The sequence below is a fragment of the Streptomyces zaomyceticus genome (genome assembly GCF_014656215.1).
GTDB lineage: Bacteria > Actinomycetota > Actinomycetes > Streptomycetales > Streptomycetaceae > Streptomyces > Streptomyces zaomyceticus.
In genome coordinates this window covers 55,987-113,006 of the sequence record NZ_BNBZ01000012.1, presented here as the reverse complement: position 1 = coordinate 113,006, position 57,020 = coordinate 55,987, and the positions used below count along the sequence as shown (strand labels likewise).

Annotated in this window: 50 protein-coding genes, 1 tRNA gene and 1 riboswitch (2 of these 52 only partly in view); of the genes, 22 read left to right on the top strand and 29 right to left on the bottom strand. The window is 71.7% G+C overall.

The window, feature by feature from the left end; all coding sequences use genetic code 11:
- Window positions 1-239 carry the 3' portion of a hypothetical protein gene (locus tag IE311_RS17830; protein WP_189832686.1) on the top strand. Its footprint begins 2,119 nt before the window's first position, so only the last 239 of its 2,358 coding nucleotides appear in the window; its start codon lies off the left edge, out of view; it ends in the stop codon at window positions 237-239.
- Here the strand turns inward: IE311_RS17830 and IE311_RS17825 are convergent.
- A complete protein-coding gene (locus IE311_RS17825; protein ID WP_189832685.1) occupies window positions 175-882 on the bottom strand; it encodes a bleomycin resistance protein in 708 nt (235 codons plus the stop codon). The genes IE311_RS17830 and IE311_RS17825 overlap by 65 nt on opposite strands.
- A 275-nt stretch (window positions 883-1,157) precedes the next feature.
- On the opposite strand from IE311_RS17825, the gene IE311_RS17820 reads away from it, so the two are divergent.
- Window positions 1,158-2,009 carry a DMT family transporter gene (locus IE311_RS17820; protein ID WP_189832684.1) on the top strand — a complete coding sequence of 284 codons (852 nt, stop codon included), beginning with the start codon at window positions 1,158-1,160 and terminating at the stop codon, window positions 2,007-2,009.
- Window positions 2,006-3,229, top strand: a complete 1,224-nt coding sequence (locus tag IE311_RS17815) for an MFS transporter (RefSeq protein ID WP_189832683.1) — start codon at window positions 2,006-2,008, stop codon at window positions 3,227-3,229. The genes IE311_RS17820 and IE311_RS17815 overlap by 4 nt, the downstream gene beginning before the upstream one ends.
- A gap of 93 nt (window positions 3,230-3,322) precedes the next feature.
- Here IE311_RS17815 and IE311_RS17810 read toward each other — a convergent pair whose 3' ends face one another.
- From IE311_RS17810 to IE311_RS17790, 5 genes are all read right to left on the bottom strand, one after another.
- Window positions 3,323-6,334, bottom strand: coding sequence for an NHLP bacteriocin export ABC transporter permease/ATPase subunit (locus IE311_RS17810; RefSeq protein ID WP_189832682.1), 3,012 nt, complete (start codon window positions 6,332-6,334; stop codon window positions 3,323-3,325).
- Window position 6,335: 1 nt separating this feature from the next.
- Window positions 6,336-8,594 carry an NHLP family bacteriocin export ABC transporter peptidase/permease/ATPase subunit gene (locus IE311_RS17805; RefSeq protein ID WP_189832681.1) on the bottom strand — a complete coding sequence of 753 codons (2,259 nt, stop codon included), beginning with the start codon at window positions 8,592-8,594 and terminating at the stop codon, window positions 6,336-6,338.
- On the bottom strand, window positions 8,591-9,397 hold the full coding sequence (locus IE311_RS17800) for an HlyD family efflux transporter periplasmic adaptor subunit (RefSeq protein WP_189832680.1): 807 nt from the start codon (window positions 9,395-9,397) through the stop codon (window positions 8,591-8,593). The genes IE311_RS17805 and IE311_RS17800 overlap by 4 nt, the downstream gene beginning before the upstream one ends.
- A gap of 97 nt (window positions 9,398-9,494) precedes the next feature.
- Entirely contained in the window at window positions 9,495-9,746 is a 252-nt protein-coding gene (locus IE311_RS17795; RefSeq protein WP_189832679.1) for a hypothetical protein, read from the bottom strand.
- A 369-nt stretch (window positions 9,747-10,115) separates the two neighbouring features.
- Window positions 10,116-11,384 (bottom strand): serine hydrolase domain-containing protein, encoded by a 1,269-nt coding sequence (locus IE311_RS17790; RefSeq protein WP_189832678.1) that lies wholly within the window; start codon window positions 11,382-11,384, stop codon window positions 10,116-10,118.
- A gap of 380 nt (window positions 11,385-11,764) precedes the next feature.
- On the opposite strand from IE311_RS17790, the gene IE311_RS17785 reads away from it, so the two are divergent.
- Window positions 11,765-14,659: an ATP-binding protein gene (locus IE311_RS17785; protein ID WP_189832677.1), complete on the top strand. Its 2,895-nt coding sequence runs from the start codon at window positions 11,765-11,767 to the stop codon at window positions 14,657-14,659.
- Between the two features lie 48 nt (window positions 14,660-14,707).
- Here the strand turns inward: IE311_RS17785 and IE311_RS17780 are convergent, their stop codons facing one another.
- On the bottom strand, window positions 14,708-17,092 hold the full coding sequence (locus IE311_RS17780) for an ADP-ribosyltransferase domain-containing protein (RefSeq protein ID WP_229901986.1): 2,385 nt from the start codon (window positions 17,090-17,092) through the stop codon (window positions 14,708-14,710).
- Between the two features lie 217 nt (window positions 17,093-17,309).
- Here IE311_RS17780 and IE311_RS17770 point away from each other — a divergent pair, with 217 nt between their 5' ends.
- The 5 genes from IE311_RS17770 to IE311_RS17750 all read left to right on the top strand — a co-directional run bounded on the left by IE311_RS17770 (window position 17,310) and on the right by IE311_RS17750 (window position 21,433).
- A complete protein-coding gene (locus IE311_RS17770) occupies window positions 17,310-18,503 on the top strand; it encodes a cytochrome P450 (protein WP_189832676.1) in 1,194 nt (397 codons plus the stop codon).
- A gap of 57 nt (window positions 18,504-18,560) precedes the next feature.
- Window positions 18,561-18,755 (top strand): ferredoxin, encoded by a 195-nt coding sequence (locus tag IE311_RS17765; protein WP_189832675.1) that lies wholly within the window; start codon window positions 18,561-18,563, stop codon window positions 18,753-18,755.
- A gap of 116 nt (window positions 18,756-18,871) precedes the next feature.
- Window positions 18,872-19,777 (top strand): NAD-dependent epimerase/dehydratase family protein, encoded by a 906-nt coding sequence (locus IE311_RS17760; RefSeq protein WP_229901985.1) that lies wholly within the window; start codon window positions 18,872-18,874, stop codon window positions 19,775-19,777.
- A gap of 55 nt (window positions 19,778-19,832) precedes the next feature.
- Window positions 19,833-20,333, top strand: a complete 501-nt coding sequence (locus IE311_RS17755) for a hypothetical protein (RefSeq protein ID WP_229901984.1) — start codon at window positions 19,833-19,835, stop codon at window positions 20,331-20,333.
- Window positions 20,334-20,596: 263 nt separating this feature from the next.
- Complete coding sequence (locus IE311_RS17750; RefSeq protein WP_189832673.1) at window positions 20,597-21,433, top strand: hypothetical protein; 837 nt, start codon at window positions 20,597-20,599, stop codon at window positions 21,431-21,433.
- 255 nt (window positions 21,434-21,688) lie between these two features.
- Here the strand turns inward: IE311_RS17750 and sigJ are convergent, their stop codons facing one another.
- Window positions 21,689-22,612 carry an RNA polymerase sigma factor SigJ gene (gene sigJ, locus IE311_RS17745; protein WP_189832672.1) on the bottom strand — a complete coding sequence of 308 codons (924 nt, stop codon included), beginning with the start codon at window positions 22,610-22,612 and terminating at the stop codon, window positions 21,689-21,691.
- Between the two features lie 229 nt (window positions 22,613-22,841).
- Here sigJ and IE311_RS17740 point away from each other — a divergent pair, with 229 nt between their 5' ends.
- Together IE311_RS17740 and IE311_RS17735 are read left to right on the top strand one after the other, a co-directional pair.
- The gene (locus IE311_RS17740; RefSeq protein WP_189832671.1) at window positions 22,842-23,084 is read left to right on the top strand and encodes a hypothetical protein; all 243 of its coding nucleotides are present in this window, start codon (window positions 22,842-22,844) and stop codon (window positions 23,082-23,084) included.
- A 64-nt stretch (window positions 23,085-23,148) separates the two neighbouring features.
- Window positions 23,149-23,535 (top strand): DoxX family protein, encoded by a 387-nt coding sequence (locus IE311_RS17735; protein ID WP_189832670.1) that lies wholly within the window; start codon window positions 23,149-23,151, stop codon window positions 23,533-23,535.
- Between the two features lie 132 nt (window positions 23,536-23,667).
- On the opposite strand, the gene IE311_RS17730 is transcribed toward IE311_RS17735, so the two are convergent.
- The 4 genes from IE311_RS17730 to IE311_RS17715 form a co-directional block, all read right to left on the bottom strand.
- Window positions 23,668-23,883 carry a DUF6243 family protein gene (locus IE311_RS17730; protein WP_189832669.1) on the bottom strand — a complete coding sequence of 72 codons (216 nt, stop codon included), beginning with the start codon at window positions 23,881-23,883 and terminating at the stop codon, window positions 23,668-23,670.
- 292 nt (window positions 23,884-24,175) lie between these two features.
- Window positions 24,176-25,435: an acyltransferase family protein gene (locus IE311_RS17725; RefSeq protein WP_189832668.1), complete on the bottom strand. Its 1,260-nt coding sequence runs from the start codon at window positions 25,433-25,435 to the stop codon at window positions 24,176-24,178.
- A gap of 2 nt (window positions 25,436-25,437) precedes the next feature.
- A complete protein-coding gene (locus IE311_RS17720) occupies window positions 25,438-27,588 on the bottom strand; it encodes a bifunctional polysaccharide deacetylase/glycosyltransferase family 2 protein (protein ID WP_373313890.1) in 2,151 nt (716 codons plus the stop codon).
- A gap of 157 nt (window positions 27,589-27,745) precedes the next feature.
- Window positions 27,746-27,982 (bottom strand): hypothetical protein, encoded by a 237-nt coding sequence (locus IE311_RS17715; protein ID WP_189832667.1) that lies wholly within the window; start codon window positions 27,980-27,982, stop codon window positions 27,746-27,748.
- 351 nt (window positions 27,983-28,333) lie between these two features.
- On the opposite strand from IE311_RS17715, the gene IE311_RS17710 reads away from it, so the two are divergent.
- Window positions 28,334-29,284 (top strand): glycoside hydrolase family 16 protein, encoded by a 951-nt coding sequence (locus tag IE311_RS17710; RefSeq protein WP_189832666.1) that lies wholly within the window; start codon window positions 28,334-28,336, stop codon window positions 29,282-29,284.
- A 217-nt stretch (window positions 29,285-29,501) separates the two neighbouring features.
- Window positions 29,502-32,078 (top strand): SpoIIE family protein phosphatase/ATP-binding protein, encoded by a 2,577-nt coding sequence (locus IE311_RS17705; protein WP_229901983.1) that lies wholly within the window; start codon window positions 29,502-29,504, stop codon window positions 32,076-32,078.
- A 505-nt stretch (window positions 32,079-32,583) separates the two neighbouring features.
- On the opposite strand, the gene IE311_RS17700 is transcribed toward IE311_RS17705, so the two are convergent.
- A tRNA-Pro gene (locus IE311_RS17700) sits at window positions 32,584-32,657 on the bottom strand.
- Window positions 32,658-33,225: 568 nt separating this feature from the next.
- On the opposite strand from IE311_RS17700, the gene IE311_RS17695 reads away from it, so the two are divergent.
- Entirely contained in the window at window positions 33,226-34,434 is a 1,209-nt protein-coding gene (locus IE311_RS17695) for an acyl-CoA dehydrogenase family protein (protein ID WP_189832664.1), read from the top strand.
- Window positions 34,435-34,580: 146 nt separating this feature from the next.
- On the opposite strand, the gene IE311_RS17690 is transcribed toward IE311_RS17695, so the two are convergent.
- The 6 genes from IE311_RS17690 to IE311_RS17665 form a co-directional block, all read right to left on the bottom strand.
- Complete coding sequence (locus IE311_RS17690) at window positions 34,581-35,153, bottom strand: GAF domain-containing protein (protein ID WP_189832663.1); 573 nt, start codon at window positions 35,151-35,153, stop codon at window positions 34,581-34,583.
- The gene (locus tag IE311_RS17685) at window positions 35,150-35,773 is read right to left on the bottom strand and encodes a GTP-binding protein (protein ID WP_189832662.1); all 624 of its coding nucleotides are present in this window, start codon (window positions 35,771-35,773) and stop codon (window positions 35,150-35,152) included. The genes IE311_RS17690 and IE311_RS17685 overlap by 4 nt, the downstream gene beginning before the upstream one ends.
- Window positions 35,751-36,122 carry a DUF742 domain-containing protein gene (locus IE311_RS17680; protein WP_189832661.1) on the bottom strand — a complete coding sequence of 124 codons (372 nt, stop codon included), beginning with the start codon at window positions 36,120-36,122 and terminating at the stop codon, window positions 35,751-35,753. Before IE311_RS17680 ends, IE311_RS17685 begins: the two co-directional genes overlap by 23 nt.
- A 2-nt stretch (window positions 36,123-36,124) precedes the next feature.
- Window positions 36,125-36,559: a roadblock/LC7 domain-containing protein gene (locus IE311_RS17675; protein ID WP_189832660.1), complete on the bottom strand. Its 435-nt coding sequence runs from the start codon at window positions 36,557-36,559 to the stop codon at window positions 36,125-36,127.
- Between the two features lie 5 nt (window positions 36,560-36,564).
- On the bottom strand, window positions 36,565-38,490 hold the full coding sequence (locus IE311_RS17670) for a sensor histidine kinase (protein WP_189832659.1): 1,926 nt from the start codon (window positions 38,488-38,490) through the stop codon (window positions 36,565-36,567).
- A 388-nt stretch (window positions 38,491-38,878) separates the two neighbouring features.
- A complete protein-coding gene (locus IE311_RS17665; RefSeq protein WP_189832658.1) occupies window positions 38,879-40,171 on the bottom strand; it encodes an MBL fold metallo-hydrolase in 1,293 nt (430 codons plus the stop codon).
- Between the two features lie 132 nt (window positions 40,172-40,303).
- Between IE311_RS17665 and IE311_RS17660 the strand changes: the two genes are divergently transcribed.
- Window positions 40,304-41,482, top strand: a complete 1,179-nt coding sequence (locus tag IE311_RS17660) for a Glu/Leu/Phe/Val dehydrogenase dimerization domain-containing protein (protein WP_189832657.1) — start codon at window positions 40,304-40,306, stop codon at window positions 41,480-41,482.
- A 65-nt stretch (window positions 41,483-41,547) separates the two neighbouring features.
- Window positions 41,548-42,264 (top strand): TetR/AcrR family transcriptional regulator, encoded by a 717-nt coding sequence (locus tag IE311_RS17655; RefSeq protein ID WP_229901982.1) that lies wholly within the window; start codon window positions 41,548-41,550, stop codon window positions 42,262-42,264.
- Window positions 42,265-42,320: 56 nt separating this feature from the next.
- Here IE311_RS17655 and IE311_RS17650 read toward each other — a convergent pair whose 3' ends face one another.
- The 3 genes from IE311_RS17650 to IE311_RS17640 all read right to left on the bottom strand — a co-directional run bounded on the left by IE311_RS17650 (window position 42,321) and on the right by IE311_RS17640 (window position 44,692).
- Window positions 42,321-43,100 (bottom strand): SIMPL domain-containing protein, encoded by a 780-nt coding sequence (locus IE311_RS17650; RefSeq protein WP_189832656.1) that lies wholly within the window; start codon window positions 43,098-43,100, stop codon window positions 42,321-42,323.
- A gap of 160 nt (window positions 43,101-43,260) precedes the next feature.
- Window positions 43,261-44,340, bottom strand: a complete 1,080-nt coding sequence (locus IE311_RS17645; RefSeq protein WP_189832655.1) for a DUF6745 domain-containing protein — start codon at window positions 44,338-44,340, stop codon at window positions 43,261-43,263.
- A 25-nt stretch (window positions 44,341-44,365) separates the two neighbouring features.
- Window positions 44,366-44,692: a hypothetical protein gene (locus IE311_RS17640; RefSeq protein ID WP_189832654.1), complete on the bottom strand. Its 327-nt coding sequence runs from the start codon at window positions 44,690-44,692 to the stop codon at window positions 44,366-44,368.
- 252 nt (window positions 44,693-44,944) lie between these two features.
- Between IE311_RS17640 and IE311_RS17635 the strand changes: the two genes are divergently transcribed.
- The 5 genes from IE311_RS17635 (at window position 44,945) to IE311_RS17615 (ending at window position 50,257) form a co-directional block, all read left to right on the top strand.
- Window positions 44,945-45,904 carry an STM4015 family protein gene (locus IE311_RS17635; RefSeq protein WP_189832653.1) on the top strand — a complete coding sequence of 320 codons (960 nt, stop codon included), beginning with the start codon at window positions 44,945-44,947 and terminating at the stop codon, window positions 45,902-45,904.
- Window positions 45,901-47,112: an STM4014 family protein gene (locus IE311_RS17630; protein ID WP_189832652.1), complete on the top strand. Its 1,212-nt coding sequence runs from the start codon at window positions 45,901-45,903 to the stop codon at window positions 47,110-47,112. The genes IE311_RS17635 and IE311_RS17630 overlap by 4 nt, the downstream gene beginning before the upstream one ends.
- Before the next feature lie 11 nt (window positions 47,113-47,123).
- Window positions 47,124-47,945 (top strand): STM4013/SEN3800 family hydrolase, encoded by an 822-nt coding sequence (locus IE311_RS17625; protein WP_189832751.1) that lies wholly within the window; start codon window positions 47,124-47,126, stop codon window positions 47,943-47,945.
- Window positions 47,942-49,279 carry an STM4012 family radical SAM protein gene (locus IE311_RS17620; protein ID WP_189832651.1) on the top strand — a complete coding sequence of 446 codons (1,338 nt, stop codon included), beginning with the start codon at window positions 47,942-47,944 and terminating at the stop codon, window positions 49,277-49,279. The genes IE311_RS17625 and IE311_RS17620 overlap by 4 nt, the downstream gene beginning before the upstream one ends.
- Window positions 49,280-49,378: 99 nt before the next feature.
- Window positions 49,379-50,257, top strand: a complete 879-nt coding sequence (locus tag IE311_RS17615; protein ID WP_189832750.1) for an STM4011 family radical SAM protein — start codon at window positions 49,379-49,381, stop codon at window positions 50,255-50,257.
- On the opposite strand, the gene IE311_RS17610 is transcribed toward IE311_RS17615, so the two are convergent.
- On the bottom strand, window positions 50,244-51,038 hold the full coding sequence (locus tag IE311_RS17610; protein ID WP_189832650.1) for an SGNH/GDSL hydrolase family protein: 795 nt from the start codon (window positions 51,036-51,038) through the stop codon (window positions 50,244-50,246). The two genes, IE311_RS17615 and IE311_RS17610, sit on opposite strands and share 14 nt — an antisense overlap.
- Before the next feature lie 163 nt (window positions 51,039-51,201).
- Entirely contained in the window at window positions 51,202-52,188 is a 987-nt protein-coding gene (locus IE311_RS17605) for a LysM peptidoglycan-binding domain-containing M23 family metallopeptidase (protein ID WP_189832649.1), read from the bottom strand.
- Between the two features lie 4 nt (window positions 52,189-52,192).
- A riboswitch (cyclic di-AMP (ydaO/yuaA leader) is annotated at window positions 52,193-52,352 on the bottom strand.
- 388 nt (window positions 52,353-52,740) lie between these two features.
- Here IE311_RS17605 and IE311_RS17600 point away from each other — a divergent pair.
- Window positions 52,741-53,562: a tyrosine-protein phosphatase gene (locus IE311_RS17600; RefSeq protein ID WP_189832648.1), complete on the top strand. Its 822-nt coding sequence runs from the start codon at window positions 52,741-52,743 to the stop codon at window positions 53,560-53,562.
- A gap of 7 nt (window positions 53,563-53,569) precedes the next feature.
- On the opposite strand, the gene IE311_RS17595 is transcribed toward IE311_RS17600, so the two are convergent.
- The 5 genes from IE311_RS17595 to IE311_RS17575 form a co-directional block, all read right to left on the bottom strand.
- Window positions 53,570-53,725, bottom strand: coding sequence for a DUF6126 family protein (locus IE311_RS17595; RefSeq protein ID WP_015037637.1), 156 nt, complete (start codon window positions 53,723-53,725; stop codon window positions 53,570-53,572).
- Between the two features lie 34 nt (window positions 53,726-53,759).
- Window positions 53,760-54,440: a helix-turn-helix domain-containing protein gene (locus IE311_RS17590; protein ID WP_229901981.1), complete on the bottom strand. Its 681-nt coding sequence runs from the start codon at window positions 54,438-54,440 to the stop codon at window positions 53,760-53,762.
- A gap of 86 nt (window positions 54,441-54,526) precedes the next feature.
- A complete protein-coding gene (locus tag IE311_RS17585; protein WP_189832647.1) occupies window positions 54,527-55,912 on the bottom strand; it encodes an aspartate aminotransferase family protein in 1,386 nt (461 codons plus the stop codon).
- A gap of 13 nt (window positions 55,913-55,925) precedes the next feature.
- Window positions 55,926-56,948: an adenosyl-hopene transferase HpnH gene (hpnH, locus tag IE311_RS17580; RefSeq protein ID WP_189832646.1), complete on the bottom strand. Its 1,023-nt coding sequence runs from the start codon at window positions 56,946-56,948 to the stop codon at window positions 55,926-55,928.
- Window positions 56,949-56,955: 7 nt separating this feature from the next.
- Window positions 56,956-57,020: the final stretch of a phosphorylase family protein gene (locus IE311_RS17575; RefSeq protein WP_189832645.1), read on the bottom strand. 616 nt of this gene lie beyond the right edge of the window; only the last 65 of its 681 coding nucleotides appear in the window; the start codon falls outside the window, past its right edge; its stop codon occupies window positions 56,956-56,958.

Genomic DNA, 57,020 nt, shown 5'->3' with positions numbered 1-57,020 from the left:
CCCTGGAGGCACTCGGCGCCACGGCCCTGACACCGGATCATGTCCGTCGTCTCGGGGCCCTCGCCGAGCGCGACCTGCGCGTGGTCCGCTGGGGCCTGGAGGACCAGGTCGTCCGCGCGGACGATGCCCTGCGCGCACGGGCCCGCGCGGTCCTCGGCGCGCTGACCGGTGACCTCAGCCGCGCAGTTCCTCCAGACGGTCGAGGTCGTCGCCGGCCGACGCCCGCTCCTCCGGGGTGAGCCGGCCGGCGGCGGCGCCGGCTTCCGCGAGGGCCTTCGCCGCCGTCCCCTCGTCGCCGAGGCGCCCGGCGACGTCGGCGCGCAGCACGAGAAGGCGGAGGTGCTGTGCGGGGGTGGGCCGCTCGTCGACGAGGGCGAGCACCCGGTCGAGGATCTTCGCCGCGCCCGCCGGGTCGTCCTTCGAGTCCGCGAAGAGGGCGGCGTGGTGCAGGGCGCGGGCGAAGGTCTCCTCCGGCGCGGGCCGGTGGTGCGGGTCGTCACTGATGGGCTGACCGACCCGGACGCAGTTGCCGCCCGGGTCGGTCATGAGGAACTGCCGTACTCCGTACGACATGTCCTTGAGCGCCCCGATGCGCGGCAGTCCTCGGGTCGGTATCCGTCCGTAGGCCGCCTTGAGACCGGTGCGGAAGGCCTCGTGCAGCCCGTCCACGTCGTCGGTGACGACGTAGCACGTGCTGATCGAGGAGGCGGGGTCGTACTGCTTCAGTCCGAAGAACTGGAGCTCGATGCCGCCGCGCTCCACGACGGCGTACGGGTTGGGGCTCTTCTGCCGGAAGGTCACCTCGAACCCGAGGGCGGTGTAGAAATCGAGCACCGGCTGGAGGGTGGGGCACGGCAGGATCGGAATCGTCTTCTCGGCCATGCCCCTCACTCTAGTCAAATTTGATTAGACCCGCATCCCCTCGTCACCGTCCGTCTGCGCGCGGCCGACGACAGACGGCCCGGGGCCGCACGAGCCGCACGAGCCGCACAGGCGTCACGCACCGCACAGGCCTCACGAGCCACAGGGACCGCACGGCTCCCACCCGAGGCACGCGTTCGGCCGACCGGGTTCACGAGGGGCGCGTGCGGGGTGAACCCGGGGCCACGGCCGGTGTCGGCGCCGGACCGTCCGCCGGGCCCGGTGAGTATCGGAGGATGGGCGTCGTCCTGCCGGTCCTCTTCGCGTTCTGCGCCGCGTTCAGCAACGCGCTCGCCACGGTGCTGCAGCGCCGTGCCGCGCTCACCGTCCGACAAACCGACTCGTTCCGGCCGGGCCTGATCCTCGATCTGCTGAAGCGTCCGCTCTGGCTCGCCGGCATCCTCGCGGTGATCGTCGCCGGGGTCGGGCAGGCGGCGGCCCTCGCGACCGGCCCACTGGCGCTCGTACAGCCCCTGTTCGTGCTGGAGCTGCCCCTCGCGCTGCTGATCGCCTCGCTGATGTCACGCGAGCGGTTGCCCTCGGCGCAGTGGCTGGCCGTGGCCGCGGTGGTGGCGGGGCTCGGAGTGGCCCTCATGGCGGCCTCCCCCGACGGGAACCGTACGCACGTACCGCTGGACCGCTGGATTCCGGCCCTCGTGGTGTGCGCCGGCGCGGTGGTCGTCCTGACGGCGATCGGCCTGCGGAGACCCCCGGGCCGCGCCCGCGCCGGATGCCTCGGCGCCGCCACCGCGATCTGTTACGCGCTCACCGCCGGCCTGATGAAGACGTCCATGCACATCCTGGACGACGGCGGTGCGGCCGCGTTCCTGACGGCCTGGCAGACGTACGCGTTCTGCGTGGCCGGCATCGCGGCGCTCCTCCTGCTCGAACACGCCATGCAGGGCGGGCCGCTCGTCGCCTCCCAGCCCGCGCTGACCCTCGGCGACGCCACGGTCAGCCTGATACTGGGCATCCTGATCTACGAGGAGAACGTACGGATGGGGTGGTGGCTGGTGCCGGAACTGCTGGGAGTCGGGCTGATCGTCCTCGGCGTCTTCGCCCTCGCACGCGCCGGGGTGTCGGGATGAGCCGGGCGTCCGCGCCGTCCCGCGGCACGGCCCGTGACGACCGGCACCTCGGCTATGTGGCGGCGGCCGTGGTCTTCGCCATCGGCATGGCGGGCACGACGCTTCCCACACCGCTGTACGGGCTGTACCGCGAGGAGCTGGGATTCTCCGAGCTGATGGTCACGGTGATCTTCGCCAGCTACGCCGTGGGGGTCATCGCCACGCTTCTCCTCGTGGGCAACCACTCGGACGCGGTGGGACGCCGGCCCGTCCTCTGGACGGCGCTGGGCCTGGCGGCGGCGAGCGCGCTCTTCTTCCTCTTCGAGGGCGGACTGCCGTTCCTGTTCGCGGGACGGCTTCTGTCGGGCTTCTCGGCCGGGCTGCTGAGCGGGGCGGGAACGGTCACCGTGCTGGAGCTGGCGCGGCCGGAGCGGAAGTCCCGCGCGGGGTTCGCCGCGACCGCCGCGAACATGGGCGGTCTCGGCTGCGGACCGCTGCTCTCCGGGCTGCTGGCGGAGTACGCCCCGAGACCGCTGGCGCTGCCGTTCCTGGCGCACCTCGCACTGGTCGGCATCGGCTGCCTCATCGTGCTGTTCCTGCCGGAGACGGTGAAGGAGCCGCGGCTCCTGACCCGGCCGAGACCACCGGGGCTGTACGTCCCGCCCCAGGTCCGGGGCATCTTCACCCCCTCGGCACTGGCCGCCTTCGCCGGATTCTCGCTGCTCGGTCTGTTCACCGCGGTGGCACCGAGTTTCGTCTCCCAGACCCTCGGCATCACCAATCTGGCCGTCTCGGGGATCGTCGTCTTCTCGGTGTTCCTCTCCTCGACGGTGGGCCAGTCGTGGACGTCCCGGATGGCCGTGCGCGTCGCCCTGCCGCTCGGCTGTCTGATCCTGGTGGTCGGTCTCCTGCTCGTGGGCGCGTCCCTGTGGGTGGAGACGCTGCCGCTCCTGGTGGCCGGGGCGGTCTGCGGAGGCATCGGCCAGGGCCTGGCCTTCCGCGCCGGACTGATCGCCGTCGGCGAGGCGGCACCGCCCGCCCACCGGGCGGCGACGGTCTCCTCGTTCTTCGTCGTCGCCTATACGGGCATCTCCCTGCCCGTCGTGGGCGTCGGCGCGCTGACGATGTGGGTGGGCCTCGACTCCGCCGGCCTGATCTTCACCGCCTGTGTCACGGTGCTCGCCACGGCCACCGGCCTCTACCTGGCACGCGGCCTGCGCGAACCGGTGCCGCCCGTGTGACGGCGTCGAGAGCGCGGCACCGTCGCCGGCGGACCACCGTGCCGCGCGGCGGTGAGCCGCTCCGGCAGACCACGTACCGCACGGCGGAGCGGCTCAGCGCAGCTGACGGCGGACCAGTTCGTGGAAGAGGCCCGTCGTGTCGGCGAGCAGCTCGGCCGGGGTCCCCTGCTGGACGATCCGGCCGTCCGCCATGGCGATCACCCGGTCGGCGTCCATGATCGTGGACAGCCGGTGGGCGATCACGACCCGGGTCGCGCTCAGCGCCCGGGTCGACTCGATGACCACGCTTTGCGCCTCGTTGTCGAGCGCGCTCGTGGCCTCGTCGAAGAAGAGGATCCGCGGCCTGCGGATGAGCGCCTGCGCGATCATCAGCCGCTGGCGCTGCCCGCCCGAGATGGTGCCACCGCCGTCGGACAGCATCGTGTGCAGACCCATCGGCATCGCCTTGACGTCCTCGGCGAGGCCCGCCATCGCGACGGCGGCCCACACGTCCTCCAGCGGATACGTCTCCGCTCCGCAGACGCAGTCGAGGATCGAGCCGGAGAACGGCTGGGCGTTCTGCAGCACCACACCGCACTGGCGGCGCACGGCCGCCCGGTCGAGCGCCGCCAGGTCCTGGCCGTCGTAGCGGACGCCCCCGGACGTCGGCCGGTCGAAGCCGATGAGCAGCCGCAGCAGCGTCGACTTGCCGCAGCCGCTGGCGCCGACGATCGCCACGAACTCGCCCGGCCGTACCCGGAAGTCGACCCCGTCGAGGACGAGCGGGCCGTCGTCGGAGTACCGGAAGGACAGGTTCTCGGCCTCGATCGCCCCGCTCAGCTCGCCCGGCTGAGCACTGGAGCCGCGGACCTCCGGGATCTCCCCGAGCACCGGCCGGACCTGCTCGAACATGGGCTGCACGGCGGCGGCCGACAGGAGCGCGCCGGTGAGCTGGGTGACCGACGCCAGCAGCATCGTCACGGCGGTGCTGAAGGTGAGGAACTCGCCCGCGGACATCGACCCGCGGGCCGGTCCGGCGAGCAGCATGAACATCACCAGGGTGCACAGCGGCAGACAGACCGCGCCGAGCACCGTGAGCAGGTTCTTGATCCGCCCGACGCGCTGTTGCAGCTCACGGGTCCGGGCGAACTCGCCCGCCCAGGCGGCGTACGCGAAGCTCTCCGCCCCGGCCACACGCAGTTTGGAGAGACCGCGCAGTGTCTGGAACGCCTGGTTGTTCAGCTTGTTGCCGATCCGGATCAGCTGCCGCTGGTACCGCAGCTGCCACAGCCCCAGTCCGAGGAACACCGTGGCGACGAGGAAGAGCATGGCGACGGCGGCCAGGGCCAGCGGCGCGCTGTAGACGAACAGCAGGACCAGGTTCATCGTGCCGACGGCGCCGGCCTGGACCACCACGGGACCGATGCCGGACAGCACCCGGCGGATCGCGCTGATGCCCATGGCCGCACTGGCCAGTTCGCCGGTGGAGCGGCCCGCGAAGAAGCTGGTCGGCAACCGCAGCAACCGGTCCCACACGGCGGGCTGCAGGGTGGCCTCGATCCGGCCCTCCATGCGCAGGATGGCGGTGTTCTGCAGCAGCATGAAGGCGGCGGAGACGATGCTCGTCGCGAGGATCGCCAGCGCGGTCTGCACGATGAGACCGTTCTCGGCCCTCGGCACGTACTGGCCCAGCACCTTGCCGGTCGCGATGGGCACCAGCGCGCCCAGGCCGACCGCGACGAGTCCGGAGAGCAGCAGTGTCCGCAGCTCCGCGCGGGTGCCCCGCAGACAGAAGCGCAGCAACGACAGCGGTCCCGACGGCCGGTCGGGCAGCGGGCGGTAGAACATGACCGCGCGCGGTTCGAAGCGGTCGGCCTCGGTCCCGCCGATGCGCTCGCGTACACCGGTGACGGGGTCGACCGCCTCGTACCGGCCGCGCCGCCACAGCAGCGCGACCGGGCTCCCGTCCTTCTCGCGCCGGCCCACCAGGGGTCCGCTGTCCTCCCGCCACCAGCGGCCGCCGAGCCTGATGCCGCGGGTGCGGATCCGGGAGGCGAGCGCCACGCGTTCGACCGGGTCGAGGCGCCCGGGCAGGCCGCTCGCCTCCGCCCGGCCGGCCAGCGTGATCCGGGCCTCGTCGGCGACCAGTCGGCAGACGGCGTACGTCGCGTCGTCGCTCGCGCGGCGCGTGCCCCGGCCCGTCCTGCGCGATCCGCCGGAGGGACCGATGGAGGCGAGGAGCTCCCGGTCCGCCCGGGTGCGGGCGGTCCGGCCCGCCTCGATCCCGGCCGCCGTGCGGTCCTCGTGGGCGCGCTCCAGCCGCTCGATCCAGCTGTCCAGGGCGTACAGCAGGCGGAACTGCTGGTCGACCATGCTCTGCCACATCGCCGGGTCGACGAGGAGGGCGCCGGTGGTGTCGTCGCCGTATCCCTCGTACGCGGCTCCGTAGCGCACGCTGCCGGGGGCGATCTGCATCCACAGGACGTCGTCGTCCGTCCCGCCGGTGTCGTGCGCGGCGGGGCCGTCCGACGGCGCCTGGTACAGCACGCGCAGTCCGCGTCCGATGCCGAGCGCGAAGGCGTACTCGAGCGGGCTCAGCGGTGGCTCGGCGGCGACGGCGGTGCCCGGGTCCCGATGGGCGTACCACTGCCCGTCGTACCACTGCCCGTCGTACCACTGTCCTTCGTGCCACTGCCCGTCGGTCCACCGCCCGTCGTACCCCTGGTACCGGTACTCCTGGCGTCCGTACTCCTGGCCGCCGTACTCCTGGCCCCCGTACTCCCGGCCATCGGTGAACGACAGCTCGCGCAGGTCCACGCGACGCAGCAGGCATCCCTCCAGAGGGCGGCCGATCAGGGTGTGTTCGGGCCCCTCCACCGGTCCGAGCAGCAGCGTGCCCGTCTCCAGGCGCCCCAGGAAATGCCAGGGGCCGAGCTGCGCGGCGTCGACGGCGAACAGGTCCACGGCGCCCTCGACGACGAGCCACAGCACGTGCGGGCCTTCGAGCGGGACGCCGGACGGGCCGGTGCGGTCGACCGCCGTGCCGAGACCGCCCAGGGCGGCGACGACGGGGTCCACGACGGGCGCGGTCCGGGGCTGGTACGCCGGTTGGCGGGGGAACGTCACCTCAGTGCTCCTTGACCAGTTCGGCGTACGCGCCACCCGCCGCGACCAAGGACGCGTGACGGCCGCGCTCCACCACGGTGCCCCGGTCGAGCACGACGATCTCGTCGCTGTCGCGCACCGTGCTGAGCCGGTGGGCGATGACCACGCAGGCGCAGCCGCGGCGCCGCAGGTTGTCGATGACGACCTCCTCGGTCGCCGCGTCCAGGGCGCTGGTGACCTCGTCGAGGACCATGACGCTGGGACGGCGCACCAGGGCCCGGGCGATCTCCAGGCGCTGGCGCTGGCCGCCGGAGAAGTTGCGGCCGTCCTGCTCGACGCGGCTGTGGATGCCGCCCGGGCGCCGGGCGATCACGTCGTACACGGCGGCGTCCTCCAGGGCCGCGACGACGTCCTCGTCCGGGACGGAGGGGTCCCACAGCGCGATGTTGTCGCGGACCGTGCCCTCGAAGAGGAAGACGTCCTGGTCGACGAAGGAGACGGACGCCGCCAGGGCGCTGCGCGGGATGTCCTCCAGACGCATCCCGTCGATCCGGACGGCGCCCTCCCAGGGGGCGTAGAGGCCGGAGATCAGCCGGGAGACGGTCGACTTGCCGCTGCCGGAGCCCCCGACGAGCGCGACCTGCTGTCCCGGGCCGACCGAGAGCGAGAAGTCCTTCAGGAGCGGGGCGTCCAGGGGGCTGTAGCCGAAGGTGACGGCGTCCAGCTCCACCCGTCCCTGGAGCCGGCGGGTGCGGCCGGGCGGCTCGCGGCGCGTGTACACCGGGTCCACGGGGAAGTTCTCGACGTCCTTGAGGCGGGCGACGTCGGCGGCGAAGTCCTGGATCCTTCCGGCCACGCCGTTGAGGCGGGTGATCGGTGCGGTGAAGCCGGTCACCAGGGCCTGGAAGGCGACGAGGAGACCGACGGAGAGATGCCCCTCCACCGCCCGCAGACCGCCGATCATCAGGATCAGGGCGCTGTTGAGCGCGGCCAGGGTGGGTGCGACGACCGCCAGCCAGGCGCTGGGCACGCCCAGCCGCTGCTGGACGTCGAGGGTGGTCGCGTGCTGCCCGGCCCAGCGGCGGAAGAAGCCGTTCTCGCCGCCGGTGGCCTTCATCGTCTCGATGAGCTGGAGGCCGCTGTACGAGGTGTTGGTCAGCCGGGCGCTCTCGGCGCGCAGCTTCTGGGTGTCGGTGGCCCGAAGCCGGATCACGACCCGCAGGGCCACCACGTTGAGCAGGGCGATGAGCACGCCGACGACGGTGAGCTGCGGGTCGTACGTCCAGAGGAGCACCGCGTAGAGGAGCACCACCACGGCGTCCACCCCCGCGGCGGCCAGGTCGCGGGCGAGGGTCTCGGCGACCGCGTCGTTGGACTGCAGTCGCTGGACCAGGTCGGCGGGGTTGCGCTGGGCGTAGAAGGTGAGGGGAAGCCGGAGCAGATGCCGCAGGAAGCGGGCGCTTCCCAGCGTGGAGGAGATGACGCGGCCGCGCAGCAGGTTGGCCTGTTGCAGCGCGGTCAGCGTCGCGGTGAGGACGAGGGTGGTCGCCATCGCCGCGAAGAGCACGCCGAGCAGCGAGGTCCGGTTCCCGATGAGGAACATGTCGATGTACGTACGGCTCAGGGCGGGCACCCACGCGCCGACGACGACCAGGAGGAGGCTGGAGACCACGGCGGCGGCCATGGTGCCGGACGTGCCGCGCAGCCGGGCGGGCAGCGCGGCCATGACGCCCGGGCGGCGGCCCCCGCGACGGAAGCCGGGTCCGGGCTCGAAGGTGAGCACGATCCCGGTGAAACTCGTGTCGAACTCGTCCATGGGGACGAACCGGCGCCCCTTGCCGGGGTCGTTGACGTACACGCCCCGGCGGCCGAGGCGACGCCCCATGCCGTCGTAGACGACGTAGTGGTTGAACTCCCAGAACAGGACGGCCGGGGCGGCCACGTAGGCGAGGGCGGCCAGGTCCATCTGCATACCCTTGGCCTGGAGGCCGTAACTCCGGGCGGCCTTCAGCAGGTTGCTCGCCCGGGAGCCGTCACGGGAGACACCGCAGGCGATGCGGAGCTCCTCCAGCGCGACGAAGCGGCCGTAGTGGGCGAGCACCATCGCCAGGGCCGCGGCGCCGCACTCGACGGCCTCCATCTGGAGCACCGTGGGCGTGCGGACGGTCCGGGGGCGCCGGCCCCCGGGCGTGGGGCCGCGACGGCGGCGGGCGGGCGGGAGTCGGCGCGCCGGCGCCTTCGACCGGGAGCGGTTGCGGGTGGAGTCCGCGGGCGCCGTCACGGCAGCAGCCAGTCGACGGGGCGCTGCGCGGAGAGGCGGACGGCGCCCGCGACGGGGGTGCCGGAGTCGATCGGATGCGGGGGTCCGTCCGTGGAGGACCAGGCGTAGCCGGACGGGGTGGCGGCGGAGCGGTCGAGGCGTACGAGCACCGCGACCGGGTCGCCCTGCCGGGAGAACCGGGCGGCGAGCCCGCTGTCGCCGAGGAAGGCGCCGATCTGCGCCCGTGTCTGCGGTGTGCGGCCCACGCCCTCGACGCGGCCGCGCAGCACCCCGAAACGGTCGCGGGGCACGGACTGGACGCCGAGGTCGACCCGGGCACCGACCCGGATCGCCGAGGCGTCGTCGCCCGTCAGGTACAACATGGCCACCAGGGGGTCCTTCGGATCGGTCACGCGCTCCAGGGTCGCCACGTCCGCCCCGGTCGCGACGACCGAGCCCGTCCTGGCGAGGAGTGTGGTCACCCGGCCACCGGCCACCGCGCGCACGGGCCGGTCTCCCTTGTCCGTACGGACGGTCAGCACCGGCGTGCCGGGCTCGACGGACCGGCCCTCCGCGACAAGGACCTCGGTGACCTGTCCGGCGACGGGGCTCTGCAGGAGATAGCTGCCCTCGGCGTGGGTGAGGACGCCGGGCGCGCTCAGTGTGGACGCCACCGTGCCGGTGAGGGCCCAGTAGCCCGCGACGGCGACGACGGCGATCGTGACGGCCAGCACGAGCCGGCCCTGTGGGCGCGCGAAACGTACCGGTACATCGAGTTCTTCGGGTGATTGCAGCTTGGAAAGCGCCTTCTGGCGGAACTGCACGGACTATTCCCTCGACTGCATTCGAAAGGGCTCGGATACGGGGAGCCCGTGAACCCCGGAACCGTGGGGATTCCGGGGTTCACGGACGATATTCGGCTCAGAGACCGGCGAGACCGGTGATGCCCGCGGTGTTCACCGAAACGCCGGTGATGCCCTGCGCGAGGCCGGGGACGCCGGAGGCGATGCTCTCGACGCCCTGGACCGTCTGGAGGGAACCGACGGTGCCGAGCAGGCCCGTGACGTCGCTGGTCACGGCGCCGACGAGGCCACCGGAAACGGTGACGAGACCGCCGGACACGGCGTCCAGGTCGGCGTCGGAGATCTCAACCGTCTCAAGGTCGTGACGCATGATGCGCACCCTTCGTTCAATGGGGGGAATCCGTTTCTGCGGCCGCAGCGGGGCGATCAAAGCACGCCAACGGGTTACCGGACCAATTCGGTTGACGCCATGACGTGGGCGGTTGTGGACCTCGGGCAACGTCCGTGACTCCAATTTCACGGAATGCCGACACCTTCTCCGCAGAAACGAGTAACAGATTCCGGTCCCCCGACACACCCGGGGGATTTAAAGGGCGCAATGGGTCGATCCGGGCGCGTTCCGTACCTCGCCGGTCGAGAAACGGTGAAGGGGACGGCCCTCAACACACGCACGTTGTGCAGGTTTCCGGCAGGCACGAGGAAGGACGACCGGGGCCGGGGCCCGGGGCCGCCCGCGAGGTCAGCCGAAGTCGGGGATGGGGTGGCTCGGGGCGAGGGAGGCGGCGATGCGCTGGGCGATCAGGTGGGCGTAGTGACCGTCCCCGGCGGACGGGCCGTTCGTCGTCGAGACCGCGATGGCCAGCCGCTCGGACGGAAGGTACGCCTGGGAGGCGGAGTAGCCGAAGAACAAGGGGTGCTGCGCGACCCAGTCGCCCAGGACCAGCAGGCCCATTCCGTAGTGCGTGGCCTCGGTGTTCGCGATGCAGACCGTCGCGGGGCACTTGCTCGTGGCGTGGCCCAGCCCCACCGTGCCCGGGTCCAGCAGCTCCCGGTAGGAGGCCCGGGAGAGCAGCCGGCCCGAGCCGATACCGCCCGCCGAACTGGCCAGATCACAGATGTCGGTGGTCTGCACCGCCCCGGGGGCGGTGGTCCACGAGGGGTTCCAGAAGGTGGACTCCTCGTAGGTCCCGCGGTCGGCGGTGAAAGCGTGCAGGGCGGGCTCGGGGATCTCGGGGGTGAAGCCGTTGCGGGTCTCGCGCAGCCCGAGCGGGCCCATGACCAGCCGCTGGAGCAGGACGTCCAGCCGGGTTCCGGTGATCTTCTCCAGGGCGGCACCGAGGAGGACGAAGTTGGCGTGCGAGTAGCTCCAGTTGGTCCCCGGCTCGTACCAGCGCTCCGCTCCGGTCGAGATGGCCACCAGTTCCCGCGCCGTCCACTGCCGGTACGGGTTCGCGGTGACGGCCTGGCCGAATCCGGGGGTGCGGACGTAGTCGACGAGGCCCGTGGTGGAGGCGGCCAGCATGCGCAGGGTGATCTCTTCGGCCTGCGGGAGGTCCGGCAGCCAGCGCGCCACCGGGTCGTCGAGATCGACCTTTCCCTGGTCGACCAGGCGCAGGAGCGCGGTGCCCAGGTAGCTGATCGCGATGTTGCCGTTCCGGAAGTGCATGGCGGGGGTGGCCGGTACCCCCGTCATCGACTCGCCGAGCGCGGTGGTGACGACCTCGCGACCGTCGATGGTCACCCGCAGGATCACGGACTTGAGATCCATCTCCGCCTTGGCCCGCTCGGCGATCCGGAGGATGTCGCGTGCCGGGCCGCGATCGGGGAGCGGCGAGCTGTCGCAGTGCCGGCGGTGACCGGGAGCGTCGGTGGATCCCCCGGCGGCCGTGACCGGGGTGCCGAGAGCGAGGAGCGCGGTGAGTACGGTGACCGCGGCGAAGCGCGACCGGGACAGGGACCGGGGCCGGCACAGAGGCAGGGACGGGGACCGGGAATCAGCAGGCTTCATGGCCGGAGTATTGGCCGGGAGCACCCGGACGGCGGGCGCGGGTGCCGTCGACCCGCACCAATGTCACCCGTCAGGCCCGCCGGTGCGGCCGGTCGGGTCGCGGCCGGGCGTCGAACCGCCGGGGCGACCACGGCTCCGGCACGGGGTCGGCCGCGGGACGGGGCCGGCCGGACGAGCCCCCTGCCGGGCGATCCCGTCCCGCCGGGCGATCCCGTCCCGCCGGGCGATCCCGTCCCGCCGGGCGGCGAAACGGCCTCGGCCGATCCGGGCGGCGCTCTATTCTGTTCGCCGGTACGGCAGTTCGGGCGGCGAGGGGCACACGATGGATCCGATCACCGGGGCGGCTCCGGCCCCCGCCGAGCGCTGACGGGCGAGGGTCCATGGGTGTGTGGAAGGCCGCGAAGGCGCCGCGCCGCACGGCGGATCGTTCCGCGACGGCCGGACAGTCCCCGAACTCCGGTCCGTACCCCGGCAGCGGGCAGTCCCCGAACCCCGGTACGGGTCGCGGCACCGATCCGCCACCCGGTGCCGATCCGACTCCGGAGGCGGACCCGGCCGCGCAGCCGTCGCCGCACGTCCGGCTTGAGGCCTTCGCGTCCGGTGGGCGCGTCCACCAGGCCGCCCGGGACCTGTACGTGTCGGAGACCCACCACCACCATCACCCCGGACCTACCGGTCCACTGGCCGTCGTCGAGCCCGTGCTGCCGACCGACGAGGCGGCGGCGGAGGTGTTCGTGGGCCGGGGTTCCGAGACACGGGACATCCTGGCCGTCCTCGACCCGGCCCACGGCGCCACCGGCATGGTCGTCGCCTCCTCCGTCGCGGGGCTCGCCGGCATCGGCAAGACCGCCCTCGCCCGCTCCTGCGCGGCCGAGGCAGTGGCGCGGGGCTGGTACGAGGGCGGCGCCGTGTTCGTCGACCTCAACGGCTACGCGCCCGACCCCGCCGATCGGGTCATGCCCGAGCACGTCTTCGCCCCCGCGCTCCACGCCCTCGGCCTGCGGGACCCGGTGGACGCCACGGTCTCCGGCCAGGCCGCCCAGTACCACCGACTGCTCGCGGAGCGCGCCGCGGAGCGACGCCCGGTCCTGCTCGTCCTCGACAACGCCTCCGGCACCGCGCAGATCGCCGACCTCATGCCGCGGTCCAGGGTGCACCGCACCCTCATCACCTCGCGGCACACCCTGGCCACCCCGGGCTCCCGGACCCTCGAACTGGGCACGCTGGCGCCTGGCGACGCCCGAACCCTCGTCGAGGAGCAGCTGGCCTTCCTCTCCCCCGGCGACACCCGCGGCCGGGAGGACGACGAGGGCACGGAGCGCCTCTGCCGTCTGTGCGGCCACCTGCCGCTGGCCCTGCACATCGCCACCGCTCTCCTCGCCCGCGATCCGGACCAGACCCCGGGAACGCTCGCGGACGAACTCACCCACGCGCACCGCAGACTCGACGTCCTGGACGACGGGGAGCGGGCGGTGCGGGCGGCGTTCGACCTCTCGTACCGCCGCCTGACACCCGAGCAGGCCCTGCTCTTCCGGCTGCTGCCGATCAACCCGGGACCCCACATCGCCACGGACACCGCCGCACGGCTCGTCGATCTCGCGGACGACAAGGCCACGCGGCTGATCCGCGAGCTGGCCCGCGCCCATGTCGTCGAGCGGGCGGGACCGGGCGTCTGGCGACAGCACGACCTGATGCGCGCGTACGCGATCGAGCTCCTCGGCCGGCGGGGCGACGACCAGGGCGGGGCCTCGAACCGGCTCATCGAGCACTACATCTCCATGACGGCCGACGCCCTGTGGACCCTGAACACCGGGACCGCCGGCCCGTCGGCGGCCTTCCGTACCGCGGAGGACGCCCTGGCCTGGTTCGACCGGGAGCACCCCAACCTCCAGGCCGCGATCTCGATGGCGGCGACCTTCAACGACGGGGACGGCGCCCTGCGGATCCAGGAGGGCCTGCTCGCGGTGCACGCCCACCGCGGCCAGACGGCCGAATGGGAAGCCGCCGCCCGGTCGGCCGTCCGGTTCGCGAAGGAGACGAGGGACCACCCCGGGAGATCACGGGCGCTGCACCAGGTGATGCTCGCCCTGGAATCGGCGGGCCGCGAGGAGGAGGCCCTTCGAGCGGCCGAAACGCTGTTGCGCTTCCAGCACATGATCGTCGAAGCGGCGCTCGAGGCCGAGCGCGTCGACGACAGCCGACGGCTTCTGGAGCACGCGCTCGCCGCGGTGGCGGAGAGCGAGCGCCTGCTCGGAGAGCACGAGCGCCGGTTCGTGCTGATGCGGCGCGAGGACATCGCGCGGGCGGCGATCGCCCGTGGCGTGGACGAGATCTCCGAGGGGTTCGGCCACCGCTCCCCGCATCCCACGGCCGAGGCGTCCGCCTCTCCTTCGGAGGGCCCCCGGGCGGAGGCGGAGGCCTGGGCGCGGACGGCTCTGGAGCGACTGCGGGCGACGCCCGTCGGCGTGCGCCGATCCGATCCCTGTGCCGCCGGTGCCGTCAAGGCGGCACGGCGCGCGCTGGAGCTGATCCCCGAGAACCTGGGTCCTGAGGAGTCCGAGGCGTGGCGGGACGTGTGCGAGCTGCTGGCCCGCTTCGCCGGGGAGCGGCTCGCCGACGGCGCGACGGCGCGCAGCAGCGGTCAGTTCGACCGGCTGAACTGGACGGGGCGTTTCCTGCCGCATGCGGCCGGCACGTACGACATCGCCGTGCGGGCCTACGGTCGCATCGGCGACCCCGCGGCCCAGTTGCGGCTCCTCACCGAACTCGCGCGCGAGAGCTTCCATTCGGGGGACTACACGCGGGCCGTCAGCTGTCAGGGCCGTGCGGCCCGGATCGCCGAGACGATCGGTGACGAGGTGAGTCAGGGCGAGGCCCTCTCCACCATGGCGCACGCGTATCTTCTGCTCCAGGACGACGGGAACGCCGCCCGGTTCGCCGAGCGGGCCGCCCCTCTCCTCGCGGACGCGAACCGCCCGGCCGCCGCCGGGCGCGCCCTCACCACCCTGGCCAACGCCCACTACCGTCTGAACGACCTGACCGAGGCGCTCCACGCCGCCCGCCGGGCCGAAGCTCTCACCCGCTCCGCGGACGACCACCAGGGGCACGCGGCGGCCCTCCTGGTCCTGGGTCTCGTCCAGCGCGACACCGGCGGCGCCGAGCAGTCGTACATGTCCTGGAGATCCGCCCTGCTCATCGCCCAGCGCCTGGACGACCCCTACCTCACCGCGGAGACGGAGACGTTCCTGCGGAACGTGGGCTACCTGACCACCTGACGCACGAGCCCGTCCCCGGAGGAGCCGAACAGGATCCGGAAGTGACCCCTAGGACACCAGCCCCTGTCCTTCCAGCTCCGTCAGCCGTACGGTGCACAGCCCGCCGCGCTCGGCTTTCACCTCCGTCACCTGCAGCTGCGTGCCCGGCGTGAGGATGTACTCCTCCTCACCGGTGAACGCGGAGAACCTCCGGATCCCCACCGCCCGCGCCGGTGTCACCTCGAACAACGTCCGCTTGCCCCGGCTGCCGAGGAACGCCCGGGCCACGCTCAACTCCGAGGTGCACGACGACACACCCCACCACGCCACCGTCCGCCCCACCGGATACTGGGAGCGCAGGTCCAGGGCCACACCGCGCCACAGCGGACGCGTCTGCGCGGGCAGCGTCTCCACCGCGGAGAACAGCAACCGCAGGTACGGCAGATACGGCGTCAGCCGCTCCCGGTCCGGAGAACGCAGCACGGCGTTGATCTCCCGGTAGAACGCCGACTCGCACGTGTACAGGTACAGCGCCGCGATCGCGTCGGCGGACAGCCCGTCCCCGCACAGCCCCTTCCCGGACAGCGCACCCGCGGCCTCCGCCTCCGCGACCCTCGACTCACCGAACAGACTGGACCGCTCGATGTGCCGGTCCAGACGGGCGAGCACCTGGGACACCGGCTCGACGGCCTTGCGGAACCCCATCAGCGGTGTGTCGAACACGCCGGTGATGGGCGGAAGGACGAGCCCCTCGTCCTTGACGCTCGTGAGCCGCTCCAGATACAGCTGGTGCAGCTCCATCGTCGAAGCGATGAAGGCGCCCATCCGCTCCGCGACCCCACCGCCCGCCGCCCCGCCGGCACCCGCCTGCTGGTCCCAGCCCTTCCGCGGCAGCCAGTCGACCGGCTCGGCCCCCACCGCCGCCAGGGCGTCGTTCACCTGGGCGAAGTGGTCACCCTCGCAGAAGACATCACCCTGCGCCGCCGGATTCACATGGTCCAGGTGCCGGACCTCCACCCCCGGATACTTCTTCTCCAGCCGCTGGACGACCCGCTTCAGGCTGCGGGCGTGCGCGCCCCACCAGGCGAACACCACACCCCGGTCCTCCTCGTCGGCGTCCTGCTTCGCCCGGAGGATCTCCTCGACGATCTGCTCGACCACGGGCCGCCAGAACGAGGTGTGCCGGTCGGTCGGCAGCGCTCCGTCGGCGCTCGCCGTGAGGGACGCGTTCAGCAGCAGGACACCCTGGGTGAGCATCGCCTGGAACCACTCCGGCGGCTGAACCGTGTCCTCCTTCTTCAGCAGGGCCCGGACGTCGGCGATCGGCGTCTTCTTGACGATGCCGTACTTCCACATCGCGGCCGCCTTGATGATGCAGCGCATGCTGACCACCCGGCCGAACTGGCTGTCCTTCCAGTCGTTGAAGGTGTTGTCGAACATCGCGATGCCGGTCGCGCTCTCCGCCCGCGGGTACGGGTTCTGCCCGAAGGCCACCACCTTCCACTTCTTCGGCGGGTGGGGCTTCAGCGCCTGGAACGTCAGCTCGCGCACCGGAACGACCTCCGGACTGCGCTTCGGTCCGATGAAGTCGCCGGCGGCCGGCTGTGCCTCGATCAGCGGACCCAGCAACGGGAGCCACGGCTCACCACCCCCGCCGAACAGCTCGGCCAGTCCCAGGGGATCCCCGGAGGAGGAACCCGCCTGCGCCTCGGCCCCCTTCGCGGGGGCGCCGGAGGAAGCCACCTCGGACACCCCGGGAGCGACGGACACCTCGGGAACATCGGAAGCCCCAGTCACCCCAGTCACCCCGGGAACGACAATCCGTACCCGCTCGGCGGTCCCGGCTCCCTCGATGTCGTGGAGCTGCCCCAGCACGGCCGCCCTCAACTGGTCGTAGTCCGCGAACCCGTGGTCGTGGAACAGGGTGTAGCCCGTCCACATGAGATTGGCGCACACCCCCGCCGGCACCCGCCCCGTCCGCGCGCCCATCCCCACGAGCGCCACGGACCGGATGCTGCCGGGCTTCTCCCGGTTCTGCAGATGCACCGCCTGGAACGCCGCGGCGCACGCCAGCGCCACGTTCATGGTCTCGCTGACGTTCTGCGAGGACTGCCGCATCGTCGGCGTCGAGATCAGATAGCGCGGCACGGCCGCCCCCGACGGGACGCACACCGCGCTGCCCACCGGCAGACTGCCGCCGAACCGGGCCCGGATCTCCCGCTGCACCCGTACCTGGACCCCGGCACCGAGGTGCCGCTTGACGACGGCGTCGACCCCTCCGTCCATCCGGCCCCGCGCGTTGGTCGGGGAGACCCACGCGTCGACGTCCACGTCGAGAAGGGAACCCTGCCGGATCTCGACCTCGGGCGTGTCCGCGAAGGCGGACCGCCAGGCCTTCACCACCTCGTCGTTGACATCGACCAGAACGACCCTCAACGCACGCTCGACACCCACGCGTTTACCCCTCTCGCACACTCTCTCGAACACTCCCGAAGCTATCGCTCGCCACTGACAACGCCCCCGGGCCGAAAGGCCGTCAGCCGTCCCTCGATCCGGCGGTTTGGCCGAACTACGTGTAGACGAAATAGATGCCTGAGGCATGTAGTGAGAAGTGGCGCCGACAAACCGGAACCGACGCCGGAACCGCCGAACCGCAGCCCGAGAGGTCCTCATGACCACCGAAGCCGTGGCCTTCCCTCAGAACCGCACCTGCCCCTACCACCCGCCGGCCGCCTACGACTCCCTCCGCGACGAGCGCCCGTTGTCACGGGTGACCCTGTGGGACGGGCGGGAGGTGTGGCTCGTCACCGGCCACCGAACCGCCCGTACCCTGCTCGCCGACCAGCGGCTGTCCACCGACTCCACCCGGGACGACTTTCCGCTCCCGACCGAGCGGGCCGCGTCCGTGCGCAGAAGGCGACGGGCCGCGCTGCTCGGCTGGGACGACCCCGAGCACAACACCCAGCGCCGGATGCTGATCCCGAGCTTCTCGCTGAAGCGCACGGACGGCATGCGACCACGCATCCAGGCGACGGTGGACCGGCTGCTCGACGACATGGAGGCGGCCGGACCGCAGGCGGAGCTGGTGAGCGCCTTCGCGCTGCCCGTGCCGTCGATCGTCATCTGCGATCTCCTCGGCGTGCCGTACGAGGACCACGAGTTCTTCGAGGAACAGTCCCGCCGGCTGCTGCGCGGCCCGACGGCCGCCGACACGGAGGACGCCCTGGCCCGGCTGGAGGGATATCTCGGCGATCTCCTGGACGGCAAACAGGCCAAGGCGGGCGAGGGCGTCCTCGACGACCTGGTGGCCCGTCAGAAGCTGGAGGGCCGGCCCGGCAGGGACGAGCTGGTGGAACTGGCGACCATCCTGCTCGTCGCCGGGCACGAGACCACGGCGAACATGATCTCGCTGGGCACGTACGCGCTGCTGAGCCACCCCGAGCGGCTCGCGGAGCTCCGCGCCTCCCCGGAGCTGCTTCCCACGGCGGTGGAGGAGTTGCTGCGGTTCCTGTCGATCGCGGACGGAATGCTGCGGGTCGCACGTGAGGACGTCGAGGTCGACGGCGAGGTGATCCGGGCGGGCGACGGAGTGGTGTTCTCGACGTCTTTGATCAATCGCGACGGTTCCGCGTACGCGGATCCGGACACCCTCGACTGGGCGCGCCCGGCCCGGCACCACGTGGGCTTCGGCTTCGGCATCCACCAGTGCCTCGGGCAGAACCTGGCCCGCGCGGAACTGGAGATCGCCCTCGGAACACTCCTGCGCCGACTGCCCGGCCTGCGCCTCGCGGTTCCGGCGGAGGACATCCCCTTCAAGCCTGGCGACACCATCCAGGGCCTGCTGGAGCTACCCGTCACCTGGTGAGGGCCGGTCGGTCCGACCGTGATGAGAGACCAGCCGACGAAAGGAAGGACCCAGCCGGTGCGCATCTCCCTCGACACGGACGTATGTATCGGAGCCGGGCAGTGTGCGCTGCTCTCCCCGGACGTCTTCACCCAGGACGACGACGGCTTCGGTACGGTCGTCCCGGGGCACCCGGACGAACCGGAGGGCCCCCTCGTACGTGAGGCGGCCCGGGCCTGCCCGGTAGGGGCGATCACGCTCGCAGAAGCGTAGAGGACCCCGGCACGCCCCCGGCCCCGTCCCCGGCCCTCTCCCCTTCCCCCTCCCCCTCCCGCTCCCGCTCCCGCTCGGCGATGTCACATTCACGGCCCCCTGTCCGTCCCATGGGCATGGACAACACCGAGAACGTGCTGCTGGCCGGGGCGAGCGGGGTCTTCGGGCGCCATGTCGCCGAGGAGCTCAGGACCGCGGGACACCGCGTCCTGAGCCTGGGGCGAGGCCCGGGCAATGACGTCGTGGCCGACCTCATGGACCGCGACGCGCTGCTGCGCGCCGTGGACGGGCTGAAGATCGACACGGTGGTGCACGCGGCGACCGCGCTGCGGGCCGCCCCGATGAAGCACCGGGACATGGTCGCCACCGACGCCCTCCGGGTCGGGGGCACCGCCCATCTGGTCGAGGCGGCACGGGCGGTGGGTGCCCGCCGCATGATCGCCGAGTCGATGGTCTTCGGCTACGGCTACCGGGACTTCGGAGACCGGCCGCTCACGGAGGACGACGTCTTCGGACCGGCCGGACTCGACCGGCACTCCCAGGCGCATGTCGACGCGATGCGGACCAAGGAGCGGCTGATGCTCGGTACGGAAGGGATCGAGGGGATCGCGCTGCGCTTCGGGCTGTTCTACGGGCCCGGCGGCACGGAGGCACTGGTGGAACTGCTGAAGCGGCGCAAGCTGCCGGCGGTGGCCGACCGGGGCCGGGTGCTGCCCTGGGTCGAACTGCGGGACGCCGCGAGGGCGGTGGCCCGGGCGGTCGAGGGCGGGCGGCCCGGCGAGGCGTACAACATCGTGGACGACACCCCGATGGGCTTCGGCGCCCACGTCCGGGCGACGGCAGCGGCTTTCGACACCCCGCGCCCCCTGACGCTTCCGGCCTCGCTGACCCGGCCGATGTCGTACGCGTACAAGATGTTCACGACCAGCATGCGTGTGAGCAACGCGAAGGCCCGGGCCGAGCTGGGCTGGACTCCGCGCTACGCGGACTGTGCCGCGGGGCTCGCCGCGATGAGCGACTGACGGCCTCGTCCGCCCGGATGCCGCCGGGCCGTGGGTGGTGGCAGGATGCCTCGTCATGGCAGCGAGGGAGGGCAGTGACGAGGCGTACGTCGTGGGGCTGTGCGACCGGATTCTCGGGGAGAGCGCTCTGACGCAGCACAGGTTCGACTGGCTGCTGGGGGACGCCGGAGCCGGCGGCCGACGCGTCCGGCTGCCGGTCGACGCCTACTGGCCCGGACATCGGCTGGTGGTCGAGTACCGCGAACTGCAGCATGACCGGCCGATGCCCCACTTCGACAAGCCGGATCGACTCACCGTCAGCGGCGTCCACCGCGGCGAGCAGCGAGCCCTGTACGACGCCCGGCGGGACGAGCAGGTCCCCGCGCACGGGCTGCGCCTGGTCGTCGTCCGCCCCGCCGACCTGGATGCGGACGGTCGCGGACGACTGCGCCGCGACGAAGAGGCCGACCTCGCGGCCCTGCAGGGGATCCTGGCCCCCGAGAGCGACGAGGACCGGGGCACCGACGACGTTCCGTACCCGGCCGGACAACCTCCGGTCTGTCGGCCGGCCGACTGATCGGTACCGGGCACCGCCTCGGTCGCGACTCCACCGCCCCCGTATCCCCCGAAAGCCACCTCCTGCGGGTGGCCGCCTCCTCACCGCAGCCGAACACTTCTTTTCCTGAAGCCGAGTTGGCCTCCGGGGCGGTCGAGGCGAGGTCGGTCGGGGCGCCCGGGACGGCATCCCGAGTGCCTCAGCCCAGTGCGAGAATGCGGGTCCCGGCCGAAGCGTGCGACGCCTCGGAGCCGGGGTCCGGCACCGACGAAGCGGGGGTAGTCGTGGCGTTGGCCATGTGTCCACTGTGCAGCGACGACGAGGACATCGAGGCGGTCCGCCCCCTCGACGGCGGAGGCCGGCTCGTGAAGCACCGGTGCGGATTCGCCTGGGAGCACAGGGACCCCGTGGTCCCCGAGAGGAACCCTCTCCGCTCCTTCGACGAGCTCAAGTCCCGTTTCCCGAAAGCCGAGGACGTCGATCCCGAGCAGCTGGAACGGGTGGCCCGGCTGAAGGAGCGGTACCTCGCCGTCAGACCGGCCCTCGACCCCGATGTGGCTGCCTACTGGGCGAAGTACCAGAAGATCTTCTCCCCGGACGGGCTGTGGACGTGCGACCCCAGAGTCCTCAAGGACTTCGCCAACTCCGAGGTCGGAGCCCACCCCGGCAATCAGGCCACCTTCAACGCCGCGTGGAACGGCATGGGCGACGCCGCGGCCGGAAAGGCGACGCGCGAGACCGTCGAGTACCTCCTGCGCGGGCCCGGGGACGTTCCGCTCGAAGACCGACTCGAGCACCTGCTGTCCGGCGCCAAGCCGTTCGCCATGACCGGTTTCAAGGAGGCCCTCCTCACGCGGGTCCTGTGCGTGATGCACCCCGACCGCTTCCTGACGATCCTGAAGTACACGACCGAGGCCGGCGGCAAGCGTGAGATCGCGCGGATGGTCTACGGCCTGGAGCTGCCGGCTCCGGAGTCGGTGAACCGGACCCTCGGCCGGCTCATCCTGTGGAGCAACAACCTCCTGCTCGACCTCGCCGGCGACGGCTTCGCCAACCGGCAGCACGCCGCCGCGTTCCTGTGGTGGGCCAAGGACCGAATCCGAGAGGGACGGGAGGCCTAGGCCGTCTCTTCCGGATCTTGCCTGGCCCGCGCCGCCCGGCACCGCACCTCGCCGCGTTGTCGGGACACCCGAGTACATCCAGTACACGGGCGCCCCTCCGCCTTGCGATGTACGGCACCGGACGACGCGGGCCTGACCGGCAAGATCCAGAAGAGACGACCTAGGAGGTCCGGCCACGGGTACCGGCGTCCCGGGTCACGGTCCCCCGCCCGCGCCACCGCGCCACGACGATCACCGCTCGACCACTCCCTCCCCCTACAGCCGCGCCAGGTCGGACACCGGTCCTAGGTGGCCGAGCTTGTCGGGGTTGGACACGGAGCGGATCGCCCGGATCACACCGTCGACGATGTCGAGCTCGACGACGTTGACCACCCGGCCCTGGGGGTCGTACGTCACGGCGCCGGGGCGGCTGTTGACCCGGGCCGGACGGAGATCGGCGCCGAGGCTCCGGATCCGGCGGAACCCTCCGACGAGCAGCTGCCCCACACGCTGCGGCTCGGCCACCGGATTCCTGGTCGCACGTGCCTTGCCGCCGCCGTCCCCGTAGTACACGACATCGGGCGCGAGCATGCCGAGCAGTGCGTCCAGGTCGCCGCCCTCGGCCGCCGCGAAGAACATGCGGGCGAGCTCCTCGCCCTCGGCCCGCTCGGCGGGGGTCCGCACGCTGTCCGCGTCCGGCCCGGCCGCGATGATGCGCTTCCTGGCGCGGGCGAAGATCTGGCGGCAGTTCGCCTCGGACTTCCCGGTGGTCCTGGCCACCTCCGGGTAGTCGTACCCGAACACCTCGCGCAGCACGAACACCGCCCGCTCCGTCGGGGAGAGAGCCTCCAGCAGCACGAGGAAGGCCATGGACAGTGAGTCGGCCAGCTCGGCGTGCTCGACCGGACCCGGCCGGTCATCGGTCACGACGACCGGTTCGGGCAGCCAGTTCCCCACATAGGTCTCCCGCCGCACCCGCGCCGAGTTCAGGTGGTTGATCCCCAGCCGTGTGACGGCTGTGGTCAGGTACGCCTTCGGTGCGGCGATCGCGGTACCCGCCAGGTACGCCCGGGTCAGGCCGAGGAACGCGTCCTGTACGAGGTCCTCGGCGTCACCCACCGACCCGGTCATCCCGTAGGCGATGGAGAACATCAGCGGCCGATAGCCGGCCGCGTCCGTCGCATCCGTTGCTCCCGGCATCGGCCCTCCCCCAACTCGCGGACGAGGGTGCCCGGTCCGAGCGCGCCGCCCCGCCTGCCCAACCCGAAATCCACAGGATGCCCAGAGGCTACCGGTGGGATGGTGGCCGACCGTCGGCGGGCCGTCACCGCCCTCCGGGGAGACGCACGTCACATCGACTCCTGTCACAGGCTGCCGGGGTGCCCTGTCTTAAGGGGTGACAGCGAACAGCGGGAGCGAGGAGTGCGCGATGAACGCTCGACCGAACGTCGCGACCGGCCCCGTCGCCGCCATGGCGATGAAGCACACCGTCGCCGCGAGCAGCGCGCTCGCGGAGTCGACCGCGCGCCGACGCCGGACGCGCCGCCCCGGAGACGGCCGAGGAGGGCACCCGCGTCGCCGAGGCGGCCGGCCGGTCCCGGACGCGGCCCGGGCGCACGCGGCCACGTACGACGACGAGCAGGTCGTCCACCGGCCCGCCCGGCACCACTGACCATCGGCCCCACGCTGCCGCCCGACCCCGACTCCCCGAGCCGACCCCACACAAGGACACAGCCATGAACCTCGCCCTGTGGATCATCACCGGACTGCTCGCCGCCGCCTATCTGCTCGGCGGTGGCTTCAAAGTGATCACACCGAAGGAGAAGATCGTCGCCGCGGGCCCCAGTGCCCGCTGGGCCGAGGACTTCAGCGCCGGAAGCATCAAGACCATCGGAGCCCTCGAGGTGCTGGCCTCGGTGGGCCTGGTCCTGCCCGCCGTACTCGACACCGCACCGGTCCTGGTCCCGCTGGCAGCCCTCGGCCTGGCGCTGATGATGACCGGCGCGGCGATCACCCGCATACGGCGTCGGGAGACCGCACTCCTGGTGGTGGACCTGGTCTACCTCGTTCTGGCCGCCTTCGTGGTGTGGGGGCGCCTCGGCCCCGAGTCCTTCACGGGCTGACGGCGGGGCGGGGCGGCCGAGAGCCGAGCAGGACCGGCGGCAAAGCCCCGGTACGGCGACGGCGACAGGGCCGGACCGTGCGTCGCGGTCCGGCCCTGTCGCCGTGCGGTGCCGCCCTGCGGCGGCCTCGCGTCAGCTCTGTGCGGCGGTGTCGTCCGCCTGCGTGGTCTCCTCGGCAGCGCGTGCCTTCTCACGCATCTTGCGCACCAGCTCCGCCTTCTGGTCGGCCGCGTTCTGGCGGTCGCGGTTGCGGTGCGGACCGTTGTTCTGCCGCTCGGCGCGGGACTGCCTCTTGCGCTGGCCGCCACCCTGGCCCACGGGGTTGTTGATGTTCTTGCTGTCGGTCACGGGTTCTCCCGATGGTGAGGTGAAGTGAGCTGCGGATGCGTCGGTGGAGGACGGGCAGCGACGTCGAGGGACGCCGGCGGGGGCCCGTCACGCTCTCACTCGTGGATCGGCGTCTGGAAGAACATGACAAAGACGTTACCCGGTTCCGTCACCCCCGCGCGCCAAGCAGTCCGCCGCCGGATCGACGGTCACGACCGACCCGGAGCAGGCGCGGCGCGTCGCCGACCGGCACCGGAATCGGTGGCGCGGGTCACTGCCGCCCCCGCGCCCGACGCGGTTCGGGCGGCCCGCGTCAGGCGCCGGCCCGGCGCCGGCCCCGTACGCGGCGCGGGTACGGGAAGAGCCGCGGGGAGCGCTTCGCGGCCACGTCCTCGACCCAGCCGAAGGTCAGCACCAGCAGTCCGGTCAGGGGAATCGCCACGAGCAGCGGAAACCACTGGCTCATCAGCAGCCACTGGAGGTGTTCGTAGAAGAAGCCGACGGACCAGAGGGGGTCGATCAGCGGGATGGCGGCCACCAACGCGACCTGGTGCCAGAGGTAGACGCTGACCGCTCGTGAGTTGAGCAGGCTGATCAGACCGTTCCAGCGTTCCAGCGGTCGGGGCCAGTGTTCCCAGGAGGGACTGACGTGGAGCAGGATGGCGACGAAGCCGAAGGACCACAGGGCCTGGGCGATCGGCCAGCTCTCGATGTCGGTGGGCACGGTCGGATCGACCGGTCGGGTCTGCAGGTACCACCAGCCGGCCACCATGATCAGCGGCGCGACGGACGGCACGACGTACTGCGGGATCTTCTTGAGCAGGCCCTCCTGGTGGGCCATGCCGAGGATCCAGCAGGAGCCGAACATGGCGAAGTCGCTGAGGTTCTCCCAGACCCGGCCGTAGAGGAACTCCTGGTCGATGAAGAACGTGTTCAGCACGACTGTCAGCGCGATCGGCGCGGACAGCGTCACCACCGGCATCCGCCGCAGCGCCCACAGCAGCAGCGGTGAGAGCAGGACGTACCAGAGGTACGCGCGGAGGTACCAGAGCGGGACGACGACCTGCACCGCCCAGCCCTGCCCCACGAGATGGTCGAAGCCGTTCAGTGATTCGGCGTACGGCGGAGTGCTCAGCGGCACGAGCCAGAACAGCAGCTTGCCCCACCACCAGTCGGGATGCCCCTCGGCGTCGGGCCCCCAGCCGTCGACGATCTCGAGGGTGAGGATGACCGCTCCGAACAGCCACATCGGCGGCAGCAGTCGGCGCATACGGCCCCGGATGACGCCGAGGGCGGGCCGGCTGAGGGAACGGGCCATCAGCGACCCGGCCAGCGCGAACATCACGCCCATCGACGGGAAGACGACGGGCAGCCAGAACCAGCCGAAGTTGTGGTAGATCACCACACGGACCAGTGCCAGCGCGCGCAGCAGGTCGAGATAGAGGTCTCGGCCGCCCTTGCGCGGGGACGGTGCCGACGGCTCCGCCTCCGGCTGGGACTCCTGTCGCAGAGCGGCGGGGATCCTCAGCCGGACGGTGTCCTGGGTGCCCCCGAACTCGAAGGATGCGGTCATGGTCAGGCCTCCACCGGTGCGGCGACCTCGCCGGTGCGCCGGAGCTTCTGCCAGCGCAGCCGGCCACCGGTCAGCGCCGTGATCGTGGACTGCAGCAGGACGATGTACATCAGCTGCCGATAGACCAGCTGCTGGAGCGGCAGGCTGATCAGATGCAGGGGCTTCTCGCCGTCGAGCCGGAAGGCGTACCAGGACAGCACGGCCTGGAGCAGGATGAAGCCGCCCCAGCTGGCGAGGGTGATCGGGGCGTCCGCGAACAGCACGCCGTACAGCAGGAACATGTCGACCAGCGGCGCGAGCAGCGGGGCGACCACGCCGAACATCACGACGAGCGGCAGCCCGAGCCGGCCGAAGCGTCCGGCCGGACCGCGGGAGGTCACGGCGCGGCGGTGCTTCCACATCGCCTGCATGGAGCCGTAGCTCCAGCGGTACCGCTGGGACCAGAGCTGCTGGAGGCTGGCGGGGGCCTCGGTCCAGGCGCGGGCGCGCTCGGCGTAGACGATCCGCCAGCCGTCGCAGAGCACCGCCATGGTGATGTCGGTGTCCTCGGCGAGGGTGTCGTCGCTCATCCCGCCGACCCGCCGCAGGGCCTCCTTGCGGAAGGCGCCGACCGCGCCGGGGATGGTCGGGATGACGTTGAGCATGTCGTACATCCGGCGGTCCAGGTTGTGGCCGAGGACGTACTCGATGTGCTGCCAGGCGCCGATCAGGCTGTCGCGGTTGCCGACCTTCGCGTTGCCCGCGACCGCGCCGATCCCCCGGTCGCCGAAGGGCTGGACCAGCTCGCGCACGGTGGACGGCTCGAAGACGGTGTCGCCGTCCATCATCACGACGATGTCGTGCGACGCGGCCGCGATACCGGTGTTGAGCGCGGTGGACTTGCCGCCGTTGGCCTGGCGGATCAGCCGGACGAACGGCATGGCCATCGCCTCGACGATCTCCGCCGTGCCGTCCGTGGAGCCGTCGTCGATGACGATGACCTCGATCGGATAGTCACTGGCGGCCAGCGAGTTGAGGGTGTTCGCGATGCACTCGCGTTCGTTGTAGGCCGGGACGAGGACGGTGACCGGCTCGGTGACGGGTGGTCCCCACGCGTCCCGCCGCCGGGAGCGTCGGGCGTGGAGCGGTGCGAGGACGAGCATCAGCGCGAAGCGGCCGAAGTTGAGGAAGCCGACGACGGCCAGCAGCGCGACCAGAACCGGCAGGGTGAGCACGGCGGCCTGGGTGGCCCAGATGAAGCACTTGCCCGCCCAGAGCTGGTAGCCGTGCACCGGCACGGTGGCGTTGGTGGAGCCGAGCGCCTCGGAGATGGTGGCGAAGCGGTACCCCTCGCCCTGCAGCTTCTCGATGATCTGCTCGAGTGCGGCAAGGGTCTCGGCACGGTCGCCACCCGCGTCGTGCAGCAGGATCAGCTCGCCCGCGCCGGGCTTGCGCGGCATCGCCGCCTCGACGATCGCGTCGACGCCGGGGCGCTTCCAGTCGTGGGTGTCCCGGTCGATGAACGCGGTGAGGTAGCCGTGGGAACCCACGTACTTGATCACCGGGTAGTTCCAGTCGTCGAGCGCCGAGGCGTCGGAGGAGTACGGCGGGCGGAACAGCGCGCTGTGGACGCCCGCGACTCCGGCCAGCGCAAGCTGCGTCTGCGCCAGCTCCCAGCTGATCCGGGCTTCCGACTGGTAGACCAGGTCGGGGTGGGTGAAGCTGTGCACGCCGATCTCGTGGCCGCCCGCCACGATCTGCCGGATCAGCTCCGGGTGGCGCGTGGTCATCGCGCCGGTCACGAAGAAGTCCGCGCGGATGTCGTGGGCCGCGAGCACCTCCAGGATCTTCGGGGTCCACTCCGGCGAGGGGCCGTCGTCGAAGCTCAGCACCGCGGTGCGGTCCGGGATCCGATAACTCAGGGGGCGCTCGTTCTTGTCGCCGCGCGCGTCGATGATCGGGCCGCCCTTGAGCAGGTTCTCCGGCACGGTCGTCTTGTCGACCGAGGTCGCGACCCGGGTGTCGTGGAACGCCTCGTTGGTGGCGAGTCCGCGGAGGACGAGGAGCGCGAGCAGGCAGGCCAGCAGGGACAGCGGCATGAAGAAGCGCAGCGGCGGCGCGGCCAGTCGGCGCGGTCTCAGCAGGGACTGCCGGCGACGCTGGTGGCGGGACAAGGACGCTCCTGGAGATGGGTGGTGCGGACGATCAGGCAGGCTCGGCCGGCCCGCAGGCGTCGCACCGGGCGGCACGAAGGTCGCGAGATGTCATGGAATGTCGCCGTGTTCGGTGTGAGGGCCGAACTTTCGAGTGCGGTGTAGCGGACCGCGCCCGCTAGTGCGAGGCGGGAGACAGGGGTCCCCTGGCGGGCAAGTACGCGGGTTTCGGGGGTATCTCCATCGCCGGGGCCTCCGACTGCATACCGACCAGGCTGCTGCCCATGGCGGCCGCCAGGATCGCGCCGACCACGGAGACCGGCCAGCCGAAGCGCCGCAGCAGACGGCTGCGCAGACCCGACTGGTCGACGAACACCGGTGCCGGAGCAGGCTCCTCCTGACGGAATTCAGCCACCCCGGGCTGTGCCGAGTGGACCGATCCGCGCCCGGGGAATGTGGCGACTTGGCGCATGACTTGTGGCCTTTTTGTGCAGGGTGTGGAGATCGCTGAAGCGTAGAGCGGACCGTAGCGCATGACCTGAATCGATTGGTGTGCGTTGTGCGTATTTGGCACAGTCCGATCGGATGTCGTAACCGGATCGGTATGCCAACGGGCACCTCTCGACCCTTGGGTGACCAGGTCGCGAACATGGGGCGGGATGGCTTGAATCCTTCGCTAGGATGACCGCTCGATTCACGCGATCAGCGATCGATCCGCATGCAACGGGCGTGTCCAGCCACCGCCTCTACGCCCCAAGGAGCCTGTGTGAGCCAGCCCCGCCGCACCTCTCGTCGCCGAGCGTGGACCGCGCTCACGCTGCCCGCCCTCCTGTGCGTACTCGCCGCGTGTTCCGCAGACCCCGCGACCGGCGGGGGCACCGACGCCGCCGGGCCCGCGCGGGAGGCCTCGCCGACGCCCACCGGACCGCCGGGAACCCTGTTCGACACCTTCAACTACACCGGTGCCGACGACCCTTCCCTCACCGCGCACGGCTGGGAGATCCGCACCGGCGGGGGCGGCCCGGGGATCAAGGACACCTGGAGCGCCGACGGTGCCGCGTTCCCCTCCGACCCGACGGCCGAGGGGGGCAAGGTCCTACGACTGCGCTCCTCCACCGACGGCACCGAACAGGGCACCACGCAGGCCGAGGTGCAGACCACGAGCCGGAACTTCTTCACGGGAACCTACGCCGCCCGGGTCCACCTCAGCGACAAGCCCACGAGTGGACGCGACGGCGACCACGTCGTCCAGACCTTCTTCCCGATCTCCCCCGCGGACTCCTCGGAGAACTACAGCGAACTCGACTTCGAGTACCTGCCGAACGGCGGCTGGGGTTCGGTGGGTCCGCAGCTCGACAACGTCAGCTGGTACAAGGCCGACCCGCCGGACCGGGTCCACAACACCCTCGAGCGGCGCCTCGGGGGCTGGCACACCATGATGATCACCGCCATGGACGGAAAGGTCACCTACTCCCTGGACGGCAAGGAGCTCTTCACCAGCTCCGGCAAGTACGTCCCGCGCGAGCAGATGGACATCCACTTCAGCAACTGGCTCATCGACCTCCCCTTCACCGGCGGCACGCGCACCTGGGACATGAAGATCGACTGGGTCTACCACAAGGCCGGCGAGGCCGTCTCCCAGGCGGACGTCCAGAAGACGGTGGACGGCTTCGACGCCACCGGCACCGACTACATCAACACCGTCCCGAAGCCCTGACCCGCAGCGGTGGCAACCGTGTGTCGTGGCCCCGACGCACGGTGGCAACCTTGTGTCGTGGCCCGGACGCGTACCGTGAACGCCGGGAGCCCTGGCCACGGAGAGGTGCTACAACTGGGGTTGTGAGCCCGTCTCGTCTCCCGTGCCCGGCGTACCGGTGCGGTCGAACCTAGGCAGAAGATTCGGAAGCGTCGCCGGACAGGTATTCGTCCTTCAGGTGGCGATCGTGGTGCTGCTCGCCGCCGGGGCCCTGCTGGCCCTGGTGCTGCAGTCGCACTACGACATCGACCGTGAAGCGCGCAACCGGTCGGTCTCCGTGGCTCAGACCTTCGCGAACTCCCTGGGCCTGCAGGACGCGCTGAGGTCGCCTGACCCGTCCGCGATCCTGCAGCCGCTCGCCGAGGAGACACGCAAGGACGCAGGCGTGGACTTCATCGTGGTGATGGACACGAACGGCATCCGCTACAGCCACCCCCAGCCCGACCGCATCGGCGAGCGGTTCGTCGGCACGATCGAGCCCTCACTCGCCGGCGAGGTGCACACCGAGAGCGTGGAGGGCCCCCTCGGCAAGGAGATCCAGGCGATCGTCCCGGTCACCTCGCCCGAGGGTGACGTCGTCGCCCTGGTCTCGGCGGGTCTGACGGTGGAGAGCGTGACCGGCATCGCCGACCGTCAGCTCCCGGTCATCCTCCTGGCCATCGCCATCGGTCTGGCTCTGGCCACCGTCGGCACGGCGCTGATCAGCCGAAGACTGCGCCGCCAGACCCACGGGCTCGGCACGCAGGAGATGACCCGCATGTACGAGCACCACGACGCGGTGCTCCACTCCGTCCGCGAAGGGGTGCTGATCACGGACGGCGACGGACGGCTACTCCTGGCGAACGACGAGGCCGGACGGCTGCTCGGCCTGCCGGACGACGCCGAAGGACGCCCCGTCGGCGAGGTCGGCATGGATCGCCGCATGGCGGAGCTGCTGCTGTCCGGCCGGGTGGCCACCGACGAGGTGCTGGAGGCCGGGGACCGGTTGCTCGTGGTCAATCAGCGGCCCACGCTCCCGCAGGGCTCGGCAGTCACCATCCGCGACTCCACCGAGATGCAGCTCCTGAGCAGCCGGGCGGAGACGGCCCGCAAGCGGCTCAAGCTGCTGTACGACGCGGGGGGTGACATCGGCACCACCCTGGACGTGGTCCGCACCGCGCAGGAACTGGCCGATGTCGCCGTTCCCCAGTTCGCGGACTTCGTCACGGTCGACCTGGCCGACCGGGTGTTGAAGGGCGACGAGCCCGGCCCGGGCGCCGACATGCGGCGCACGGCGGTCAGCGGCATCCGCTCCGATCACCCGCTGTATCCGCTCGGCAGCCTGATCGAATTCCTGCCGTCCACACCGCAGGCCCGCGGATACGGCACGGGCACGGCCGAGATCGTGCCCGATCTCCATGACGCGCCGGGCTGGCACGTCCAGGACGCGCCGCGGGCATCGGCGATCGTCGGCTACGGGATCCACTCGCTCATCGCGGCTCCGCTGAAGGCCAGGGGCGTCGTGCTCGGGGTGGTCAACTTCTGGCGGTCCCAGAAGCCGGAACCGTTCGACGAGGACGACCTGTCCCTGGCCGAGGAGCTCGTCGGCCGCGCCGCGGTCACCATGGACAACGCCCGCCGCTACACCCGCGAACACCATCTCGCCGTGACGCTCCAGCGCAGCCTGCTGCCGCGGGATCTGCCCGAGCAGAGCGCGGTGGACGTCGCGCACTTCTATCAGCCCGCCCAGTCCGGAGTGGGCGGGGACTGGTTCGACGTGATCCCGCTGCCGGGCAGCCGCGTCGGGCTCGTCGTCGGAGACGTCGTCGGGCACGGCCTGCACGCCGCGGCCACCATGGGGCGGCTGCGCACGGCGGTGCACAACTTCTCCTCCTTGGATCTGCCGCCCGACGAACTCCTGGCCCGTCTCGACAACCTCGTCCAGCGCATGGACCAGGAAGGCGACAGCACGCCCTCGGACGGCGGTGTCCTGGGCGCGACCTGCCTGTACGCCGTCTACGACCCGGTCTCGCAGAACTGCACCATGGCGCGGGCAGGGCACATGCCACCGCTCGTGGTCGCCCCGGACGGCACGACGACGATCTCGGAACTGCCGGCCGGTCCCCCGCTGGGGCTGGGAGGCATGCCGTTCGAGAGCATGGAACTGCACATGGAAGAAGGCAGTCAGCTCGTCCTGTACACCGACGGGCTGGTCGAGGAGCGGAGCCGGGACATCTCAGAGGGCCTGGAAAGGCTGCGCACGGCGCTGAGCCACCCCGACCGAGACCCGCAAGCCAGCCGCGGCGCCGTACTCGACGCCCTGCTCCCCGTCCGGCCGGCCGACGACATCGCGCTGCTCATCGCCCGGACACGGACTCTGGGCCCCGGCCGGGTCGCGGAGTGGGACGTACCGTTCGACCCGAGCGAGGTCGGCGCCGTGCGCGGCCTCGCTGCCGAGCAACTCGAGGAGTGGGGCCTGGAGGAACTCGCCTTCACCACGGAACTGATCCTCAGCGAGCTCATCACCAATGCCATCAGGTACGCCGCCGCGCCCGTGCGCGTTCGTCTGTTGCGCGATCGCACTCTGACCTGCGAGGTGTGGGACGGCAGCAGTACCGCCCCACATCTGCGGTACGCCGCCACCACGGACGAGGGAGGCCGCGGACTGTTCCTGGTGGCCCAGCTCAGCGAGCACTGGGGCACCCGGTACACACCGGAAGGCAAGGTCATCTGGGCCGAACAGGTCCTGCCCGCCGCCGGCAGTGCCCTCTCCTGAACCGCAGTTGTTCTGCGCCCCGCCGAGCTCGAGGAGCGACTCGTCCGTTGGCCTCTCGATGCATCAACCCATCCGACGCGGAACGCAGAGAAGGCTCTTGCGCATCACGAAGCGCAAGGAGCGGCGATCGACTCATGCATGTGAGGCCGGAGGGATGACCTCAACTTCCCGGTCAGGACCACTACTTCGGGCACTGTGCAATCGGCGAGTGGAGCCATCCTCGGTGCGGGCACCACTACGTCGACGTGCGCTCACACGGCAAGGGCCGGATGGAATGTTCCCGCGTCACGGCAGCGAGGGTGAACGGGCTGTTCCTTCGCCGGGCCCGCGGCCCCACATGGCAGTGACGGTGGCGCTCAACCGTGAAGGAACTGCATGTGTGGGTTCACGAGCGCGTTCGGCAAGGGAGACGGGTACAGGGCAGAGGCGCGCGTCTGGGTCGAAAACGAGTCAGAGGCCGTTTCAGATTGCTCTGAAACGACCTCCGACCTGCGACTCTTTCGAGTCGGGACGACAGGATTTGAACCTGCGACCCCTTGACCCCCAGTCAAGTGCGCTACCAAGCTGCGCCACGTCCCGTTGCCCGTCTGACCTGGGGTTTCCCCCGGCTGGACGCGCATGAGAACAATACCGCACTTTCCCTGGTGGTCACGAACCCTTTCCCGCCCTCGGGGAAGGGCCTGCGCGAGGAGCGAGGCGGTCACTCTCCGTAGCGCATCGGTGCGCCTCCGGGTACGGTCGTGCGCCCTTCCCGAGGGGCGGAACGGAGGGTCGTCGGGGTACGCCCTCCGGCCCGGCAGGGGGTCCGGGGGCATCCGGAATCCCGACGCCATGCGGAGCACGGCGCTCATGTGGCGGGGGGATCGCTCTCATGACTGTGGGGTGGCTGCTTCACTGCGGTTCGCATGTGGCAGAAAGATGCCTAAGCGGAATGACCATCGGATCGGGCCGAGCAGGCCAAGACCACACGAAACACAGTCGGGTTCCATCGTCAACCACTCGGGTTTCGGACAAAAATCGTGGCGATATTGATCCGTCCCAGAAAGATCAACACCATGAAGTGGTCGGCCTGTCCGGGACGGGGCCACTGCCGATGCACCACCTGACCGGACAACCGATCAGGCGTTTCGCAGGAGAGGTACTCCGGATGGACGGCTACTTCAGCAGTCGACTGCATCATCAGCTCAGGGAGACGGTGCGCGACTTCGCAGAGCGTGAGGTTCGGCCACGGATAGCCGAGATGGAAGCGTCACGCACGGTGCACCACGAGTTGTCCCGGCTGATCGCCGAGCAGGGCTGGCTGGGGGCGACCATTGCCCAGGAATACGGTGGTATGGGCGCCGGCCATCTGGCCAAGACGATCATCATCGAGGAGCTGTCCCGGGTCAGCGGTGCCATGGGCGCCATGGTCCAGGCCTCACAGCTGGGCACCGCCAAGATCGTCCACTTCGGCAGCGACGAGCAGCGGAAGACCTGGCTCCCCTCGATCGCCGCAGGCGAGTGCCTGCCGACCATCGCGGTCACCGAGCCCGAGTCCGGGGGGCACGTCCTCGGTATGAGCGCCACCGCCGTGCGCGACGGCGACGACTACATCCTCAACGGCAGCAAGGTCTACGTCGGCAACAGCCACGTCGGCGATCTGCACGGCGTGGTGGTCAGGACCGGTCCCGGTTCGAAGGGTCTCACCGCTTTCCTGGTCGAATCCGATCGTCCGGGCTTCAGGACCGGTCCGCAGCAGCCGGCCATGGGCCTCCATGGCTTCAGCTTCGGCGAGCTGATCTTCGAGAACTGCCGGGTACCGGCATCCAACCGGCTCGGCGACGAGGGAGACGGGCTCTCCGTCGCGTACTCCTCCAGCGTGCTCTACGGCCGGGCCAACCTCACCGCCGTCTCCCTCGGCATCCATCAGGCGATCCTGGAGGAGACCACCCGGTTCGCCTCCGAGCGCATCCGTTACGGCAAGCCGCTCCACGACCTGCCGACGGTGAAGCTCAAGCTCGGGCAGATGCAGTCCCGGCTCATGACCGCCCGACTGTCCGCGTACCACGCCGTGCATCTGCTCGACCAGGGGCTCTCCTGCGACACCGAGTTGATGAACGCCAAGCTCGTCAACGTCGAGTCGGCGATCGACTCCGGTCGCAACGCCATGGAGATCCACGCCGCCGCCGGCCTCTTCACCGACCGGGCCATCGAGCGCTATCTCCGGGACGCCCACCACATCTTCGCGCCGGCCGGCACCTCCGACATCCAGCTGCTGCGGCTGGCCGAGGTCGCCCTCGGTCAGGACAAGGGAAGTTGGTCGGAGCGGCTGTCCGAGCTCGTCCGCACGCCGGAGCTGGAGCCGGTGCACGCCTGACGGCCCCCGCCCCGGCACGCCGGAATCCCGAAAGTCCGGCAGCTCGGATCGCCGGGACCCCGACATGCCGGAAGCCCCGGTACGGCGACGGCCGTACCGGGGCTTCCGGCATGTCGCACCGCAGGTACGACGCGAGGGACGTGCGGTCAGAACCTGCCGTCCTCGCGGCGGTTGATCTGCTCCATCAGCTCGGCCGCCATCGCCTTGATCGTCTCGAGACCGGCACGCCCCCACGGCCGGACGTCGGTGTCGACCACGCAGATGGTGCCGAGCGCGACGCCCGTACGGTCTATCAGCGGGGCGCCCATGTAGGAGCGGATACCGATCTCGTCCACGACCGGGTTCCCCGCGAAGCGCGGGTAGTCGCAGACGTCCTCCAGGACGAGGGCCTTGCGCCGCACCACCACGTGCGGGCAGTAGCCGTGGTCGCGGGCCATGAAACGGCCCACGCCACCGGCGCCGGCGGCGGCCGCGCCCAGGTCGCTGCCCGAGTGGGTGCCCTCCGGGGTGTGCAGCCCCGCGAAGAACTGCCGGTTCTCGTCGATGAAGTTGACCATCGAGAACGGGGCTCCGGTCACGTCCGCGAGACGGTGGGCGAACTCGTCGAACGCCGGCTCCGGACGCTCCCCGAGACCGAGCTCGTGCAGCCGCTGCACACGGGCGGGCGCGTCCTTGTCGATGGGGGTCAGCAGGAGGTGACCGGTGGGGTCGTACGTCATGGCGTGGCTCCGTAGCTCGGCACGGCGGCCGGGATGGTGGTGAGCAGATGCTGCACGAGGGTCAGCAGGGTGCGGATTCCGGAGCTGGAGATCCGGGCGTCGCAGAGGACGACCGGCACATCCGGCTTGAGGTCGAGCGCGGACCGTACCTCGTCCGGGTCGTAACGGAAGGAGCCGTCGAACTCGTTCACCGCCACGACGAACTGGATGCCCCGCCGTTCGAAGAAGTCCACGGCGGAGAAGCAGTCCTGGAGCCTGCGCGTGTCGGCGAGGACGACCGCCCCGAGCGCGCCCTCGGAGAGTTCGTCCCACATGAACCAGAAGCGCTCCTGGCCGGGGGTGCCGAAGAGATAGAGCACATGGCGGTCGTCGAGCGTGATGCGGCCGAAGTCCATGGCGACCGTGGTCGTGGTCTTGGACTCCACGCCCTCCAGGCTGTCGGTGGCCGCGCTGACCGAGGTCAGCAACTCTTCGGTGCTCAGTGGTTCGATCTCGCTGACCGCGCCCACGAGGGTCGTCTTGCCCACGCCGAAGCCGCCCGCCACCAGGATCTTCAGCGCGGTGGGGAACGGGTCGGTCGCGAAACTGTCGTGACGCTCAGAGCCGTTGTCGTAGGCCATCGAGCACTGCCTCCAGCAAGGAACGGTCGGTTGGGTTGGCGTGGAACCGGGGTGCGCGGGCGGTGAGTGCCCCGCAGTCCACGAGGTCGGAGAGCAGGACCTTGGTGACCACGGCCGGGAGCCGTAAGTGCGCCGCGATCTCGGCCACCGAGGTGGGCCCGTCGCACAGCCCGAGGGCCAGGCTGTGCTCGGGACCCATGTGGGCCTGTGGTGTCGACCCGGTCGCCATCACCATGGACAGCAGGTCCAGTGCGGTGGTGGGCTTGGTCCGGCCGCCGCTGACGGTGTACGGACGGATCAGCCGGCCGGCCGCGTCGTCGAGCCAGGGCCCTTCCTGAGGGGTCGTCACGTTCACTGCCCGATGCCACCCACCACGCCGGCCGTCTGCCGGGCGGGGGTGACCAGGTACGGCCGGACGCTCTTGACGAGCATCGCCATCTCGTACCCGAGGACCGCGGCGTCCGCCTCGCGCCCGGCGAGGACCGCCAGGCAGGTGCCGGAGCCCGCGGTGGACACGAACAGCAGGGTGGAGTCGAGCTCCACGACCACCTGTCGCACCTCGCCGCCGTCGCCGAACCGGGCGCCCGCGCTGCGCCCGAGCGAGTACAGCCCGGAGGCCAGGGCCGCCATGTGGTCGGCGGCGTCGGGGTCGAGGCCGTGGACGGATTTCACGAGGCCGTCGGAGGAGAGCAGAACCGCGTTGCGGGTGTACGGGACCCGCTGGACCAGTCCGCTCAGCAGCCAGTCGAGGTCCGAGGAATGGCCGGTCGGCACATTGCTCGCCATGGTGTCTACTCCTTGTGCGCGTCGCCTGGACGCAGCGATTCATGGGGGGCGGGCTGGGATTCGGCGAGACCGATGCCGCGCTGGAACGCGGCCATCAAGCCGGGGTCGTGCAGGGCGTGCTCCTCGTGCTTGCGGGCCACGGGCTCGTCGCGCAGCTGCGGGACGATGTGCTCCTGGGCGCGCCGCTTGGGGAGCACGGGCCGGCCGTTGTCCGCGGGCGCCGGGGGGAGCGGCGTCAGGAGGACGGTCGGCGGTCCCTGGTGTTCTCCACCGGCCGTCTGCGCCGGTACCGCGGGGTTTCGACCGGAGTCCGCGTAGCCGTGGGACCGCTCGCTCGCACGGGGGTACGTGAGCGGTTCGTGGGCGGGGGGCTCCTCGTGGCGGACGGCGGTCCGCTCCGGGGAGTACGGGGACTGCGGTACGGGTCCGGTGGCGGCCGTCGTGCCCATGGCCACGGGCGCGGGCGCCTGGGGGTGGGCCGGGGCGGGGGCCGTCGTCGGAGCCGTCATGGGGGCCTGCGCCGGGGCGACCGCGGGCGCGGGCTGCGAGGGCGCGTGTGCGGGCGGCTGCGTGTGCGCCTGCGCGTGCGTCGTCGTCTGGGGCTGCATCTGCACCTGGTTCGGCGGGACCGCGGAGGAGCCCGCGGTCGCGGCGGCCTGGCGCTCGTGCTGGGCCAGTCCCTCGGGGTCGGCGCCGAGCAGACCCTGCGGGAGTACGAGGACGGCCTGGACGCCGCCGTAGATGTTGGACTGGAGGCGTACGGCGATGCCGTGCCTGCGGGCGAGCGCCGAGACGACGAAGAGTCCGATGCGGCCGTCCTGGAGCAGATGGGCGACGTTGACCTGGTCGGGGTCGGCCAGCAGGGCGTTCATCTTGTTCTGCTCGGTGACCGGCATGCCGAGACCGCGGTCCTCGACCTCGATCGCGAGACCGGCCGTGACGTACTGCGCGCGGAGCAGCACCGTGGTGTGCGGCGCGGAGAACAGCGTCGCGTTCTCGACGAGTTCGGCGAGGAGGTGGATGACGTCGGCCACGGCATGGCCCCGGAGCGTACCGTCGATGGGGGGTACGAGCTTCACCCGCGGGTACTGCTCGACCTCGGCGATGGAGGAGCGCAGCACCTCGGTCATGGTGACCGGGTTCGACCACTGGCGGCGGGAGATGGCACCGCCGAGCACGGCGAGGTTCTCGGCGTGGCGGCGGATGCGGGTGGCCAGGTGGTCGACGTGGAAGAGGCCCTTGAGCAGCTCCGGGTCCTCGACCTCGTTCTCCAGCTCGTCGAGGAGCTGGATCTCGCGGTGGACCAGGGACTGCAGACGCCGGGCGAGGTTGACGAAGACCTCGACCTTCTGTTCGTTTCCGACGCTGCTGGAGAGCCTGGACGCCTGCACGACGGCCGCGACGGCGGCTTCGTGAGAGCGCGTCAGCTCGTGGGAGAGCAGGTCGAATTCATCGCCCGAAGCGGTGCCGGTCGGCAGTGCGGGGCGGGGCGGGATGCCCTCTCCCTTGCGCAACTGTTCGACGATCGACTGCAGTTCGCCCTGGCCGCGGGCGCTCGTGCGGCGCAGGGAGTTGCAGCGGTCGATGACCGCCTTGGCGGCGCGGTCCGCGCCGAGCGCGGCGGCCGTCACGGAGGCGACCGTGAGGGCGGCGGCGCCGGTGAGCGCGGCCCAGAGGCCGGGGGTGGGGGTGGCGCCGGTGGAGCGGATGGTGAAGAGCACGGCCGCGGCCCCGCCCAGTGCCACCGCGACGGCGGGAAGCACGGAGGTGCGCAGGAGTTGGGGGCGTATGCGGGCTTCCGTCGTGTGCGACGCGGGGGGCTGCGAAGGGGGGGTGCCGCCGGCGCCGGGGGCGGAGCGGGCGCCGGACCGGCCGTGTCGCCCGCCCTCGCGTCGATCGGACCGCGAGGCGGGTGCGCGAAGTTGAGACATGAGTGTCCTTGGTACGTACGTGCCCAGGAATCGGCGTACTCGGGGGTGGACTACGGAGGGGGGATGCTGCAACGGGGGTGGTTCACGGGCTGTGCGACGTGCGTGCGATGAGCTTATCGATGATCACCAACCACACACTGTAGTCGTCAACCGTTCATGTGCGGTGCGCAGTTGGCAAACTTACCCGTAGACCGGGGCGGTCTGGTATCGCGTCTCACCCGTCAGGCCGAGAAGCTTCGGCCGAAAGTCGACACCATGGCGTGGAAGGGTCGTCGGGAGCGGGGAACGGAAGAGGGCGGAGGCGTTCTCACGCCTCCGCCCTCTGCGGAAATCCCTCCCCACCGGAATCCCCCGGCGGGGGTGCGGACCGCCCGGTCCGCTCGTGGCCTCAGGGGGTCCGTGCCGCCTCCGGCGCACCCCGGCCGGTGTCCGTGCCGGGTTCGCCGGACGCCCGCCCGGCGCCCCCTTCCCCGATTTCGCCGTTCGCGTCCGCAGCCGCCGGGGATCCGTCGGTGAGCGGCCGGTGACCGTCGGTGAGAGCGGCACCTCCCCAGCCTCCGGCGGGGACCCTGGCGACGGGACGCCACCAGGGGGTCTCGGGCAGCCGCTCGGCGCCCGGCTCGAAGGGCTCGCCGGGGATCGGCAGGGCGATCCGCTGGGCGGCTCCGGCGGCCGCCTCGACGGTGCCCTCTCCGGGCTCGGCCCACGGGTGCGGGGCGAGGTTGAACGTGCCCCAGTGGATCGGCAGCATCACCCCGGCGGGCGCACCGCCCTGGAGGTCCAGATGGGCCCGCATGCCCTCCGCGGGGGTCATGTGGATGTCGGTCCAGAAATCCGAGTACGCGCCGATCTGGATCATGGTCGCGTCGAAGGGGCCGTGGGCCGCGCCGATCTCCTTGAAGCCGGAGAAGTAGCCGGTGTCCCCGCTGTGGAAGATCCGGTGGGAGGGGCCCGTCACGACCCAGGAGGCCCAGAGCGTCATCTGCCGGTTGCGCAGTCCGCGGCCGCAGAAGTGCCGGGCCGGGGTGGCGGTGAGCCGCAGCTCGCCGATCTCGGTCGACTCGTTCCAGTCCAGCTCGCGCAGACGGGAGGCGGGCACCCCCCAGCGCTCCAGGTGCGCGCCGACCCCGAGCGGCACCGCGAAGACGGTGTCGGTGGTGGCGAGCGCCTTGATCGTCGGCAGGTCGAGGTGGTCGTAGTGGTCGTGGGAGATCACGACCACGTCGACCGGCCCCAGCGCGGCGAGCGGCGCGGGCACCGGGTGGAGCCGCTTGGGTCCGGCGAAGGGGAACGGCGAGCAGCGGTCGCCCCAGACGGGGTCGAAGAGCACCCGGTGGCCGTCGATCTCCGCGAGGACGCCGGAGTGGCCCATCCAGGTCAGCCGCAGCCCGGTGGCCGGGGGTCTGGCCAGGTCGGCGACGGTCGTCGGGTGGACGGGGATCGTGCCGGTGGGGGCGCGGCGCGAGCGTCCTTCCTTGTCGAAGTAGATCTTGGCGAACTCGACGCCGGAGCCGGAGGGGCCGCGTCGGGCCGGTTCGGGGTTCTGGAAGATCCCGTCCGCGAAATTCGGCGAGCGGCGGATGCGGGCGAGGCGCTCACCCGTGGGATCCGCGCCGAAGGACTCGGGGCGCAGTGCGCGCAGCCGGGCCCGCGGCGAACGGTCGGAGCCGGTACCGGTCACAGGACCTCCTGATCTCTGGGGGTCGTTCCATTATGGGCGGCCCACGCCGCGAACGGTCGGGACGGTCAGCCATACTGAACCACCATTCAGTACGGCTGCCCGGCCGGCCCGTTCCTCCCGAGGAGATCCCCGATGAGTTCCGCCCCCCTGCTTTCCGTCGGCTGGACCGACCACGTGACCGGCCGGCGCGGCCATCTGGTGGTCGACCGGCTGGTGCGCGGCGTGGCCAGCGGCGGCCTGCGGATGCGCGAGGGGTGCACGGCGGAGGAGGTCGCCGGGCTCGCCCGGGGCATGACCATGAAGGAGGCCCTGCACTACGACCCGAAGGGCCGGTACGTCCCGCTGGGCGGCGCCAAGGGCGGCATCGACTGCGACCCCCGCTCCCCCGAGGCGTACGGCGTCCTCGTGCGCTTTCTGCGCGCGATGCGGCCCTACGTCGAGCGGTTCTGGACCACCGGGGAGGACCTGGGGCTCACCCAGGACCTGGTGGACCGCGCCGTCGCCGAGGCGGGCCTCGTCTCGTCCGTGCAGGCCGTGTACCCGCTCCTGGAGGACGAGGCGGCGGCCCGGAAGCGGCTCGCCGACGCCTTCGCGATCGAGGTCGACGGCATCGGCCTCGACGAACTGGTCGGCGGTCTCGGGGTCGCCGAGTCCGTGCTCGTCGCCCTCGACCGGGCCGACCGGGCGTACCCGGGGACCCGGGTGTCGGTGCAGGGGCTCGGCACGATGGGCGGGGCGACCGCCCGGTTCCTGGCGCGGGCCGGGCTGCGGGTGGTGGCCGTCGCCGACGTCCGGGGCACGATCGTGAACCCCGACGGGCTCGACGTCGAGGCGCTGCTCGCCGCCCGCGACGCCCACGGCGCCGTCGACCGGGCCGCGCTGCGCCCCGGCGACCGGGAGGAGCCCGGGGACGCCTGGCTCGGCGTCGAGGCGGAGGTCCTGGTCCCGGCGGCCGTCTCGTACGCGATCGACGCCGGGAACCAGGGCCGGATCAGGGCCCGCTGGATCGCCGAGGCGGCGAACATGCCGGTCCTTCCGGAGGCCGAGGAGGCGCTCCGCGCGCGCGGGGTGACGGTGCTGCCGGACGTGGTGGTGAACTCGTGCACCAACGCCTGGTGGTGGTGGACGCTCTTCGGCGACATCGAGGCCGATGCCGACCAGGCCTTCGGCCGGGTGCGCCGGGCGATGCGTGGGCTCGTCGACGGGATGCTCGACCGGGCGGCGGCGGACGGCACGAGCCCGCGCGCCGCGGCGCACGCGCTGGTGGAGGAGCGGCTTCCGCAGATCGCCGAGCGCTACGGCTGGTACTGAGTCCCTCACCCGCCGGAGCCATCGGCGATCATGCCCGCGTCATGTGGCTGTGTAGGCTGCCCGACGTGGCGAGAGTGCGGTTGAGCGTGGCCGAGCGGCGGGAGGAACTGCTGCGGGCCGCCGTCGAACAGATCGAGGCACGTGGCGTCGCGGCCGTCCGCATCGCCGACGTCGCCTCGGCCCTCGGCGTGAGCAACGCCCTGGTGCTCTACCACTTCTCCTCCAAGGAACAGCTGGTCGCCGCGGCCTTCGCGCACGCCGCCGAGGCCGACCTCGCGCATCTGAGACGGCTCCTCGGGCGCCGCACCACCGCCGTACGACGGCTGCGGGCGGCGGTCCGCTGGTACGCGCCGACCGGACAGGCCAAGGGCTGGCGGCTGTGGATCGAGGGCTGGGCGGCCTCCCTGCGCGACCCGGAACTGCGCCGGGTCGCCGCCTCGCTCGACCAGGAGTGGAAGGCGGCGCTCACCCGGGTGATCGCGGAGGGGGCCGCGGCGGGCGAGTTCCGCTGTACGGACCCGGCCTCGGCGGCCTGGCGGCTCACCGCCTTCCTCGACGGCCTCGCGGTCCAGACGACGGCCTACGCCGGCTCCCTCTCCCGCACGGCGATGCTGCGCTGGGCGGACGCCGCCCTCGTCCGGGAGCTGAACCTGCCGGCCGGGAACGAGGAGCCGGGCGACGGCGCGGAAGCCCTCTCCGACACGGAGAACGCGGCCCGGGCCGACGCGGCGACGGGCGGTCCCGGTGCTCCGGTCGGGCAGGATCCGCAAGAGACGGCATAGGTCGCCCCTCTCGGATCTCGCGGGCGGCGCGGCCGGGCGGGACCTTCCGGACACCCCTAGACCAGCTCGAAGACCGCCGAGACCGTGACCTGCTCCTCGATGTCGCCCGGGGCCAGCGGGACGCTCGGCTCGTCGGCGTGCATGGCTCCGGCGGCGCCGGGGCCGGGGCGCACGGACTCGCCCTCGCTGAGCGAGACCAGCCGGCCGAGCACGTGGCCGCTGAGCCGTGCGTGCTGCGCCGCCTTGTCGTACGCGTCCTGGTAGGCCGCCTCGCGGGCCTTCACCCGCAGCGCCGACGGGTCGGCGACGTCGAAGACGACGCCGTTGATCCGCCCCGCCTCACCGGTGGCGTCGTTGACCGCGCCGATGACCTGTCCCGTCCTGTCGATGTCCCGGACCTTGGCGGAGAAGGACTGCCCGGCCTGGTAGCCGGTCACCTTGCTCTCCCCCGCGGCGTTCTGTGTGTAGACCGGGGACAGCGAGAGGCTGTCGGTACGGATGTCCCGCTCGGTGATCCCCTGCTTGCGCAGCACCGCGAGGAGGGCCTCGGCGGCGGTGTTCTGCGCGGCCATCGCCTCCTTCGCGGTCTTGCGGCCGGCCTCGACGCCGACGGAGAGGATCGCCAGATCGGGCGCGGCGGCCGCGCGGCCGTGGCCGGTGACGGTGACCGTCGCGGGCGCCTCCGCCCGGGCGGCCGTGCGAAGGGGCGCGCGCTGGGGCGCCGCGGCCAGGGCGGGAGCCGCCGTCCCGGCGAGAAGGCCGCCGAGGACCGCGGTGGCGGCGAGCAGACGGGCGGTGCGGGCGGTACGGACGGTGCTGGGCAGGCGGATCGTCACGGGCGGTCCCTTCGAGGATGGATGCCGGGGCTCCGGCGGGCACATCCCCGCACCCGGCGCCGCTGCCACCCGGACGCCACTCCTGACCCCGGGCTCCCTTCACCTCTCCGTACCAGTCGCCCCCTCACCCACCGCCGGGCCCCGCTCCCGGGTCGCGCGCTCAGGTCTGGACGAGCGGCTCGTACACATCGGGATGCAGCCCGAAGGTCCAGGCGACCCCCTCCCGCGCGGTCCGGGTCCTCGGCGGCACCCGGAGCCAGTACGTACGGTGGCTGCCGTCCGGCTCGGGCGTGGAGTTGACGACCTCGACCATCGCGACGTCCTCGTCGTCGGCCAGCTCGATCCGCCAGAGGACGCCCGTCTCGTCGCGGTGCTCGTGTCGGGCGCCCGAGGCGGCGAGATACCGGTCGTAGCCGTAGTACTCCAGCATCACGCGGCGCAGTTCGGCGTTCTCCTCCTTCCGGATCCGTTCCGGGGTGAGGTCGGCGAGCCCGGCGAGGAACGCGGCGGGCACCGGCATGCCCCGCCAGGCGTGCAGGGCGAAGCCGTCGGCGAAGGCGAGCGCCGGGCCGTCGCCCCGGTCGAGGCGGCCGGCCTCGTCCCGGTGGAGCTCGACGGGCCGCTCGCAGACCACGGCGACGTTCTCGTACGGCCACCACCAGCCCGCGTGCCCGGCGACGGCGGCGAGGCCGGCGAGCCGCTCGCCGTGCCCGTCGAAGGCGGCGAGCCAGGCGGCGTCGTGCTGACCGAGCACCGCGTCGAGCAGCACCAGCCGCACGGCGGCCGCCTCGCGCCCGGAAGCGGCCGGCCCGGCGGACCCGGCCGGACGGGCGGTCCCGCCGGCCGAGGCCGCGGACTCGGCGGCCTCCGCCACTCCCGCCCGTATCCGCTCGGCGAGGTTGCGCGTGAGGTCCCACAGGTGGGCCCCCGTCGCCTGCCAGTGGGCCGCCCAGCCCGCCGGGCCGAGGGCGTCGTGGAGACGGCGGCGCTCCTCGGCCCACGGCCGGGTGCGCACCTCCTCCCGTACCGAACGGCCCTGGTCCTTCAGGCCCCGTACGAGCGTGACGGCCGCGAGCGGCGAGTCCGCCCAGACGACGCGCGCGGGTTCCGCGAGACCGGCCGTGCGGTAGGCGAGCCGGACCCCGGCCTCGGCGGCGGCCCGGTCGGCGGGCCCGGTGGCCGCGGCGACGGAGCGCCACCTGTCCTGTGCGGTGGTGTGGTTCATGTCGGCGTGGTTCATGTGGAAGCCCCCAGGTGTCTCTCGGTCAGTCCGCGACGATCCGGTACGCCCCGGGCACGTACTCCCGCTGGCGCACCACCCGGTACCAGCCCTTGGGCAGCGGTATCGGGGCGTGCTCCTCGTGGACCACCCGGCCGCCCTCGGGCAGTTCGAGCAGGAACGGGCCGAAGGGCCCCGGCTCCCGCACGAGCCGGCCGGGCCCGGGGATCGCGTGGGCGTGCCGGGTGACCTCGCCGAGGGCGAGGACCAGCCGGCCCCGGGCGTCCCTCGGCTCCCCCGCCGCGGTCCTCACCCGCTCCGGAACCGCCGTCTCGTCGACGGGCACGATCAGTACGTCTCCCTGCCGGTACATGGCTCTCCCCTCCCCGTTCGGCCCGGTGCGTCCGAACACGACAACGACGCTAGAGGCCGGGTCTGACAATCGGCCCCGCACCGGCGCCCACCCGGCCGGCACCGGGTCGGCACCGGGTCGGCAGCCGCCCGGGTGGCGGCCGACAGCCGCGGAATCCGTCACGGGGCGACCCGGCGAGAGGGGTTGTCGGTGCCGCTTGGTAGAACTCTGGCATCAGCCGATCCACACCGTCCGTCGTCCGGGAGCGCAGTCATGACCGTTGGTCACTACCTGAAGGAATTCCACGGCCTGCCCGTGTTCCACTTCCCGGACACGGACACCCCGGTCGAACTGCCCGACGCGGCGGCCGTCGCCTGGCGGATCTCCTCTCCGACGTACTGCGACAGCGACGACGAGCAGTGGGAGGTGCTCTTCGAGCGCTTCCTGAAGACGGTCGACGCGGGGCGGGTGCGCGCGGTGGTCGTCGGCGGCTGGGACGAGGCGTACGAGACCTCGTCGGCCGGCATCGTCACGGCGCTCATGGCCGCCAACAACCGGCTCACCGACCTCGAGGCGGTCTTCCTGGGGGACATGACCGGCGAAGACTGCGAGATCTCCTGGATCGTCCAGTCCGATGTGACCCCGCTGCTCGCCGCCTACCCCCGCCTGCGGGAGTTCGGGGTGCGCGGGGGCACGGGTCTGGTCTTCCCGCCGGTCCGGCACAGCGGTCTCGAGACCCTGGTCGTGGAGACGGGCGGCCTGCCCGCCGCGGTCGCGCGCGGGATCGCGGGCAGCGACCTGCCCGCCCTGGAGAACCTGGAACTCTGGCTCGGCACCGACGAGTACGGCGGTGACAGCACGGCCGACGACCTGGCGCCGCTGCTCTCCGGATCGGGGTTCCCCGCGCTGCGCAGTCTGGGTCTGTGCAACAGCGCGATCCAGGACGCCGTCGCCGAGGCCGTGGCGGGCGCGCCCGTCGTCGCCCGGATCGAGCGGCTCGACCTGTCCATGGGCGTTCTCACGGACGAGGGTGCGGCGGCCCTGCTCGACGGACAGCCGCTGACCCACCTCGGTCTCCTCGACCTCTCCCACCACTATCTGTCGGAGGCCATGCGGAAGCGGGTGCTCGACGCGCTCGCCCCGTACGGCGTGGTCGTCGACCTCGGCGACGCGCAGGAGGCGGACGACGAGGGGGACGGCCGGGTCTGGCGGTACGTCGCGGTCGCCGAATGACCGCCGCCCCGCGCCTCGTGGTCGTCGGTGATCCGGCGGGCCGCCGTGTCGCGTTCTTCCAGGACGCGCTGCGAACCGCCGGGCTGCCCGGGGCGCGGGTGGTGTCCTGGCCCGAGGTGCTGCGCGGCCGGGCACGGTTCGCGGCGGACGAGACCGTACGCCTGGACTCGCCCGGCGAGGACGTGGAGGCGGACCGGCTGCTGCGCGGGATCGACGATCCGACCCGGGTCGAGGGCACCGGCCTCTGGTACCAGCGGTTCCTCGCCGCCGTGTCTGGCCTCGCCCGGTCCGTCACCGGGGCGGGTGCCGTGCTCGTCGACGACTCCGCCGAGCTCGCCGCGCTGTTCGACAAGCGGCTGAGCCACGGTCTGCTGCGCGCGGCCGGGGTGCCGGTTCCCGAGTCGCCGACCTCCGGCCCCTCGGCGCCCGCCCTGCGCGGCTGGGAGGAGCTGAGGTCGTCGACGGCGCGGGCCGGTCTGCGCCGGGTCTTCGTGAAGCTCGCGCACGGCTCCTCCGCCTCGGGGGTGCTCGCTCTGGAGAGCAATGGCGCGGGCCGGGTCCAGGCCACCACCTCGGTGGAGCGCGGGCCCGACGGACGGCTCTTCAACTCCCTGCGGGTACGGCGGTACACGAGCGAGCGCGAGGTCGCCGCGATCGTGGACACCCTCGCCCCCGACGGTCTGCACGTCGAGCGCTGGCTGCCCAAGGCGGTCCAGGACGGCCGGGCCGCCGATCTGCGGGTGGTGGTGATCGACGGGCGGGCCACCCACGCGGTGCTCCGCACCAGCCGCTCCCCCATGACCAATCTGCATCTGGGCGGCGCCCGGGGTGATCTGGAGGCGGCCCGGGCCGCGATCACCGCGGCCGGCGGGCGGTGGACGGACGCGCTGGAGGTGTGCGAGCGGGCTGCCTCGGCCTTCCCCGGCACCCGGTGCGTGGGCGTCGACCTGCTGCCCGCCACCGGTTGGCGCCGCTTCGCGGTGGGTGAGGTCAACGCCTTCGGCGATCTGCTGCCCGGCCTCACGGGGCTGCCCGGGAGCGGTGCCGAGGGCCTCGACACGTACGCGGCGCAGGTCGCCGCACAGTTCCCTGACAGCCGCACCCCGGGCACCACCACCCCCACCGCTCACATCACCCGCACCACACCCGTCACCCGCACGGCCCACACCACCGGCACCGCCCGCACCACAGGAACGAGCACCACGTGAATCAGCCCGACATGAACACGATCGTCGGCAGCCACGATCTGCTCCTGGTCACCCTCGACACCCTGCGGTACGACGTGGCGGCGGAGCTCGCGGCCGCGGGCCGCCTCCCGAACCTGGCCCGTCATCTGCCCCCCGCCGGCTGGGAGCGGCGGCACGCGCCCGGCAGCTTCACCTACGCCTCCCACCAGGCCATGTTCGCCGGCTTCCTGCCGACCCCGGCCACCCCCGGCCCGCACCCGCGGCTCTTCGCGGCGCGCTTCGCGGGCAGCGAGACGACCGCCGACGGCACCTATGTCCATGACACCCCGGACTTCGTGTCCGCCCTCGCGGGCGAGGGCTACCGGACGGTCTGCGTCGGAGGCGTCGGCTTCTTCAACAGGCAGCCGCCGCTCGGCACCGTGCTCCCCGGTCTCTTCCAGGAGAGCCACTGGGATCCCTCCTTCGGTGTCGCCTCGCCGACCTCCTTCGAGTCACAGGTCACGCGCGCCGAGGAGGTCGTCGCCGGTCTCCCCCGCGAGCGGCGGCTCTTCCTCTTCGTCAACGTCTCCGCGCTGCACCAGCCCAACTGGTTCCACCTGCCGGGCGCGACCCGCGACGCCGGCGACTCCCGGGCCACCCACGCGGCCGCCCTCGAGTACGTCGACCGCCACATCGGGCGGCTCTTCACCGCGATGAGCAGCCGCCGCCCCTGTTTCGCGATCGTCTGCTCCGACCACGGCACCGCGTACGGGGAGGACGGACACACCGGCCACCGGCTCGGCCACGAGGTCGTGTGGACCGTCCCGTACGCGCAGTTCGTCCTCGCGGGCCCGGAGCGGGAGGCCGTGGCATGAGCGACGGCACCACTCCCCGGCCGTACCGGAGCTACGTCTACGCCTACCCGCACAAGACGGCGTACCGGCCGCTCCCCGCACCGGCGCCCTCCCTCGCCGCGCTCTGGCGGGACGAACCGAAGGACGCGCTCTCCCTCTACGCGCACATACCGTTCTGCGAGGTCCGCTGCGGTTTCTGCAACCTCTTCACCCGGATCGGCGCCCCCGACGAGCTGACCACCCGCTACCTCGACGCCCTCGACCGCCAGGCCGCGGCCGTCCGCGAGGCCCTCGGGGACCGGGATCCGGTGCGGTTCGCCACCGCCGCCTTCGGCGGCGGCACACCCACCTTCCTGACCGCCGCCGAGCTGGAGCGGCTCTGCGACATCGCCGAGAAGCGGACGGGGGTGGATCTGCGGGCGGTGCCGCTCTCCGTGGAGACCTCCCCCGCGACGGCGACCGCGGACCGTCTCGCCCTGCTCGCCGAGCGGGGCGCGACCCGGCTCAGCATCGGGGTGCAGAGTTTCGTGGAGGCCGAGGCACGGGCGGCCGTCCGGCCGCAGCGCCGCGCGGACGTCGAGTCGGCCCTCGGCCGGATCAGGGACACGGGCGTCCCGGTGCTGAACATCGACCTGATCTACGGGATCGACGGCCAGACCGAGGAGACCTGGCGGTCCTCACTGGACGCCGCCCTCGCCTGGCGCCCGGAGGAGCTGTACCTCTACCCGCTGTACGTCCGGCCGCTCACCGGCCTCGGACGGATCTCCCCCGCCGCCGACCGCGAGTGGGACGAGCGGCGGCTGCGCCTGTACCGGTACGGCCGCGACCGTCTTCTCGACCACGGGTACGAGCAGGTGTCGATGCGGATGTTCCGGCGGACGGACGCCGCGCCGCTCGGTCCCGACGACTACGCCTGCCAGACGGACGGGATGATCGGCCTGGGCTGCGGGGCCCGCTCGTACACCTCGGCCCTCCACTACTCCTTCGACTACGCGGTCGACATGCGGGAGATCCGCTCGATCATCGACGCCTACACGGAGACCGAGGACTTCTCGCGTGCCGAGGTCGGTCGGTGGGTGGACGCCGGGGAGGCACGCCGCCGCCACCTTCTCCAGTCGCTGCTCCAGGCGGCGGGGATGCCGGTCGCGGGGTACGAGGAGCGGTTCGGTTCCTCGCCCTTCGCCGACTTCCCCGGGGAACTGGGCCGCTTCGAGTCGCTCGGCTGGCTGGACGAAGGAGCGCCGGAGGGGCTGCTGAGGCTGTCGCCGGAGGGGCTCGCCCACTCGGACGGCCTCGGTCCCGAGCTCTTCTCCCCCTCCGTGCGGGCCGCGATGGCCGCGTACGAGCCGAAGTAGGCGGCGGCCGTGAACCCGACGCAGATCCCCATCCCGATCACGGACCCGGCCCCGGCTCCGCTCACGGACCCGGGCATGGGCCTGATCACGGACCCGGGCATGGACCTGACGGTCCTCTACCGCGGGCCGCTCTCCTCCTGCGACTTCGACTGCCCGTACTGCCCCTTCGCCAAGCGCCGGGACAGCCGGGAGCAGCTGCGCGCCGACCGGGCCGCGCTCGAACGGTTCACCGGGTGGGCCGCCGGACAGACCGGGGACCGGCTGCGGATCCTCTTCACCCCGTGGGGCGAGGGCCTGGTCCGTTCCTGGTACCGGCGGGCGCTGGTCGAGCTGTCGCGCCTCCCGCACGTCGAGCGGGTGGCGATCCAGACCAATCTGAGCTGCCGGACCGACTGGCTGGCCGAGGCGGACCCGGCGAGCGTCGCGCTCTGGTGCACGTACCACCCGGGGCAGACGCCGTACGAGCGCTTCGTGGCCAAGTGCGGGGAGCTGGCGGAGCGGGGTGTCCGCTTCAGTGTCGGGGTGGTCGGTCTTCCCGAGCACGGGGAGGACGCGCGCCGGCTGCGGGCCGGTCTGCCGTCGCACGTCTACCTCTGGGTGAACGCGGCGGAGGGGCACACGTACACCGACGCGGAGGCCGCGGAGTGGACCGGGATCGACCCGCTCTTCCCGTACAGCCGGCATCCGCACCGCTCGGCGGGGCTGCCGTGCCGGACCGGCGAGTCGGTGATCTCGGTGGACGGCGAGGGGACGGTACGGCGCTGCCACTTCGTCAGGGCCGAGCTGGGGAACCTGTACGACGGTTCCTACCGTGCCGCCCTGCGCCCCCGCGCCTGCCCCCTCGCCGTCTGCGACTGCCACATCGGCTACGTCCATCTGGAGACGCTTCCGCTGTACGACGTGTTCGCCGGCGGGGTCCTGGAGCGGATTCCCGCCCTCGTGCCCCCGCCGGCCGTCCCCGGAGTTACAGGGGCATGAGGTCGGGGCGCTTGGCCTCGACGTGGTCGCCGGAGCTCTCGCCGCGCAGTCGGCGCCCGATCCAGGGCACGAGGTACTCCTTCGCCCAGTGGATGTCGTCCCGGCGCACCTCGAGCGTGTTCCGCGGAGGAACCGGCGGCCACGCCTGGTCCGGGTCGGCGGGCACGGGCAGGCCGAGGACCTGGGCGGCACGCAGGGCCACCCGGGTGTGTCCCTCGGCCGAGAGGTGCAGCCGGTCGTCGTCCCAGGCGCGCCGGTCCTGGACGGACTTCAGGGACCACAGGTCGAGGACCGGGCAGTCGTAGCGGTCCGCGATGGCCCGCACGTGCCCGTTGTACGTGGCGATCTTGCCGCGCAGGTGCTTGAGGAGCGTGACGCCGCGGGTGTCGAAGCCGGTGGTCACCATCACGGTGCCGACGGCGGAGGTCAGTCCGGCGACGGCGCGCTCGAAGCGCTCGGCGACCTCGTCGGGGTCGGTGCCGGGGCGGATGATGTCGTTGCCTCCGGCGCAGAAGGTCACAAGGTCGGGGGCGAGCTCCTTCGCCCGGGGGACCTGTTCCGCCACGATCTGGTCGAGGAGGCGCCCGCGTACGGCCAGGTTGGCGTAGCGGAAGGCGTCGTGCTCCGGCAGCTGGTCGGCGAGCAGTACCGCGAAGCGGTCCGCCCAGCCGACGTACGTCCCGTCGGGGCCGGGGTCTCCGACGCCCTCGGTGAAGCTGTCTCCGATCGCCGCGTACGACCCGAATGCGTTCTTGTCTCTTGATCTCGAATCGTCTGCCACGGGAGCACATCCTTCCCTTTCGGATGTGACCTACGCGACCGTAAGGAGGGGTTGACGTCGGGTGACATATGCCACCGATAAAGAATTTGCCAAGCCGGAATAGATGGGGAACGCGCCGGAGGCCCGGCACGTGGGTGCCGGGCCTCCGATCGACGACGGAGCGTCAGACGTTCACGCCGTGCTGACGCAGGGCGGCGATCGGGTCGATGTCGGAGCCGTACTCCGGCCCGGTGCGGATCTCGAAGTGCAGGTGCGGGCCGGTGACATTGCCGGTCGCGCCGGAGAGGCCGATCTGCTCTCCGCCGCGCACGGTCTGGCCGGCGGAGACGGAGATCGACGAGAGGTGCGCGTACTGCGAGAAGGTGCCGTCGGCGTGCTGGATGACGACCTGGTTGCCGTACGCGCCGCCGTTGCCGGCGGAGTAGACGGTGCCGGGGCCGACCGCGACGATCGTGGTGCCGGTGGAGGCCATGAAGTCGACACCGGTGTGGTAGCCGGAGGACCACATGGAGCCCGAGGCGCGGTACGGCGTGGACATGCCGCCGTTGACGGGGGCGAACCAGCCGGAGGAGGAGGTCGTGCCCGCCGTGGAGCCGGACGACTGCGTGCTCGCGGCCGGGGCGGCGGCGCGCTCGGCACCGCGGGAGGCACGCGGGGCCTCGTCGCCGTTCTTCGCCGAGGACTTCGCGGCGCTCTTCGGCGCGCTCTTGGGAGCGGCGGCCTTGGGCGCGGCGCTCTTCGGCGCGGCCGGCGCGGTGCTCTTGGCGCCGAGGGTGAGCTTCATGCCGGGGAGGATGAGCGAGGGGTTCTCGCCGACGACCTGGCGGTTGTCCGCGTACAGCTTCTGCCAGCCACCGGTGAGGTGGTGCTCGGCGGCGATCTTCGACAGGTAGTCGCCCCGCACGACGGAGTACGTCTTGGGGGTGGCCTTGGCGGTGGCGGGCGCGGCCTGGGTGGTGGCGGCCTTCACCTGGGCGGCGGCGGTGACGGCCTGGCCGGGAGCGGCGACCGGGGCGGCCTGCTCGGCGGCGTGGGCGCCGGTGGCACCGAGGAGCGGGAGGGCGACGACGGCGCCTCCCGTACCGGCTGCGGCGATTCCGCGGGTGAGGCGGTTGGACTTGATGCGGCGGTGCTTACCCTTCGCGGGCATGGCGAATTCCTCTCCGGCGCCTGCGAGGTGAGCTGTCGGGTTCGGACTGGAGATGCCCGGCCGCGCTCTCACGCGGCTTCACCCCGAGCCGTCCTGCGTCGCGGGACCGGCGTACTTCCTGGGTCCCCCGCTCCTGCCACGCATGGGATGAGTGGAATTCCGGACGGTGGCAGGATTCGGCGGTCCGACCGGATTGACGGTGACGCTAGACGAGCGGGGTCGAGGCGAACAAGCCAATGATTTTTCCCGGCTTTCCCGGTACGGCCTTTCACCCGGAAAGCCGGTCACCCTCCGTGGATGACGGACCCTCGATTTCCTTTTTCCGTACGGGAATTGCGCCGGCCCTTCGGCCACGATCCGTCACTTCTATGACCCTGCTCACGCGCTTGGGCTCATCTCGCCTGTAAACAGGGCGCGTTATACGCAACGCCCCAATTCGGACAGATCACCCATTCCCGTCCAGGGGGGTGCGCCATCGCGCTCCCGCCTGGATGATTGCCCCTGGAACCGATCTCGCGTCGGGCACCCGAACGACGACCATCAGGAGCATCCGTGACGCAGCAGCTGCCGCAGGTCCCGCCCGTCGAGGCGAACGAGCCCGAGCTGGCCGAGGTCCGCAACTTCCGGGACGTGGGCGGCCTGCCGACGACGGACGGGCGCGCCGTGCGCCCGGGCCGTCTCTTCCGCAGCGGCCACCTCGCCCACGCCACCGAGGAGGACGTCGTCTTCCTGGACTCGCTGGGGCTGCACACCGTCTTCGACTTCCGGAACATGGCCGACCGGAAGGTCGAGGGGCCGGACGTGGATCTCCCCGGCGTGCGGAACGTGAACATACCGCTCAACGATCCGGCCGACGGCAAGGAGTTCTGGAAGCTGGTCCGCGAGGGCGACATCGAGCAGCTGCGGGAGATCCTCGGCGACGACAAGGCCGCGACCCGAATGTCCGACTCGTACCGGAAGATGATTGTCGAGCGGACCGTGGAGCACAGCCGGATCCTGCACTCCATGGCGGAGGACAGCCTCCCCGCCCTGATGCACTGCGCGGCCGGCAAGGACCGGGCCGGGCTCTCCATCGCGATCACCCTGCTCGCCCTCGGGGTCGAGCGGGAGGCGATCGAGGCCGACTACGTGAAGTCGAACGACCCGCACCGCCGCTACAAGGTGCGCCGCAGCTCCACCGACCCGAACGCGATGTCGCCCGAGGTGATGGAGCTGCTGAGCCCGCTGTTCGACGCGCGGGTGGAGTATCTGCGGGGCGCCTTCGAGACGATCGAGGCGACCTGGGGCTCGGTCGACGCCTACCTCTCGGAGGGGCTGAAGCTCTCTCCGGAGACCCGTGAGCGCCTCCGGGAGCGCCTCCTCACCGAGGCGTGACCGGACGCTACTGGTTCTGCCCGCCCAGCATGAAGAGCAGGTAGAGGAAGCCGGCGAAGAGGTGTCCGGCGATCAGATAGGCGAAGAGGCGGAGGACGAGACCCTTGGGGAACTTGCCCTCGCCTCGCTCTTCGCCGGTGACAGGTCGTGACTTCTCGGACATATCCATCCTTTTCTGCCGAAGGAAGTGCGCGGGATCAGCGTCGGTGCGGCGTACCGTCGCCGAGACACAGCTCGGCCACGGGACTCTGCATCAGGGTGTGGACGAAGAGCAGCTCGGCCCCGCCGGGGGTCGCGGCCCCGATCCGGTGCGGGGTGAGCGAGTCGAAATGCGCGCTGTCCCCGGGATCGAGGACATGGACGGTCTCGCCGAGCGCGAGCCGCACCCGGCCCTCCAGGACGTGGATCCACTCCTCGCCTGGGTGGACGCGCACGATGTCGGCCCGGGTGGCGTACGGCACGTGGACCCGCAGGCACTGCAGGGCGCGTCCGGCGCCGCCCGCCTGGCGGTAGATCCAGCCGTCGGCCTCGACGGGTTCGGAGCGGCCGGCCCGGACGACGGGGTCACGCTCGGGCGGCGCCTCGCCGAGGAGCTCGGAGACCGTCGTACCGTAGATACGGGCGAGGGCGAGCAGCATCGGGAGCGAGGGCTGCCGGTTCCCCGTCTCCAGGCGCGAGAGGTGGGCCGGCGAGAGACCGGCCCGCTGGGCGGCGGCCTCCAGGGTGAGTCCCCGGCGCCGGCGCAGGGCCCGCAGCTGCGGGGCGACGTCGGGCAGGACGCCGGACGGGGCGTCGGGCGGGACATCGCTCGGGGCGGCGTCGGGCGGGACGCCCGGGGTGGCGGGGTCCGGGGAGCCTTCCCCGGGGACGTGGTCCATGCGTCCATTCCGCCAGGAACATGCCTCTGAGGCAAGTTTCTTGCCTCAGAGGCAAAAGCTCTCGGCCGGAATCGGCCGCGGACGGCTCAGCGCTGTGCGACCGCCTGCTTGACCAGTGTCCTCCCGAAGTCCCACATCAGCCCGCCACCGCCGTGGGCCTCGTCCATGACCGCCGTGAAGGCGGTGACGAACCGGTCCACGTCGGCCTCGTCGATGACCAGTGGCGGGATCAGCTTGATCACCTCCAGATGGTCCCCGGAGACCTGGGTGAGGATCCGGTGCCGCTGGAGCAGCGGGACGACGACCATCTGGGCGAAGAGACCCTTGCGGGCCGCCTGGAGCATCGTCCAGCGCCCGCGGAGTCCCAGGGAGGACGGGCGTCCGAACTCGATGCCGATCATCAGTCCCCGACCGCGGATCTCGTGGAGGAGTTCGTAGCGGGGCACGAGCTCCTTGAGGCGCCCGGAGAGAAGATCGCCGATCCGGCGCGCGTGCGCGACCGTCCCCTCGTTCTCCATGACCGAGAGCACGGCGAGCCCGGCCGTCATGGCCTGCGCGTTCGAACCGAAGCTCGCCGAGTGGACCAGGACCCGGTCCATCGACGAGTAGACCTTCTTGAAGATCCAGTCCTTGCCCAGGGTGGCGCCGACCGGCACATAGCCGCCGGAGAGCGCCTTGGCGACGCAGACCAGGTCCGGTTCGACGCCGTCCTCGTGCTGGTAGGCGTAGAAGTCGCCGGTCCTGCCGAGGCCGGTCTGCACCTCGTCGGCGATGAGCAGGGCGCCGTGCCGGTGGAGCAGCTCCTGGGCGGCGCGCAGAAAGCCCGGTGGGGCCTCGTGGACGCCCTTGCCCTGGATGGGCTCGACGACGAAGGCGGCCACGTCGCCCTTGCGCAGCTCCCGCTCCAGGGCGTCGAGGTCGCCGAGCCCGATCGCCGTGTCGGGCAGCAGGGGGGCGAAGCCGTCCCGGAAGCCGTTCTCGCCGTTCACGGAGAGGGAGCCGGTGGTGAGCCCGTGGAAGGCGTGGGCGCAGTAGAGGACCCTGGGCCGCCCGGTGGCGTACCGGGCGAACTTCAGGGCGGTCTCCACCGCCTCCGTGCCGCTGTTGCCGAAGAAGACGCGGTCGAGGTGCGGGCTGTGGGCGAGGAGCCGCTCGGCGAGGAGTCCGGGGAGCGGCTGGCAGTCGAAGCGGGTGAGGTCGGCGAGCTGGGCGTCCAGGACGTCGTGGAGCGCCCTGCGGACGACGGGGTGGTGCCGTCCGAGGCCCATCACGCCGAAGCCGGCGAGCATGTCGAGGTGGTCGACGCCGTCGGCGTCCCAGAAGTGGGCGCCCTCGGCCCGCTCGTACACCTTGTCGAAACCGATGGTGTGGAGCATGCGCGGCAGCTGGTGGTTGAGGTACCGGGCATGGAGCTCGTACCGCTCGCCGCCGCGCTCGGCGAGCAGCGCCCTCAGGTCGAACTCGCCGCTCATCGCTCCCCCGTCCTCACGCGTTGTTCCCGGAGACGGTCTCCCGGACCGCGCGGAGGGATTCCTTGAGGGAGCCCATGGTGGCGAGGACGGCGGTGGGCTCGTAGCCGCAGTGCGCCATGCAGTTGGCGCAGCGCGGGTCCTTGCCGCGGCCGTACTTGTCCCAGTCGGTGTCCTCGATGAGTTCGCGGTACGTGGGGACGTATCCGTCGCTCATGAGATAGCAGGGTCGCTGCCAGCCGAAGAGCGAGTAGTTCGGAATGGCCCAGGCGGTGCACGGGAAGTCCGCCTTTCCTTCCAGGAAGTCCAGGAAGAGCGGCGAGTGGTTGAGCCGCCAGCGGCGCCGGTTTCCGCCCGCGAAGGCCTTCTTGAAGAGTTCGCGGGTCTGCTCGACGCCGAGGAAGTGTTCCTGGTCGGGGGCCTTCTCGTACGCGTACGCGGGAGAGATCATCATCTCGTCGACCTGGAGGTCGTCGTTGAGGAAATTGAGGACCTCGATGATGGTCTGCGGGGTGTCGGTGTTGAAGAAGGTCGAATTGGTGGTGACACGGAAACCGCGCCGCTTGGCCTCCTTGATGGCCGCCACCGCCTCGTCGAACACGCCTTCCTTGGCGACGGACTCGTCGTGCCGCTCGCGCAGGCCGTCGATGTGCACGGCGAACGCGAAGTACGGGGAGGGGGTGAAGTCCTCCAGCTTCTTGCGCAGCAGCATGGCGTTGGTGCAGAGGAAGACGTACTTCCTCTTGGCCACCAACTGGCGCACGATCTCGTGGATCTGGGGATGCATCAGGGGCTCGCCGCCCGCGATGGACACCATGGGGGCGCCGGACTCCAGGACCGCGCCGACCGCCTGGGCGACCGGCATGCGCTGCTTGAGCACACCTGCCGGGTGCTGGATCTTTCCGCAGCCCTCGCACTTGAGGTTGCAGGCGAAGAGCGGCTCGAGCTCGACGATCAGCGGGAACTTCTCACGCTTGCGGAGCTTCTGTTCGAAGAGGTAGGTCCCGACCCGGATGGACTGACGGAGCGGCATGGCCATAACTCGCTCACCTCCTGGGGAGCAGCAAAGAACGGTGCCATTCGAAGAATGCGGGAAGGACGGCACGAAGAA

Coding starts and splice junctions, on each gene's coding strand:
- IE311_RS17760 (WP_229901985.1), top strand. CDS start 18,872: ATGGACAACACCGAGAACGTGCTGCTGGCCGGGGCGAGCGGGGTCTTC.
- IE311_RS17785 (WP_189832677.1), top strand. CDS start 11,765: ATGGGTGTGTGGAAGGCCGCGAAGGCGCCGCGCCGCACGGCGGATCGT.
- IE311_RS17635 (WP_189832653.1), top strand. CDS start 44,945: ATGACCGTTGGTCACTACCTGAAGGAATTCCACGGCCTGCCCGTGTTC.
- IE311_RS17630 (WP_189832652.1), top strand. CDS start 45,901: ATGACCGCCGCCCCGCGCCTCGTGGTCGTCGGTGATCCGGCGGGCCGC.
- IE311_RS17725 (WP_189832668.1), bottom strand. CDS start 25,435: ATGACCGCATCCTTCGAGTTCGGGGGCACCCAGGACACCGTCCGGCTG.
- IE311_RS17595 (WP_015037637.1), bottom strand. CDS start 53,725: ATGTCCGAGAAGTCACGACCTGTCACCGGCGAAGAGCGAGGCGAGGGC.
- IE311_RS17645 (WP_189832655.1), bottom strand. CDS start 44,340: ATGAACCACGCCGACATGAACCACACCACCGCACAGGACAGGTGGCGC.
- IE311_RS17790 (WP_189832678.1), bottom strand. CDS start 11,384: ATGAAGCCTGCTGATTCCCGGTCCCCGTCCCTGCCTCTGTGCCGGCCC.
- IE311_RS17615 (WP_189832750.1), top strand. CDS start 49,379: ATGGACCTGACGGTCCTCTACCGCGGGCCGCTCTCCTCCTGCGACTTC.
- IE311_RS17755 (WP_229901984.1), top strand. CDS start 19,833: ATGGCAGCGAGGGAGGGCAGTGACGAGGCGTACGTCGTGGGGCTGTGC.
- IE311_RS17825 (WP_189832685.1), bottom strand. CDS start 882: ATGGCCGAGAAGACGATTCCGATCCTGCCGTGCCCCACCCTCCAGCCG.
- IE311_RS17690 (WP_189832663.1), bottom strand. CDS start 35,153: ATGACGTACGACCCCACCGGTCACCTCCTGCTGACCCCCATCGACAAG.
- IE311_RS17795 (WP_189832679.1), bottom strand. CDS start 9,746: ATGCGTCACGACCTTGAGACGGTTGAGATCTCCGACGCCGACCTGGAC.
- IE311_RS17640 (WP_189832654.1), bottom strand. CDS start 44,692: ATGTACCGGCAGGGAGACGTACTGATCGTGCCCGTCGACGAGACGGCG.
- IE311_RS17815 (WP_189832683.1), top strand. CDS start 2,006: ATGAGCCGGGCGTCCGCGCCGTCCCGCGGCACGGCCCGTGACGACCGG.
- IE311_RS17685 (WP_189832662.1), bottom strand. CDS start 35,773: ATGGCCTACGACAACGGCTCTGAGCGTCACGACAGTTTCGCGACCGAC.
- IE311_RS17735 (WP_189832670.1), top strand. CDS start 23,149: ATGAACCTCGCCCTGTGGATCATCACCGGACTGCTCGCCGCCGCCTAT.
- IE311_RS17605 (WP_189832649.1), bottom strand. CDS start 52,188: ATGCCCGCGAAGGGTAAGCACCGCCGCATCAAGTCCAACCGCCTCACC.
- IE311_RS17695 (WP_189832664.1), top strand. CDS start 33,226: ATGGACGGCTACTTCAGCAGTCGACTGCATCATCAGCTCAGGGAGACG.
- IE311_RS17620 (WP_189832651.1), top strand. CDS start 47,942: ATGAGCGACGGCACCACTCCCCGGCCGTACCGGAGCTACGTCTACGCC.
- IE311_RS17675 (WP_189832660.1), bottom strand. CDS start 36,559: ATGGCGAGCAATGTGCCGACCGGCCATTCCTCGGACCTCGACTGGCTG.
- IE311_RS17585 (WP_189832647.1), bottom strand. CDS start 55,912: ATGAGCGGCGAGTTCGACCTGAGGGCGCTGCTCGCCGAGCGCGGCGGC.
- IE311_RS17740 (WP_189832671.1), top strand. CDS start 22,842: ATGAACGCTCGACCGAACGTCGCGACCGGCCCCGTCGCCGCCATGGCG.
- IE311_RS17625 (WP_189832751.1), top strand. CDS start 47,124: ATGAACACGATCGTCGGCAGCCACGATCTGCTCCTGGTCACCCTCGAC.
- IE311_RS17590 (WP_229901981.1), bottom strand. CDS start 54,440: ATGGACCACGTCCCCGGGGAAGGCTCCCCGGACCCCGCCACCCCGGGC.
- IE311_RS17820 (WP_189832684.1), top strand. CDS start 1,158: ATGGGCGTCGTCCTGCCGGTCCTCTTCGCGTTCTGCGCCGCGTTCAGC.
- IE311_RS17670 (WP_189832659.1), bottom strand. CDS start 38,490: ATGTCTCAACTTCGCGCACCCGCCTCGCGGTCCGATCGACGCGAGGGC.
- IE311_RS17660 (WP_189832657.1), top strand. CDS start 40,304: ATGAGTTCCGCCCCCCTGCTTTCCGTCGGCTGGACCGACCACGTGACC.
- hpnH (WP_189832646.1), bottom strand. CDS start 56,948: ATGGCCATGCCGCTCCGTCAGTCCATCCGGGTCGGGACCTACCTCTTC.
- sigJ (WP_189832672.1), bottom strand. CDS start 22,612: ATGCCGGGAGCAACGGATGCGACGGACGCGGCCGGCTATCGGCCGCTG.
- IE311_RS17770 (WP_189832676.1), top strand. CDS start 17,310: ATGACCACCGAAGCCGTGGCCTTCCCTCAGAACCGCACCTGCCCCTAC.